Source organism: Rhodococcus sp. 24CO (genome assembly GCF_050586165.1).
Classification (GTDB): Bacteria; Actinomycetota; Actinomycetes; order Mycobacteriales; family Mycobacteriaceae; genus Rhodococcus_F.
Genome location: NZ_JAZFNF010000002.1, coordinates 1 through 56,983 on the forward strand (window position 1 = coordinate 1; position 56,983 = coordinate 56,983).

At 61.5% G+C, this 56,983-nt stretch carries 51 protein-coding genes and 2 pseudogenes; 25 read left to right on the forward strand and 28 right to left on the reverse strand.

The features are described from left to right. The coding region (locus tag V2B23_RS04155) for an isopeptide-forming domain-containing fimbrial protein (protein WP_430949190.1) at nt 1-4,524 on the forward strand (4,524 nt) is incomplete at its 5' end. Between the two features lie 80 nt (nt 4,525-4,604). Here the strand turns inward: V2B23_RS04155 and V2B23_RS04160 are convergent. Next, on the reverse strand, nt 4,605-6,692 hold the full coding sequence (locus V2B23_RS04160) for a PhoX family protein (protein WP_430949191.1): 2,088 nt from the start codon (nt 6,690-6,692) through the stop codon (nt 4,605-4,607). 233 nt (nt 6,693-6,925) lie between these two features. On the opposite strand from V2B23_RS04160, the gene V2B23_RS04165 reads away from it, so the two are divergent. The 5 genes from V2B23_RS04165 to V2B23_RS04185 are packed head-to-tail and all read left to right on the forward strand — an operon-like array spanning nt 6,926 to nt 10,654. Then, a complete protein-coding gene (locus tag V2B23_RS04165; RefSeq protein WP_430949192.1) occupies nt 6,926-7,162 on the forward strand; it encodes a hypothetical protein in 237 nt (78 codons plus the stop codon). Continuing rightward, on the forward strand, nt 7,159-8,097 hold the full coding sequence (locus tag V2B23_RS04170; RefSeq protein WP_430949193.1) for an ABC transporter ATP-binding protein: 939 nt from the start codon (nt 7,159-7,161) through the stop codon (nt 8,095-8,097). The genes V2B23_RS04165 and V2B23_RS04170 overlap by 4 nt, the downstream gene beginning before the upstream one ends. After that, nucleotides 8,094-8,876, forward strand: coding sequence for an ABC transporter permease (locus tag V2B23_RS04175; protein WP_430949194.1), 783 nt, complete (start codon nt 8,094-8,096; stop codon nt 8,874-8,876). The genes V2B23_RS04170 and V2B23_RS04175 overlap by 4 nt, the downstream gene beginning before the upstream one ends. A 21-nt stretch (nt 8,877-8,897) precedes the next feature. Next, on the forward strand, nt 8,898-10,043 hold the full coding sequence (locus V2B23_RS04180) for a sensor histidine kinase (RefSeq protein WP_430949195.1): 1,146 nt from the start codon (nt 8,898-8,900) through the stop codon (nt 10,041-10,043). Next, entirely contained in the window at nt 10,040-10,654 is a 615-nt protein-coding gene (locus tag V2B23_RS04185) for a response regulator (protein ID WP_430949196.1), read from the forward strand. Before V2B23_RS04180 ends, V2B23_RS04185 begins: the two co-directional genes overlap by 4 nt. A 187-nt stretch (nt 10,655-10,841) precedes the next feature. Here V2B23_RS04185 and V2B23_RS04190 read toward each other — a convergent pair whose 3' ends face one another. Further along, entirely contained in the window at nt 10,842-12,218 is a 1,377-nt protein-coding gene (locus V2B23_RS04190; RefSeq protein WP_430949197.1) for an oxygenase MpaB family protein, read from the reverse strand. A 74-nt stretch (nt 12,219-12,292) separates the two neighbouring features. Continuing rightward, nucleotides 12,293-13,702, reverse strand: a complete 1,410-nt coding sequence (locus tag V2B23_RS04195) for an aldehyde dehydrogenase (protein ID WP_430949723.1) — start codon at nt 13,700-13,702, stop codon at nt 12,293-12,295. 260 nt (nt 13,703-13,962) lie between these two features. On the opposite strand from V2B23_RS04195, the gene V2B23_RS04200 reads away from it, so the two are divergent. The 4 genes and pseudogenes from V2B23_RS04200 to V2B23_RS04215 all read left to right on the forward strand — a co-directional run. Then, nucleotides 13,963-15,651 (forward strand): long-chain-fatty-acid--CoA ligase, encoded by a 1,689-nt coding sequence (locus V2B23_RS04200; protein ID WP_430949198.1) that lies wholly within the window; start codon nt 13,963-13,965, stop codon nt 15,649-15,651. After that, entirely contained in the window at nt 15,651-15,965 is a 315-nt protein-coding gene (locus V2B23_RS04205; protein ID WP_430949199.1) for a 2Fe-2S iron-sulfur cluster-binding protein, read from the forward strand. The genes V2B23_RS04200 and V2B23_RS04205 overlap by 1 nt, the downstream gene beginning before the upstream one ends. Nucleotides 15,966-16,327: 362 nt before the next feature. Continuing rightward, entirely contained in the window at nt 16,328-16,900 is a 573-nt protein-coding gene (locus V2B23_RS04210) for a TetR/AcrR family transcriptional regulator (RefSeq protein WP_430949200.1), read from the forward strand. Between the two features lie 89 nt (nt 16,901-16,989). After that, nucleotides 16,990-17,249, forward strand: a pseudogene (locus V2B23_RS04215) (VOC family protein); the annotation flags it as partial. Nucleotides 17,250-17,357: 108 nt separating this feature from the next. Here the strand turns inward: V2B23_RS04215 and V2B23_RS04220 are convergent. The 3 genes from V2B23_RS04220 to dapA form a co-directional block, all read right to left on the reverse strand. Beyond that, on the reverse strand, nt 17,358-18,101 hold the full coding sequence (locus V2B23_RS04220) for an amino acid ABC transporter ATP-binding protein (protein WP_430949201.1): 744 nt from the start codon (nt 18,099-18,101) through the stop codon (nt 17,358-17,360). A gap of 4 nt (nt 18,102-18,105) precedes the next feature. After that, nucleotides 18,106-19,917, reverse strand: coding sequence for an ABC transporter substrate-binding protein/permease (locus tag V2B23_RS04225; protein WP_430949202.1), 1,812 nt, complete (start codon nt 19,915-19,917; stop codon nt 18,106-18,108). A gap of 133 nt (nt 19,918-20,050) precedes the next feature. Beyond that, the gene (gene dapA, locus V2B23_RS04230) at nt 20,051-20,959 is read right to left on the reverse strand and encodes a 4-hydroxy-tetrahydrodipicolinate synthase (protein ID WP_430949203.1); all 909 of its coding nucleotides are present in this window, start codon (nt 20,957-20,959) and stop codon (nt 20,051-20,053) included. A gap of 72 nt (nt 20,960-21,031) precedes the next feature. Here dapA and V2B23_RS04235 point away from each other — a divergent pair, with 72 nt between their 5' ends. After that, entirely contained in the window at nt 21,032-21,958 is a 927-nt protein-coding gene (locus tag V2B23_RS04235) for a LysR family transcriptional regulator (RefSeq protein ID WP_430949204.1), read from the forward strand. Here the strand turns inward: V2B23_RS04235 and V2B23_RS04240 are convergent. From V2B23_RS04240 to V2B23_RS04265, 6 genes are all read right to left on the reverse strand, one after another. Further along, a complete protein-coding gene (locus tag V2B23_RS04240) occupies nt 21,938-23,146 on the reverse strand; it encodes a GTP-binding protein (RefSeq protein WP_430949205.1) in 1,209 nt (402 codons plus the stop codon). The genes V2B23_RS04235 and V2B23_RS04240 overlap by 21 nt on opposite strands. A gap of 101 nt (nt 23,147-23,247) precedes the next feature. Next, nucleotides 23,248-23,886 (reverse strand): nitrile hydratase subunit beta, encoded by a 639-nt coding sequence (gene nthB, locus V2B23_RS04245; protein ID WP_430949206.1) that lies wholly within the window; start codon nt 23,884-23,886, stop codon nt 23,248-23,250. 26 nt (nt 23,887-23,912) lie between these two features. Next, a complete protein-coding gene (gene nthA, locus V2B23_RS04250; RefSeq protein WP_430949207.1) occupies nt 23,913-24,536 on the reverse strand; it encodes a nitrile hydratase subunit alpha in 624 nt (207 codons plus the stop codon). Nucleotides 24,537-24,563: 27 nt separating this feature from the next. Beyond that, entirely contained in the window at nt 24,564-26,126 is a 1,563-nt protein-coding gene (locus V2B23_RS04255; protein WP_430949208.1) for an amidase, read from the reverse strand. Nucleotides 26,127-26,148: 22 nt separating this feature from the next. Continuing rightward, nucleotides 26,149-27,198 carry an aliphatic aldoxime dehydratase gene (oxdA, locus tag V2B23_RS04260; RefSeq protein WP_430949724.1) on the reverse strand — a complete coding sequence of 350 codons (1,050 nt, stop codon included), beginning with the start codon at nt 27,196-27,198 and terminating at the stop codon, nt 26,149-26,151. Between the two features lie 195 nt (nt 27,199-27,393). Further along, nucleotides 27,394-28,413 carry a helix-turn-helix domain-containing protein gene (locus V2B23_RS04265; RefSeq protein ID WP_430949209.1) on the reverse strand — a complete coding sequence of 340 codons (1,020 nt, stop codon included), beginning with the start codon at nt 28,411-28,413 and terminating at the stop codon, nt 27,394-27,396. Nucleotides 28,414-28,662: 249 nt separating this feature from the next. Between V2B23_RS04265 and V2B23_RS04270 the strand changes: the two genes are divergently transcribed. Genes V2B23_RS04270 through V2B23_RS04280 form a run of 3 tightly spaced genes read left to right on the forward strand, consistent with a single transcriptional unit; the run spans nt 28,663 to nt 32,542 of the window. Beyond that, on the forward strand, nt 28,663-29,298 hold the full coding sequence (locus V2B23_RS04270) for a TetR/AcrR family transcriptional regulator C-terminal domain-containing protein (protein WP_430949210.1): 636 nt from the start codon (nt 28,663-28,665) through the stop codon (nt 29,296-29,298). 36 nt (nt 29,299-29,334) lie between these two features. After that, complete coding sequence (locus V2B23_RS04275) at nt 29,335-30,840, forward strand: class I adenylate-forming enzyme family protein (protein WP_430949211.1); 1,506 nt, start codon at nt 29,335-29,337, stop codon at nt 30,838-30,840. 10 nt (nt 30,841-30,850) lie between these two features. Further along, nucleotides 30,851-32,542, forward strand: coding sequence for an acyl-CoA dehydrogenase family protein (locus V2B23_RS04280; protein WP_430949212.1), 1,692 nt, complete (start codon nt 30,851-30,853; stop codon nt 32,540-32,542). A gap of 52 nt (nt 32,543-32,594) precedes the next feature. On the opposite strand, the gene V2B23_RS04285 is transcribed toward V2B23_RS04280, so the two are convergent. From V2B23_RS04285 to V2B23_RS04315, 7 genes are all read right to left on the reverse strand, one after another. Next, entirely contained in the window at nt 32,595-33,389 is a 795-nt protein-coding gene (locus tag V2B23_RS04285; protein WP_430949213.1) for an LLM class F420-dependent oxidoreductase, read from the reverse strand. 64 nt (nt 33,390-33,453) lie between these two features. Then, the gene (locus V2B23_RS04290) at nt 33,454-34,188 is read right to left on the reverse strand and encodes an ABC transporter ATP-binding protein (RefSeq protein ID WP_430949214.1); all 735 of its coding nucleotides are present in this window, start codon (nt 34,186-34,188) and stop codon (nt 33,454-33,456) included. After that, on the reverse strand, nt 34,185-35,030 hold the full coding sequence (locus V2B23_RS04295; protein WP_430949215.1) for an ABC transporter permease: 846 nt from the start codon (nt 35,028-35,030) through the stop codon (nt 34,185-34,187). Before V2B23_RS04295 ends, V2B23_RS04290 begins: the two co-directional genes overlap by 4 nt. After that, nucleotides 35,027-36,028, reverse strand: coding sequence for an ABC transporter substrate-binding protein (locus V2B23_RS04300; RefSeq protein WP_430949216.1), 1,002 nt, complete (start codon nt 36,026-36,028; stop codon nt 35,027-35,029). The genes V2B23_RS04295 and V2B23_RS04300 overlap by 4 nt, the downstream gene beginning before the upstream one ends. After that, nucleotides 36,025-36,378 carry a 4Fe-4S dicluster domain-containing protein gene (locus tag V2B23_RS04305; RefSeq protein ID WP_430949217.1) on the reverse strand — a complete coding sequence of 118 codons (354 nt, stop codon included), beginning with the start codon at nt 36,376-36,378 and terminating at the stop codon, nt 36,025-36,027. The genes V2B23_RS04300 and V2B23_RS04305 overlap by 4 nt, the downstream gene beginning before the upstream one ends. After that, a complete protein-coding gene (locus V2B23_RS04310; RefSeq protein WP_430949218.1) occupies nt 36,375-38,051 on the reverse strand; it encodes an FAD-binding protein in 1,677 nt (558 codons plus the stop codon). Before V2B23_RS04310 ends, V2B23_RS04305 begins: the two co-directional genes overlap by 4 nt. Before the next feature lie 58 nt (nt 38,052-38,109). After that, nucleotides 38,110-38,727, reverse strand: coding sequence for a Clp protease N-terminal domain-containing protein (locus V2B23_RS04315; protein WP_430949219.1), 618 nt, complete (start codon nt 38,725-38,727; stop codon nt 38,110-38,112). Between the two features lie 311 nt (nt 38,728-39,038). On the opposite strand from V2B23_RS04315, the gene V2B23_RS04320 reads away from it, so the two are divergent. Beyond that, nucleotides 39,039-39,647, forward strand: coding sequence for a ClpP family protease (locus V2B23_RS04320; RefSeq protein ID WP_430949220.1), 609 nt, complete (start codon nt 39,039-39,041; stop codon nt 39,645-39,647). Between the two features lie 4 nt (nt 39,648-39,651). Continuing rightward, nucleotides 39,652-40,227, forward strand: a pseudogene (locus tag V2B23_RS04325) (ATP-dependent Clp protease proteolytic subunit); the annotation flags it as partial. A 12-nt stretch (nt 40,228-40,239) separates the two neighbouring features. Here V2B23_RS04325 and V2B23_RS04330 read toward each other — a convergent pair. From V2B23_RS04330 to V2B23_RS04340, 3 genes are all read right to left on the reverse strand, one after another. Then, nucleotides 40,240-40,608 carry a helix-turn-helix domain-containing protein gene (locus tag V2B23_RS04330; RefSeq protein WP_430949725.1) on the reverse strand — a complete coding sequence of 123 codons (369 nt, stop codon included), beginning with the start codon at nt 40,606-40,608 and terminating at the stop codon, nt 40,240-40,242. A 61-nt stretch (nt 40,609-40,669) separates the two neighbouring features. Next, on the reverse strand, nt 40,670-41,167 hold the full coding sequence (locus V2B23_RS04335; protein WP_430949221.1) for a TIGR04338 family metallohydrolase: 498 nt from the start codon (nt 41,165-41,167) through the stop codon (nt 40,670-40,672). Further along, the gene (locus tag V2B23_RS04340; protein ID WP_430949222.1) at nt 41,164-41,976 is read right to left on the reverse strand and encodes a DUF2786 domain-containing protein; all 813 of its coding nucleotides are present in this window, start codon (nt 41,974-41,976) and stop codon (nt 41,164-41,166) included. The genes V2B23_RS04335 and V2B23_RS04340 overlap by 4 nt, the downstream gene beginning before the upstream one ends. A 113-nt stretch (nt 41,977-42,089) precedes the next feature. On the opposite strand from V2B23_RS04340, the gene V2B23_RS04345 reads away from it, so the two are divergent. The 7 genes from V2B23_RS04345 to V2B23_RS04375 all read left to right on the forward strand — a co-directional run bounded on the left by V2B23_RS04345 (nt 42,090) and on the right by V2B23_RS04375 (nt 50,089). After that, nucleotides 42,090-43,163: an ABC transporter ATP-binding protein gene (locus V2B23_RS04345; RefSeq protein WP_033237063.1), complete on the forward strand. Its 1,074-nt coding sequence runs from the start codon at nt 42,090-42,092 to the stop codon at nt 43,161-43,163. A 169-nt stretch (nt 43,164-43,332) separates the two neighbouring features. Next, nucleotides 43,333-44,622, forward strand: a complete 1,290-nt coding sequence (locus V2B23_RS04350; protein WP_430949223.1) for an ABC transporter substrate-binding protein — start codon at nt 43,333-43,335, stop codon at nt 44,620-44,622. Between the two features lie 20 nt (nt 44,623-44,642). Beyond that, on the forward strand, nt 44,643-45,821 hold the full coding sequence (locus V2B23_RS04355) for a carbohydrate ABC transporter permease (RefSeq protein WP_430949224.1): 1,179 nt from the start codon (nt 44,643-44,645) through the stop codon (nt 45,819-45,821). After that, the gene (locus V2B23_RS04360; protein WP_430949225.1) at nt 45,818-46,654 is read left to right on the forward strand and encodes a carbohydrate ABC transporter permease; all 837 of its coding nucleotides are present in this window, start codon (nt 45,818-45,820) and stop codon (nt 46,652-46,654) included. Before V2B23_RS04355 ends, V2B23_RS04360 begins: the two co-directional genes overlap by 4 nt. Next, complete coding sequence (locus tag V2B23_RS04365; protein ID WP_430949726.1) at nt 46,654-46,860, forward strand: hypothetical protein; 207 nt, start codon at nt 46,654-46,656, stop codon at nt 46,858-46,860. The genes V2B23_RS04360 and V2B23_RS04365 overlap by 1 nt, the downstream gene beginning before the upstream one ends. Nucleotides 46,861-46,972: 112 nt before the next feature. After that, a complete protein-coding gene (locus V2B23_RS04370) occupies nt 46,973-49,132 on the forward strand; it encodes a transglycosylase domain-containing protein (protein WP_430949226.1) in 2,160 nt (719 codons plus the stop codon). A 120-nt stretch (nt 49,133-49,252) separates the two neighbouring features. Then, nucleotides 49,253-50,089, forward strand: coding sequence for a mycofactocin-coupled SDR family oxidoreductase (locus V2B23_RS04375; RefSeq protein WP_430949227.1), 837 nt, complete (start codon nt 49,253-49,255; stop codon nt 50,087-50,089). Between the two features lie 11 nt (nt 50,090-50,100). On the opposite strand, the gene V2B23_RS04380 is transcribed toward V2B23_RS04375, so the two are convergent. Continuing rightward, nucleotides 50,101-51,375 carry a T3SS (YopN, CesT) and YbjN peptide-binding chaperone 1 gene (locus tag V2B23_RS04380; protein WP_430949228.1) on the reverse strand — a complete coding sequence of 425 codons (1,275 nt, stop codon included), beginning with the start codon at nt 51,373-51,375 and terminating at the stop codon, nt 50,101-50,103. A gap of 109 nt (nt 51,376-51,484) precedes the next feature. Next, on the reverse strand, nt 51,485-52,231 hold the full coding sequence (locus tag V2B23_RS04385) for an MBL fold metallo-hydrolase (protein ID WP_430949229.1): 747 nt from the start codon (nt 52,229-52,231) through the stop codon (nt 51,485-51,487). Here V2B23_RS04385 and V2B23_RS04390 point away from each other — a divergent pair. Beyond that, the gene (locus V2B23_RS04390; RefSeq protein ID WP_430949230.1) at nt 52,197-52,865 is read left to right on the forward strand and encodes an AAA family ATPase; all 669 of its coding nucleotides are present in this window, start codon (nt 52,197-52,199) and stop codon (nt 52,863-52,865) included. The genes V2B23_RS04385 and V2B23_RS04390 overlap by 35 nt on opposite strands. Here the strand turns inward: V2B23_RS04390 and V2B23_RS04395 are convergent. Beyond that, nucleotides 52,830-53,492, reverse strand: a complete 663-nt coding sequence (locus V2B23_RS04395) for an enoyl-CoA hydratase-related protein (protein ID WP_430949231.1) — start codon at nt 53,490-53,492, stop codon at nt 52,830-52,832. The genes V2B23_RS04390 and V2B23_RS04395 overlap by 36 nt on opposite strands. Beyond that, the gene (locus tag V2B23_RS04400) at nt 53,489-54,148 is read right to left on the reverse strand and encodes a TetR/AcrR family transcriptional regulator (RefSeq protein ID WP_430949232.1); all 660 of its coding nucleotides are present in this window, start codon (nt 54,146-54,148) and stop codon (nt 53,489-53,491) included. Before V2B23_RS04400 ends, V2B23_RS04395 begins: the two co-directional genes overlap by 4 nt. A gap of 169 nt (nt 54,149-54,317) precedes the next feature. On the opposite strand from V2B23_RS04400, the gene V2B23_RS04405 reads away from it, so the two are divergent. Continuing rightward, nucleotides 54,318-54,530, forward strand: coding sequence for a hypothetical protein (locus tag V2B23_RS04405; RefSeq protein ID WP_430949233.1), 213 nt, complete (start codon nt 54,318-54,320; stop codon nt 54,528-54,530). Between the two features lie 10 nt (nt 54,531-54,540). On the opposite strand, the gene V2B23_RS04410 is transcribed toward V2B23_RS04405, so the two are convergent. Together V2B23_RS04410 and V2B23_RS04415 are read right to left on the reverse strand one after the other, a co-directional pair. Then, on the reverse strand, nt 54,541-55,809 hold the full coding sequence (locus V2B23_RS04410; protein WP_430949234.1) for a reverse transcriptase family protein: 1,269 nt from the start codon (nt 55,807-55,809) through the stop codon (nt 54,541-54,543). A 227-nt stretch (nt 55,810-56,036) separates the two neighbouring features. Beyond that, nucleotides 56,037-56,978 (reverse strand): ABC transporter substrate-binding protein, encoded by a 942-nt coding sequence (locus V2B23_RS04415; RefSeq protein ID WP_430949235.1) that lies wholly within the window; start codon nt 56,976-56,978, stop codon nt 56,037-56,039. Nucleotides 56,979-56,983 lie beyond the last annotated feature (5 nt).

The window sequence follows — 56,983 nt, forward strand, 5'->3', positions numbered from 1 at the left end:
GTTGCCGGCGGGGTTCTGATCAACAACACGGTCACGGGTACTGCGAAGCCGCCGACTGGTCCGGAGATCACTCCTCCCCCGGTCACGACCGAGCACCCTGTGGTGTCTCCGAAGATCGCTGTGGTGAAGTCTTCTGATCCGGCTTCGGGTTCGGATGTTGTTGCCGGTCAGGACATCAAGTACACGCTCACGTTCTCGAACACCGGTAACGGTGCGGGTGAGGTCGCGCACTTCGATGATCTGCGTGGTCTGCTCGACGATGCTGATCTGGTCGCCGACAGCTTGACTGCTCAGGCTCCGTTGACTGCTGCGATGGTCGGCACGGATGGTTTCTCGGTGACGGGAACCCTCGCGGCCGGCGAAAGCAAGACGGTGACGTACACCGTCAAGGTCAAGGCTGATGCCGATCGCGTTGCGGCGAATGCCGACAACACGGTGCTCAACTTCGTTGTTCCGGGTACGACTCCTCCGGTTGATCCTCCGGAGGTGTGTGATCCGGCGACACAGCTGTGCACGACGCATCCGGTGAAGGTTCCGGGGTTCACGGTCGCGAAGACTGCGGATCCGGCCTCGGGTACGAATGTTGCTGCTGGTCAGACGATCACGTACACGGTGACGGGTGCGAATACGGGTAACACGACTCTTGATCCGGTGGTGTTGACCGATGATCTGTCGAAGGTTCTCGACAACGCCGTGTTGGTGGACGGCTCGCTCAAGGCAACTGTCGACGGTGTCGACGGTGCTGCTCCGAGCCTCGAGGGCACCACGCTTTCGTGGACCGGTGCACTCGAAGCGGGTAAGTCGGTTGTCCTGACCTATCAGGTGAAGATCAACGACGGTGTTGCCGGCGGCGTTCTGGTCAACAACACGGTCACGGGTACTGCGAAGCCGCCGACTGGTCCGGAGATCACTCCTCCGCCGGTGACGACCGAGCATCCGGTGAAGGTTCCGGGTTTCACGGTCGCGAAGACTGCGGATCCGGTGTCGGGTACGAATGTTGCTGCTGGTCAGACGATCACGTACTCGGTGACGGGTGCGAATACGGGTAACACGACTCTTGATCCGGTGGTGTTGACCGATGATCTGTCGAAGGTTCTCGACAACGCCGTGTTGGTGGACGGTTCGCTCAAGGCGACGGTCGACGGTGTCGACGGTGCTGCTCCGAGCCTCTCGGGTACGACGCTTTCGTGGACGGGTGTTCTCGAAGCGGGTAAGTCGGTTGTCCTGACCTATCAGGTGAAGATCAACGACGGTGTTGCCGGCGGGGTTCTGATCAACAACACGGTCACGGGTACTGCGAAGCCGCCGACTGGTCCGGAGATCACTCCTCCGCCGGTCACGACCGAGCACCCGGTGGTGTCTCCGAAGATCGCTGTGGTGAAGTCTTCTGATCCGGCTTCGGGTTCGGATGTTGTTGCCGGTCAGGACATCAAGTACACGCTCACGTTCTCGAACACCGGTAACGGTGCGGGTGAGGTCGCGCACTTCGATGATCTGCGTGGTCTGCTCGACGATGCTGATCTGGTCGCCGACAGCTTGACTGCTCAGGCTCCGTTGACTGCTGCGATGGTCGGCACGGATGGTTTCTCGGTGACGGGAACCCTCGCGGCCGGCGAAAGCAAGACGGTGACGTACACCGTCAAGGTCAAGGCTGATGCCGATCGCGTTGCGGCGAATGCCGACAACACGGTGCTCAACTTCGTTGTTCCGGGTACGACTCCTCCGGTTGATCCTCCGGAGGTGTGTGATCCGGTGACGCAGCTGTGCACGACGCATCCGGTGAAGGTTCCGGGTTTCACGGTCGCGAAGACTGCGGATCCGGTGTCGGGTACGAATGTTGCTGCTGGTCAGACGATCACGTACTCGGTGACGGGTGCGAATACGGGTAACACGACTCTTGATCCGGTGGTGTTGACCGATGATCTGTCGAAGGTTCTCGACAACGCCGTGTTGGTGGACGGTTCGCTGAAGGCGAGCGTCGACGGTGCTCCTGCCGCTGATCCGACTCTATCGGGTACGACGCTTTCGTGGACGGGTGTTCTCGAAGCGGGTAAGTCGGTTGTCCTGACCTATCAGGTGAAGATCAACGACGGTGTTGCCGGCGGGGTTCTGATCAACAACACGGTCACGGGTACTGCGAAGCCGCCGACTGGTCCGGAGATCACTCCTCCCCCGGTCACGACCGAGCACCCGGTGGTGTCTCCGAAGATCGCTGTGGTGAAGTCTTCTGATCCGGCTTCGGGTTCGGATGTTGTTGCCGGTCAGGACATCAAGTACACGCTCACGTTCTCGAACACCGGTAACGGTGCGGGTGAGGTCGCGCACTTCGATGATCTGCGTGGTCTGCTCGACGATGCTGATCTGGTCGCCGACAGCTTGACTGCTCAGGCTCCGTTGACTGCTGCGATGGTCGGCACGGATGGTTTCTCGGTGACGGGAACCCTCGCGGCCGGCGAAAGCAAGACGGTGACGTACACCGTCAAGGTCAAGGCTGATGCCGATCGCGTTGCGGCGAATGCCGACAACACGGTGCTCAACTTCGTTGTTCCGGGTACGACTCCTCCGGTTGATCCTCCGGAGGTGTGTGATCCGGCGACGCAGCTGTGCACGACGCATCCGGTGAAGGTTCCGGGTTTCACGGTCGCGAAGACTGCGGATCCGGCCTCGGGTACGAATGTTGCTGCTGGTCAGACGATCACGTACACGGTGACGGGTGCGAATACGGGTAACACGACTCTTGATCCGGTGGTGTTGACCGATGATCTGTCGAAGGTTCTCGACAACGCCGTGTTGGTGGACGGCTCGCTCAAGGCAACTGTCGACGGTGTCGACGCGACTGCTCCGACCCTCTCGGGTACGACGTTGAGTTGGACTGGTGTTCTCGAAGCGGGTAAGTCGGTTGTCCTGACCTACCAGGTGAAGATCAACGACGGTGTTGCCGGCGGGGTTCTGATCAACAACACGGTCACGGGTACTGCGAAGCCGCCGACTGGTCCGGAGATCACTCCTCCGCCGGTGACGACCGAGCATCCGGTGAAGGTTCCGGGTTTCACGGTCGCGAAGACTGCGGATCCGGTCTCGGGTACCAATGTTGCTGCTGGTCAGACGATCACGTACTCGGTGACGGGTGCGAATACGGGTAACACGACTCTTGATCCGGTGGTGTTGACCGATGATCTGTCGAAGGTTCTCGACAACGCCGTGTTGGTGGACGGCTCGCTCAAGGCGACTGTCGACGGTGTCGACGCGACTGCTCCGAGCCTCTCGGGTACGACGCTTTCGTGGACCGGTGTTCTCGAAGCGGGTAAGTCGGTTGTCCTGACCTATCAGGTGAAGATCAACGACGGTGTTGCCGGCGGGGTTCTGATCAACAACACGGTCACGGGTACTGCGAAGCCGCCGACTGGTCCGGAGATCACTCCTCCCCCGGTCACGACCGAGCACCCTGTGGATGGCACTCCCGCAATTGAGGTACTGAAGTCCTCTGATCCGTCCACCACGAACCGTGTGGTTGGCGGCCAGGAGATCACGTACACGCTCACGTTCAAGAATGTGGGCACCGCGGATGGTGAGGTCAGCTTCTACGACGATCTGACCGATGTTCTCGACGATGCAGTAATGACGAAGGATCCGGCTACTACTTCCACGCTGGTTGTTTCGGGTGTTGTCGACAACGTCTTCACGGTCACCGGAAAGCTGGCCAAGGGTGAGACTGCGACAGTGACGTACACCGTCAAGGTCAATCCTGAGATCGGAACGTTGTCGGGTCCCGGATTCACTCCGGGAGTCCTGAACAACTACCTGGTGGTTGGTGGCGAGAACCCGCCGGTGGACTGTGTCCCGGGCGATGCTCTCTGCACCGAGCACCCGATAGATCCGCCGACGACCACCACTACGGTGCCGCCGACGACCACCACGACGCCGCCGGTCACGACGGAGCCTTGTGTTCCTCCGACGACGACCACGCGGATGGTTCCGACCACAACGGCTGCGACGACGACGGCTAGCGCGACCACTGCAGGTGATGCTGATGTCACAGGTGCGGAGGAATCCATCACCACGGAGGAGACCACCACAGAAGAAACCACGACAGAAGAAGTTGTCGTGGAAGAGATTGTGGATCCGTGTGGCGTGACGACAACGACGCCGCCGACGACGCCGGTCACGACGGACCCGCCGACCACGACGGTTCCGACCACGACGGTGCCGGTTACACCGACGATCATCATTCCCCCGATCGTCGTTGTTCCTCCGATCGTCATCCCGCCGACGGTTCCGGGTCAGCCGGTTCCGAGCACGGTTCCGGGACAGCCGAAGCCGCCGACAGCAACCCCGGGTCAGCCGGGTCAGCCGAAGTCGACGACGACTGCTCCTAAGGGTGGAACGATCGACTCGGGTGGTGGCGCTGGTGAGAGTGGCGTGAACACCACGTTGCTTGCAGCAGGCGGATTGGTTCTGCTGCTGGCGCTGGGAACGGGTGTTGTTCTCCTGACGCGTAAGCGTCGCGAGGATGGTGACAACTGATTCTCGTGAGAATCTGAGTTAAACGATGTGGGGCAGATCGCAGAGTATGCGATCTGCCCCACAGTCGTTTTCGTGGAGTGTTACGAGCCGATCCGAGAGCCGTCTTTCTTCCAGGCTGCAACTACCGACGGTCGCGGCTGCGAGGAGCCCCCGTCGGGCCAATGGGATGCGGGGCTTTCGATGCTGGCGTCGTCGGTCTCGCCGGGGTGCTGAACGCAGACGATGACGCGCTTCTCGTCCACGATGGGACCGCAGGTTTCGGCGCCGACGGGAACAGTGAGGAACTGCTTTGTCTCACCGCGGTTTTCACCTTCGAGGACAACGCTGAACAGTCCGTCGTTGGATTTCAGTGCATTACCGTCTGTCGAGATCCACAGGTTGCCGTGTGGGTCGAAGGCAAGGTTGTCCGGGCACGAGATGGGGCTGACCTTGCTCTTGTCGAATCCACCGAAGTAAGTATCGGCTGTGGCCGGATCTCCGCAGACGAGAAGAAGATTCCAGCCGAAGGTGGTGCCGGCGTGATCGTCGGCGATTTCGAGGACCTGGCCGTTCTTGTTGTTGTTCCGCGGGTTCGGCTCGTCGGCAGCGGCGCCGCCGTCGACTCCGCGCTTGGTGTTGTTGGTCAGAGCGACGTATACCTTGCCGCTCTTCGGGTTTGCCTCGAAGTCCTCGGGGCGGTCCATCTTCGTTGCCCCGACCTTGTCGCCGGCCTGGCGGGTGAAAACGGCTACCTCTTCGGCGCTCATGCCGTCGACCAGCGATTCACCCTTGCCGTCTTCGCCGGTCCGCAGGATGGCTACCCACTCGCCGGTTCCGTCGAACTTACCGTCCGACGGCAGCTTGCCGGTTCCGTCGATCTCGCCGGCGGAGTTTCCGCTGAGCTTTGCGACGTACAGCGTTCCGGCGTCGAGCAGGGTCATGTTGTGGCGCATGGCCGCTTGGCTCTTACCGTCCTGCATCTTTCGGCTGGAGACAAACTTGTACATGTAGTCGAAACGCTCGTCGTCACCGCTGTAGGCCACGACTGTGCCGTCGGACGTGATGAAGATGGTGGCAGCTTCGTGCTTGAAGCGGCCGAGTGCGGTGTGCTTGACGGGGGTCGAAGTCGGATCCCAGGGGTCGACCTCGACGACGTATCCGAAGCGGTTCACTTCGTTGGGTTCTGCCATCAGATCGAAGCGCTTGTCGAAGCGTTCCCACTTTCGTTCAGACGCACCACCGGCCAGGCCGTATCGCTTCAAACGTGGCGCGAGAATGGGATCGGTGACGGCCTCCGCATTGGCGAAGTACTGATTGAAGTTTTCTTCGCCGGAAAGCACGGTGCCCCAGGGGGTTACGCCGCCGGCGCAGTTGTTGAGCGTGCCCAGTACCTTGGTGCCGGTCGGATCGGCGCTGGTCTTGAGGAAATCGCTGCCTGCAGCAGGCCCAGTGACAAGGAATTCGGTTGTCGCGGTGATACGACGGTTGTTGGCGCCGATTTCGGGAACCAGCTTGCCGGACCCGGAGTCGCCCTTCACCTGTACGACGGACAGTCCGTGGCTGGCGAGACCGATCTTGACCTGTTCCTCGGTGGGGTTCTCGGCGTCGTAGCCGCGGAACATCGCCGGTTCGGTGGAGTACTCGTGATTGACGACGAGGAGATACGTGTTCGGCTGTCCCTCGACGGGCAGGAGGCCGGCGAAGTCGTTGTTGAATCCGAACTGCAGCGCCTGTGCTGCCGCGGTCTGGTTCTCGAAGTCGAAGGCCGGTGCTCCGGCGAGAACCGCGTCGCCCCAGCGGATGACGACGCTCTGTTCGTACCCTTCCGGGACGGTAATCGCATCCGCTTTGTTGGGGGCGACGGCGGTGAAGTTCGTGCCGGCCGGCGTAGTGCCGACGCCACCGTCGCTGCTGCCTGCCGAGCCGGTTCCGGGCGCGGCTTCCGCTGTTCCGTCCGAGCAACCGGCGAGTGCACTTCCCGCTCCGACGGCCAGCACTGCCATGCCACTGCCGCGCAACATACCGCGTCGGCTCAGGGCAGCGCGGGCGATATCGCGGAAGTACGCACCTTCCGAGGTGTTGGGCACCTCGTGCGAGCAGGCGTTTCCACATTTGTACTGGCAGGTGATCGACGCGCGTGAGGACACACCGTCGTGTTTGACAAACAGTGCCAAAGGCTTGATAGCCACCGTGAACTCCCGAAATTCGTTGAATGGTCTCGGGAACCGTAGAAGCCGTAAGCGAGGGTAAAGGAACGTAACAATGAACGGCAAAACAACGAGGCGACCCTTACCTGTAATTCATGAGGCGTCCCCGCGGGGACGCCTCATGACATTTGTCATCGCCGATCCGTGACGGTGTCACCGCAGGTGATGACGCTCTGCACTGTTTTTGGCTCAGACTTCCCGCGAGGCTTGGAGGCATGAGAGAACCACACGAGGGAAGCCTCCTGACGGACCTGATGGACATCGGACCAGCACCCACGATGGGCCGCGAACTTGTTGTGATCGTCGTGAATATCGCGATCATCGGAGTGGTGTTCGCGATCATCGGTTCCAATCCCGTGTTCTGGATTCTTGTTGCCGCTCTCGCTGTCTACGTGGGTATCCGATTCGCCATCGGTTTGCGTGGCTGGAACCGATCGGAGATGCGACGATGAAGGGCGATCCGGTTATCGAGGTTGACGGCATGTCCCGGCGTTACGGCTCCGGAAAGGATGCGTTCTACGCGGTCCGCGATCTGGAACTGACTGTCGCGGAAGGGCAGCTGTTCGGACTGCTCGGAACAAACGGGGCCGGAAAGACATCCAGTCTCGAAGTAATCCAAGGACTTTCGCGGGCAACGGACGGATCGGTGCGCGTTCTGGGTATGGATCCGGTACGGGAGCGGCGAGAACTCCGTCCGAGCTTGGGCATCATGCTCCAAAAGGGCGGCCTCCCTCAAGATCTCACAGCTCGCGAGAGTCTGTCGATGTGGGCTGGAACCTGCTCGAATCCCCTGCCGGTCGACGAGGTGCTCGAGCGCGTCGACATGCGGGATCGCGGTGACACCCGCGTGAAGTTCCTCTCGGGCGGCGAAGCGCGTCGACTCGACTTGGCTTGTGCCATTATCGGTCAACCGCTCGTGCTGTTCCTGGACGAGCCGACGACTGGTCTTGACCCCGAAAGTCGGCGTAATACTTGGCAATTGATCGCGGAGTTGAAGGCGTCTGGCGTCACCATTATGTTGACGACGCATTATCTGGACGAGGCCGAGTCGTTGTGTGATCAGTTGGCGATCATGCACCGAGGAACTGTAGTGCGCAGTGGAACGGTTGCCGAGGTGGTTGCGGATCATCCCGCGCAGATCAAGGTGCGCAGGCCGAATCTCCTGCTTCCGAACCTACCTGGTGCCGAGATGCGCGTCGAAGGTGACGATGTAGTCATCACTACTGCCACTGTGCAGGAGACGCTCACCGATCTCCTCATCTGGGCTCAGCACAACAATGTGACCTTGTCGGGGCTGGATGCGCGGGCGGCATCGCTCGAGACCGTATTTCTGTCCATAGCAGATCAATTCGACCATCACGTCAAACTCGAAGGGGCATCGACATGAACCGCATAGCAACTCTCTCCCGTGCGGAGTTCACCCTTTTGGGCCGAAACCGTCTGTTGCTCTTCAACGCTATAGTCTTGCCATTGATCTTCCCGATCGGAATCCTGATTCTCTCGCGCGAAGACGGTCTATCCGATACAGCGGTGGCGTCGGGGCTCGAGGTTTTTGCTCTTTTCCTGCTCGTCTTTGTCGTGTTCTACAACTTGCTGTCGGTGTATTCGACGCGGCGCGATGAACTGGTGCTCAAGCGTCTGCGTACCGGGGAGTGCAGTGACGCCGAGATCCTGGCCGGCCCTGCAGTGCCGTCATGGGTGTTGACGGGCCTGCTGACAGTGGTTGTCGGTATCGCCGTGGTGGTTCTGGGTGGACGTGTGCCGGTCAATCCCGTACTGGTGCTGGTGGCGTTCATCGGTGGCGCCACAGTGTTCACGGCGTTGGCGCTCATCACCTCCGCGGTAACACGCAATGCCGAAGCCGCGCAGATCACGTGCATGCCGATCCTCATTCTGGCAACTGCGGGAATGTCGAGCATCAGAAATGTCGTGCCGGACAACATCGCTCGTGTCCTCGATTTCACACCGATGGCTGCGGTTCTCGATCTTGTGAATCTGGGGTGGGTAGGGCGTACGTCGTCCGAACTGGCCGATGAAGGCGCCGCGGCGGCGAGTTTTGCGGACACTTTCGTATCTGCCGGTCAACCCCTGTTGGTTCTGGTTGCGTGGATCGTCGGGTCGGTCCTGATCGCGAACGTGCACTTCCGCTGGGAACCACGTTCCTAGAACTCTGAGAAGGTAGTAGGCATGATTGCGGAGAGCTTCGGACGCTGGAATCCGACCCGAACATGGCGAACGGCGTCCAGCGTCGACAAGGTTCGCCTGTACACACGGCAGTCGTTCTTTGTCCTCGGGATCGTCTTCGGAATATTCGGCGGTATCACCGAAGTGGCGATGCAGCGCTACCTCGGAGCGCTCTTTCTTGTGATCAGCGCAGTCGCTGCCGTTGTGGCCGTGGATCGGATCCCCGAATTAGGTGGTACCAGGACCGCATCGGTGAATGTGCCACTGGTGGTCATGACCGTTGCGGCGATCTGCTGCGCGGTTATCGCCCTACCCGCTGACGACGCGGGGCAAGGTCCGTACTTCTGGCTGGCGATGATCGTCCCGGTGCCGTTTGCGGCATTGGTGTCGTGGCGATGGGTAATGCTGGGAGCGGCTGGAGCTGCCGGCGTGTGTGTGCTTGCCGGGCGACCCGCGATCGGCATCCTGGTGGCATGTGTAGCGGGTTTCATGACCGTCACAGTGCAGCTGTCGGTATGGCTTTTGCGGATGGTCACCGAACTCGACGAGGCACGCGGCGCTGCGGCCGCACTGTCGGTAGCCGAAGAGCGCCTGCGCTTTTCGCGTGACCTACATGACGTAGTGGGGCGTGCGCTGTCGGCAATCGCGGTGAAAAGTGATCTGGCAGCTACATTATCGCGTCGCGGCGACGATCGCGCCGCCCAGCAGATGGACGAAGTGCGTGATCTGGCACAGGAATCTCTCGCGGAGGCACGGGAGTTGGTGCGCGGCTACCGATCCATTGCACTGGCGTCGGAGCTGGCGGGTGCGCGAGCGCTGCTCGAAGCGGCGGGAATCACCACTGACATACGCGGGTCCGCAGATGCCCTGCCCATCGAGTTGGCCGAAACCGCAGCGTGGGTCGTCCGTGAAGGTGTGACGAACATACTGCGTCATTCTTCCGCGCAACAGGCAGCGATCGAAGTGAGCAGTGAATCCGTGTCGATAACCAACGACGGTGCAGTGCAACAACGAACAAGTGACGGTACCGGTGTGAATGGGCTACGTGAACGCGTCGTCGCTGTTGGTGGCATCCTCGAGGTCATCTACGGTGAAGGGACCTTCACACTGACGGCACATTTTTCCTCCCCGATTAAGGAGTCTCGGTGACCGAGCCGATCAAGGTATTGCTTGCCGACGACGAAAATCTCATTCGATCCGCACTTGCGATGATGCTCTCGCTCGAGGACGACATAGTTGTTGTGGCGGAAGCAGAATCAGGAGAGTCGACCGTTGTCGCGGCGTCGGAACTGCAGCCGGACGTTGCTGTTCTGGATCTGCAGATGGCCGGTATCGACGGGATCGAAACCGCGCAGCGGATCGCACAATTCGTGCCGGGGTGTGCGTCGATCATCGTGACCAGTCACGGCCGTCCGGGCTACCTGAAGAAGGCGCTCGCGGCCGGTGTCCGGGGATTCCTTCCCAAGACGACCTCTGCAACGACCCTCGCGGAAGTGGTCCGCAGCGTTCACGCCGGCGGACGATACGTCGACCCGTCGCTGGCAGCCGAAGCCATCGGCGCGGGCGATTCACCGCTGACACCGCGGGAAGCGGATGTGCTCGAGTACGCGGCCGACGGTGCATCCATCGAAGAGATCGCGTCCCGCGCACACCTGTCGGCGGGGACCACACGCAATTACTTGTCTTCAGCCGTCACCAAACTCGGTGCGGCCAATCGGCACGAAGCTGCAGTGATCGCTCGCCGACAGGGGTGGATCTAGGCCCGGTCCGCGATGTACAGGCCGAGCAAACTCGAACACCAACGAGTATCTCGACTGCTACTGTGGCGCCGCATGTTTCGTCTCTTAAAGCTAAGACGAGGAGGAGCTGGAGACTTTCGTCTCCAGCTCCTCCTCGGACCTACGAACGCCGCACGTGGCTAAAAGAACGCGCTACTGCACAACTTTCTCAGCGATCTGCGAAATCGGCCGCAGTGCTCGAATCATGACCCTGGAAGTCCAAAGTGCTTATACCCGCGGCTTTAGCTTGCGATTTACTGACCTTCGCCTGCAAATTGGAAAACGGGGTACCTTTGGTTGCACGGTTGTGGCGGCGCGCAGCACGACCGGGCCGCGAATCGACCAGGCGCATGGTACGGACAGCCACGCTCGCACCGACGCCGGCAATTCGGGAATAGCGCTTCAACTGCCTGTGCGTGTACCCGAGTTGCGCCAGCACACGATCAGAGACCGGCGAGCCACAGACGTAATGGAAGTAGCCCGCAACAGCAGGCAAGACCAACCGCGACCCTATGAACCGACCCACCACAGAGTCCTGCCGCACGTAGCTCTTGACAAGTGACTTCGAGAACGTCGACGACAGCTCCGTCGCCCACCGTGAGCTCTCTCGGCCGTAGGTGGACAAGATGAAGTCGAACATCTCGTTCGCCTCGTCACCGTTTCGGGGGATGAGGCTTTCGGGAACACCGAACACGTAAGCCGTATACGACCAGAACATCGCGACGGCGTCGATGTCGGCGACAGTGTGGTTGTAGCCGAGACGATTGTCGATCAGCAAATTGATTGTGCTGTAGGCAGGCACACCCAAAGCCATATCCGCTGCCGAGATCGGGTTCCCGTGCGTACGGTACGAGTCCGGACCCCATCGCTTGGAAAGATTGGCTCGGACCAGTCCGTGCATGAAACGCACACGCACGTTGGTCTTGAAGCCGTCCGAGAACCGGTCACTCGAACCCGGACGAGACACAGCGCGGAAGAACTCGTTCGTTTCCACTGCACGGCGGTAAAAGTCACGAACAAAACGGCCGGTAGCACCTGTCGCACTACTCACACCGGTGCCCTGTGCAGTCATGACGACGTTGACGAGCATGCCACCGAGGCCGCCGAACACCGTCTGGTTTGCCAGAGCAACTCGGCCCTTCTCGTACATGTCGGCATCGAACCAGTCCGGTTTGCGATCGAGATGTGCGAACAGGTCGGCGATCTCCCGAGGCGGATGCTGCACCGCGTCGATGCCCTCGTCGAGTGCTTGATCGATGATCTTGCGAACATCGCCGACATTTGTTGCGAGAGCGAGTTTTACGACCGGGTCAATGAACTCGTCACCCTGCCAGAAGTGATCTGCCAGCCTCTCGGTGAGAGGTGTCATTGCAGGCTGCGGTGCGACGTCGCGCCACGCTCCCAGGACACGCTTCCGCAGTTCGAACCAGTCCGGGCTCGAGGCGACGCGAGCTGGGGCGGGCCTCAAGTCCATACCGGGGCGGTAGTAGTAGTCGTAGGGATGCACTTCCAGGCCGGAGCCCTGAACATCGAGGGTATCTGTCATCAAATTTCCTTTCTCACAATCAGTTTCGCCAACGAAGCGCCAGGTGGTCTGTTTCGGGACGACCTGGACGTCCCTCAGTTGGGCAGGCGGTCAGCACTGACGTAAACCGACTTGTATTCGGTGTAATTCTCGAGCGCTTCGGGCCCGAACTCGCGGCCGATGCCGCTGTCCTTCATGCCGCCGAATGGGGCCATCAAGTCGGTGCTGTAGTAGTTGACACCGAATGTGCCGGTTCGGACGCGCCGGGCGATCTCGATGCCGCGGTCTTCGTCGGCTGTCCACACGGAACCGGCAAGGCCGTAGTTGCTGTCATTGGCGATGGCGTCGTCCTCGCCGTCGTACGGCATCACGGCAATCACGGGGCCGAAGATTTCCTCGCGCGCAATCACGTTCTTGTTGTCGACGTCGGCGAAGACGGTGGGTTCGACGTACCATCCCCGGTCGCCGGCCGAGGACGGGCGACCGCCACCGGTCACCAGGCGCGCGTCGCTGGTGCGACCGGCCTCGATGTAGCCGAGCACCCGTTCGAGGTGACGCTCGCTTGCCATCGGTCCGCAGGTCACTGCCGGATCGAGTGGATTGCCGACGACGAGTTCTGCAGCATACGTCGCCACCGCATCGACAACCTCGTCGTAACGGCTGCGGGGAGCGAGGATCCGAGCTTGAGTCGCACACGTCTGACTGTTGTTCTGGAAGGCACTAGACGCGAGACCCGCACGGAAGACGTCGATGTCGCCATCCTCGAGGAATATCGAGGCGGATTTTCCTCCCAATTCGAGAGTGCAACGACGGATCAGCCGACCGCATTCTGCGCCGATGATCCGCCCCGCTGCGGTCGATCCGGTGAACGCAACCTTGTCGACGCCGGGATGCGAGACCAATGCTGCCCCGGTCTCCCTACCTGCCAGCACGATGTTGAGCACACCGGCCGGTAACCCTGCCTCGTCGGCGGCGTCGGCGAGAATATAGCTGTCGAGTGCGGTGTCCGGAGACGGCTTGAGCACCACAGTGCATCCCATCGCCAACGCCGGTGCGATTTTGGACATTGCCAGTGCGAGAGGGTAGTTCCACGGAGTGATCGCTGCCACGACACCTACCGGTTCGCGTCGGACGATGGTCGCACCGAGGGCAGCGGGCCGGACGCTTTCGATGTCGGTGCCGTCGACCATGGCCGCGTACATCTCGAGCAAGCCTGCGGGTGCGCCCCCGTTGAATGCTTCGGACAGCCCGATCGGCATGCCGTTTTCCCTGCTGACCAGTGTGCTGGCCTCGGAAGCACGTGCTGTGAGCGCAGCAGCGAATCGACGCATGACGGCAGCGCGTTCGGTGGGGGTGGTTCGACCCCATGGCCCTTCGTCGAGCGCCTTGCGCGCGGCGCGCACTGCCAGGTCGATGTCGTATTCGTCCGCAAGCGCGGCTGTACCGATGGCTTCTCCGGTAGCCGCTTCGAGCGCCCGATGAACTTCGGTGCCATGGGGCTTCATCCATTGGCCGTCGACATAGAAGCTCAGGCGGTCGGTGGTGGTTTCGATGGTCGTCACGTCCAACTCCCTTTGGGCCGAGCCGGTCTCGGCTCCGGTGTCTTAAATCACAGATATCGACATACATCAGTGTATGTATGACGCGTACCACAGTACACACGTGTATGTTGGCGTCAAGGGATCGCGGCTTTCCATTGCTGCGACACCGCGTTCGATCAGTTCGCAAGGAAACAGATCCTGCGTCACCGCTTCGAGGAGAAATCGTGTCGATCGAAAATTCCACTTGGCTTCGCACGTCACCGTGGTTCACGCAGTACGACGAGGGGCAATCGCACTCCATCGACCCAGAGTTCGATCACACGCTCGAACTCTTTCGCGCCACCGTCGATCGGGCTCCATTCGCACCACTGATCGAATACTTCGGGTTCGTCACCACAGCTGGTGCTCTCGACGTACAGAGCGATGCCTTCGCCGCCGCCCTCGTCGACTCCGGTATCGAGCCGGGCGACCGCGTCGCCCTGTTTCTCCAGAATGTTCCTCAATATGAGGTCGCGTTGCTGGGCATTTGGAAAGCGTCCGCGATCGCCGTGAACGTCAATCCGATGAACAAAGCTCGTGAGCTTCGAGAGATATTGCAGGACAGTGGCTCACGTGCGATTGTCTACCACCGATCCTTGCACGGCGTCGTCGCCGAGGTCATCGGCGAGACCGACGTCGCGACGACGATCACCGTCGACATTCCGGATGAGTCGGTCGGCGCAGAAGTAGTTCGTGAACGCGGCGACGGACCCAGCTATACCGCGCACGATATGTCGGCGCTTATCACCTCCTTCGCTGGCATCGCTGCACCCACCCATGTGTCAGGTCCGGACGACACCGCGGTGCTGACCTACACCTCCGGCACCACCGGGCCCGCCAAAGGTGCGATGATTTCCCACCGAAACATCACGTATAACGTTCAGGCTCTGCGCAATTGGATCGGCCTGTCCGCCCGGGACACGATCTTGGGGGTGTCCCCGTTGTTTCACGTCACAGGACTCGTCGGCCAGATCGGGTTGAGCCTGCTCTCCGGTGCTCCGCTGATCCTGATGCATCGATTCGACCCCGAGAAGGCCGTCGACATCATTTCCACGCGAAAAGCGACTTTCGCAGTCGGTTCCATCACGATCTTCATAGCGATGATGAACGCGAAGAACGCCACTCGCGAGTCGTTACGATCGCTGGAAAAGATCTATTCCGGCGGCGCGCCGATCCCCCCGGCATTGGTGGAGCGGTTCGAGTCCCGTTTCGGCCACTACATCCACAACATCTACGGCCTGACCGAGACCACGTCACCAACCCACTGCGTTCCGCTGCATGGCCGCGCACCCGTCGACAAGGAAACCGGTGCCACATCCGTCGGTGTGCCGATCTACGGCACTGAAGCCCAGATCCTCGACGAAGCTGGCCGGCAGTTGCCTCCTGGTAGCGTCGGGGAGCTCGTAATTCGCGGGCCACAAGTGGTTTCCGGATATTGGAACAACCCCGAGCAAAGTGCCGCCACCTTCGTCGACGGGGCGCTTCGCACCGGGGATATCGCCTACATGGATGCCGAGGGCTGGTTTTACATCGTCGACCGGAAGAAAGACCAGATCAATGCGGGTGGATTCAAGATCTGGCCCCGTGAGGTCGAGGACGTCCTCTACGAGCACCCGGCCGTGCGCGAGGCTGCGGTCATCGGAGTGCCGGACGAGTACCGCGGCGAAACAGTGAAGGCTTTCGTCAGCCTGCAGCCGGGCGCCACCGCAGCACCGGACGAGCTGATCGAATTTGTGAGAGACCGCATGGCGGCCTACAAATACCCCCGCCAAGTCGAAATTCTGCCCGAATTGGCGAAGACCGCTTCGGGAAAGATACTGCGCCGCAATCTTCGTGAAACCACACCGGACTCAGGCCCGTCAGGTCTCGGCTGATGGACTCGCACGGCGCAGTTCCGAAGCCAGAGAACAGCACCGGCTCGCCCGCAGGTGAGTTCGATGTGATGATCGCGAGCACTGGGCAAGTCATCGCCGTATCTCCCGACCAATCGGTCCTCGAAGCCCTCGAAGACGCGGGATACGTAGTGCCGTGGGTGTGCCGTGCAGGCTTTTGCGGAACCTGCGTCACCCGAGTTCTCGACGGCGAAGTCGATCACCTCGACACCGCCGTGGACCCAGTCACGGATCCGAACGCGATGGCCGTGTGTGTCTCGCGAAGCAAGTCCACTCGGATCGTCTTGTCCCTGTAGCACGTTTCAACCCCCGAAAACTCAACGCCGGAAACTGAATTCACGGGCACCTTGTATCGACACAATCCCTAGTCCCATTACTCGCAGCTCATTGGCGGCGAAAACATCAAACACACCGGCGCCTGGGGCGACTATCAGTTGGTGTTGATCACGCATGCCGAGGGCTCCCTCGAAGCAGTAAAGACACAGATTGACAGGTCTCACGATTTGGAGCGGGCAGCCCGCTACGTCAGCGATCTGTTCGGCATCTGACGCTCTGGTGGAGTAAGCGACCATCAATCACTGCCCTCGACCGCAACACCGAGGCCCGCGACTGGCAGGCACCTCCGACATACAGATAACGATGAGGGAGACTGGACGACGTGCGACCCGTACCAGCTCTTCAGCGAGCCGACTTCTTCCGCGCCGGCCTCGACCTGCTCAGAGAGCACGGAAGTAGCAACGTCACCGCCGTTGCACTCTGCGAGCGACTCGGTGTGACCCGTGGCAGCTTCTATCACCACTTCGCCAGTTTCGAGGAGTATCTCGAAGGGCTACTCGATTATTGGGCGGACTACTTCACTTGGTCTCGACGGCAAATACTCGAACGCGAACGCGAACTTGCACGGCGTAGCGATGTCTTCATCGGCCTCGCCATCGAACTTCCCCATGATCTCGAGAATGCGATCCGCGCATGGGCCACCATTCATCCCGCCGTTCGCGAGGCTGTCCGGAAGGTCGAAGCCACCAGAGTCGCGTACATCGAGCACTCGCTGCGCCGTGCAGGTTGCGATGCCGACACTGCCACCCTGTACGCGCAGTTAGCGCACTCGAGCTTCATCGGACTCGAGGCCAAGGGAATCGCCGACGACGAAAAATTGATACGCCGCATCTTCGAAGAAATCGAATGGGCTGTCAGTAGACGGATCGGCATGGACTCACCGCGACGGGAGTAAGCAAGCCACTCGTTCCTGGAGCTGTGGCGACAGTGCAAAACCAAAGTGCGGCATATGGAAGCAGCAGTGATCGCCGCCGCTGCGGTCGCTTCCGCGGTCCCGGCGCACAGCACCTGGCGCTGGCCACCAATGACATTCTCACCGCAGTCGATCAGCTCACCGCCGAGGGCGTCGAATTCCTGGCCACCCCGACCCCCACTACGAGTACCCCGAACTGCGCGCGCGGATCGGTAAACCGATCGAGGAACTGCAGAGACGCGACATCCTCGTCGACCGCGACGAAGACGGCTCCCTCGGCTTCGGCATCGTCAACTTCAAAGCCCTCTGCGAAGCCATCGAACGCGAATAAGCCGCCCGCGTCACCTGAGGAAGGCGCTCGCCTACCGACATGGCCTGCGCCTTGTGCGCCTTTCTGGTAGCGCCCACTACCAAAAAGGCGCACAGGGGCCGAAGGCCCCTACAACACCTGCGACAAGAACGCCTGCAAGCGTTCCGTTTCGGGATCGTCGAAAAGCTGCTCCGGAGTGCCGGTTTCGACAACAGCGCCACGATCCATGAACAGCACCTTGTCGGAAACGGAACGCGCGAAGCCCATTTCGTGAGTCACGACCACCATCGTCATGCCGGATTTCGCGAGGTCTGCCATGAGAGCCAACACGCCCTTGACCAGTTCGGGGTCGAGGGCCGATGTCGCTTCGTCGAAGAACATGACCTCGGGCTTCATGGCCAAGGCCCGGGCGATAGCCACACGTTGCTGCTGGCCGCCGGACAAGTTGCCGGGGCGCGAGTCCGCTTTCTCTCGCAGACCCACCAGTTCGAGCTGCTCGAGGGCCAATGCGCGAGCCGCGTCCTTGGACAGGCCTTTGAGCTTGTTCGGGCCTAACGCGATGTTCTCGGCCACGGTCTTGTGCGGGAACAGATTGAAGTGCTGAAACACCATGCCGATGCGCTGACGCAACTGGTCCGGGTTGTCCTTCAGGACGGACTTCCCGTCGAGGAGAACGTCACCCTGCTCGGGCTCGTGCAGGCGGTTCAGCACGCGCAGGAGCGTCGACTTACCCGAGCCGGACGGCCCGATGACGGTGACGGTATTGCCGGCGTCGACGTGCAGGTTGACGCCCCGTAGGACCTTGTTGGTACCGAAGGACAGGTGCAGATCCGTGCCGGTGAGGGAGACGGATTTCAGTTCAGAGCTGGTCATGTCCTCAGCCCCTTTCCACGACGATGGCCTGCTCGAGCGGATCCAACGTGCCGGAAGTGTCGGCGCGTCCCGTCCGGAGGCGATGGTCGATGTAGTTGACGAGGTGGGTCAGCGGGATGGTCAGCGCGAGATAGAACAGGCCGGCCGCGACGAGAGGCGACAGGTTTCCGGTCTGGGCGTTGAGGTCGCGTCCCACGGCAAAAAGTTCGCGCTGGGTGACGAGCAGTCCGAGGAAGTAGATCAGCGACGAGTCCTTGATCAGCGAGATGAACTGATTCATCAGCGCCGGCAGAACGCGTCGTACACCTTGGGGGATGACCACCAGCGACATGGATTTGCGGTAGCTGAAGCCCAACGCGCGAGAGGCCTCGAGCTGGCCTGGTTCGACGCTCTGGATACCCGATCGGAAGATTTCACCGATGTACGCCGACGCAAGCAATGACAGCGCCGCGACGCCAAGCCAGTACGGATTGCTCCCGGTGATGTTCTTGACGATGGGTCCGACGCCCAGGCCGACGATCAAGATGATGACGACGGCGGGCAGGCCGCGGAAGATGTCCGTGTAGACGCGAGCCGGCCAGCGCAGCCAACGCGTCCGTGAGATTCCGGCGACTGCCAGCAGCATGCCCAATACGGTGCCGATAACGCCAGACGCGAGCGCCAGAATGATGGTGTTGGGCAGACCGGTCTTCAGTAGATCCGGGAATGCTTGCTTGTACAGCTGCCAGTCGAAGAATGTGTCCTTGAGCTGCTGGAACGTCGACTTGGGCTGGTATGTCGCCGTGTCGTCCGTCGTGGCGGGCTTCTCGGCCGCGAGGGCGGCGAAGTCCGGCAACTCAGGCGTCGCAGCGGCCTTGGAGCCCGGCTTCCACCCCTCGGGCAGTTCGCGCGGAACCCAGTCGGAGTAAAGCTCGGCCCAGGTTCCGTCGGCGATGACGGCGTCGAGACCCGAGTTCAGGGCGTCGATGAGCGGCTGATTTTCCTTGTTCACTGCCCAACCGACAAAGTTGTTCACCGAGAAGGTGTTCTGGATGATGGACGTGGGATCACCCGGGGCGATCGCGCCTTCGGCTTGCTGTGACGGTGCTACCCAGGCGTCGATCTGGCCGGATTTGAGGTTCGCGTACGCGGTTGCGTAGTCGGGGAACTTCACCGGATCGAGCTTCAAGGTGTTGACGACGTAGTCGTCCTGAACCGTTCCCTGCACGACGCCGATGCGCTTGGACGCATCCAGATCGCCGAAGCCGGTGATTGGGCTGCCGTTGGGGACTACAAGGGAGAAGTAGCCGAAGTCGTAGCCGTTGGTGAAGCCGACGGTATTACGACGCTCGTCGGTGGTGGTGATGGACGAGGAGCCCACGTCGAAGCGGCGTCCGGCCACCTGGGCGAGTAGGCCGGCAAACTCGGTGCCGACAAATTCGACCTTCAGGCCTAGCTTGTCTGCGATGGCTTTGAGGAGTTCGTTGTCATATCCGGTGTACTGATTCTCGGAGTTGACGCAGATACTCGGCGGCGCGTCGCCAAGTGTGCCGACGGTAATGACACCCGGTTTGATCAGGTTGAGTTTCGAGATGTCGATCTGGTTGATCGGGGTGACGGTGGCCGTGGTGTATCGGTCTTCGGCGCCCGCACCTGCGGCTGCGTCCAGGTTGGTGGGCGCTGCGGTTGCGGCTCCCACTCCGGGAGGCGCACACAGGTCTGTGGGGGCTGCCGATGATTCCGAACTGCTCGAGCACGATGACAGAGTGAGTGCCAAGAGTGCGGTGAGGAGCAGTGCCACCACCAAGCGGATCTTCGCTGCGACGGAGGAAAACATGCGAGCAGCGTAGTCCTAACCGTAGCGATCTCCGGGGGGAAGAACGCATGCAGATTTTGGACATCAGGCTTCTGCACTGGGCGCACGCGTTCAAATCAGCGTGATTTTAAGTATCGGCAGGCGCGAGAAATGGTCAGACTGCTAGCGACAGAGTATCCAGTGCTTCGGTGAGGCGACGCCGGTGTGCGGGCGGCGACTCGATCAGCGGAAGGCGCACACCGGCGTGCGAGATGATTCCGAGTTCTGCCAGGGCGGCTTTGGCCATGACCGCACCTTGGGACGTGCGCATGACGGCGTCCACGATCTCGATCAGCGATCTTTGGATGGCGTTTGCGGAGCCGAGGTCGCCGCCCCGGACGGCGCGAATCAGTTCGGCGTTGCGGTGGGCGATGACGTTACCCACGACGCTGACCACGCCGGTGGCGCCACATGCGAGGTAGGGCAAGTTGAGTTCGTCGATACCGCAGTAATAGGCCAGCGATGTTCGGGACATGACCGTCATTGCTTCGAAGAGGTCCCCCTTGGCGTCCTTGACCGCTCGGATCCGTGGGTGGGCGCCGAGTTCGATCAGAGTGGCGGCTTCCAGGGCGACGCCGGTGCGAACGGGAACGTCGTAGAGCATCACGGGCAGTTCGGTGGCGTCTGCAACCGCGACGCAGTGAGCCGCGATTCCGGCCTGAGTCGGCCTGGAGTAATAGGGGCAGACGAGTAGCAATGCGTGTGCCCCCGCTGCCTCGGCGTCGCGGGCACGACGGATGCTGTCGGCCGTGTTGTAGGTGCCGACGCCGGCGATAATCCGAGCCCGATTCTTAGACTGGGCGTTCACCGCTCTGACCAGTTGCGCCATTTCGGGTTCGGTCAAGGTGGGCGACTCACCGGTGGTCCCACCAACGACGATGCCGTCGCATCCGGTGCTCAACAAGTGGTCGACAAGGCTGGTGATGCCCGTTTCGTCGAGCGTGCCGTCGGGGCGCATCGGCGTCACCATGGCGACGAGGTTGGTGCCGAAGAGTAGTTCGGCGTTGTGCTGCGCGATGTTCATGATGTGATCGTGCCTTCGTCGATACCTCCGGTCTAGCGATGGTTTTTTCGTGATATTGCGTAATCTGGCTTCATGATCGATGTCGGAGCTTTGCGGGCGCTGCGTTCGGTGGCCGCTCTCGGAACGTTGGTGCGTGCCGCCGAGGAACTCGGGTTCACAGCGTCGGCGATATCGCAGCAGATCAAGAGACTCGAGCGTCAAGTCGGTGTACCGGTGCTTGCGACTGCGGGCCGCGGAGTTGTGCTCACTCCCGCGGGGCAGGCCATCGTCGATTCGGCGCCGGATGTGTTCGACGCGCTGGAGCGTTGCGTCGAAGCAGCACAGTCGGTTTCGATCGGTGCGCCGCGCGGTGTACTACGTGTGGTGGCATTCTCGACGGGAATCCGGGGGCTGCTTGCGCCGGCGATCGTGCGATTGGCCGCCGAGTGTCCGGACTTACAGGTGCGCGTCACCGAGCAGGACCCCGACCTGGCGCTGCACAGCGTCGACGCCGGTACAGCCGACTTTGCGGTTGTCCACGATGCCGATGGATTGCCGCCCTCGCTCCCTCCGTCGCTGGCCGAGCGTCACGTTCACACTGATGTAGGCGATGTCGTGATGAATCGGACGCATCCACTCGCGCAGCTCGACCGACCTCTGACAAGTGCCGACCTAGCGGGCCACGCGTGGGTGACAAGTCCACCGGGAACCGTGTGTCACCAATGGTTTCGACGGTTGTTCGCCGATGTGGGCGAAGATGCCGACGTACGACACCTGGTCGACGATTTTGCCACGCAGCTGTCGCTGGTCTCTTCGGGACAGGTGATCGCGCTGATTCCTCGCCTTGCCCGCCCGCCCTTGGGAGAAGAGTTGGTGTCTCGGCCATTGGCGCGGGCCCCGAAGCGTGAGGTGCATGCAGCGTGGCGGCGCAGCGCGGATTCCAGTCCGGCGATTCGGGTACTGCTCGAAGCCCTCGATCCGGCAACTCCCGGTGACAGCTCAGGGGGCCGCAGCGATTGATTCGCTATGTCCTTCTCCGAGTGGGTCTTCCCATGTGGTCCACACGTCCGGGCCGAGTTCGATCTCTGCTGTGGTGAGTAGGCAGTCATCGAGTTCTTCGCGTAGTCGAGCCGGGTCGATGCCCTGGCCGATGAAGACGAGCTCCTGTCGGCAGTCGCCGACGGGTTCTTCCCACTTGTCGAGGATTCCCGAACGACGGTAGTCGTCAGCGGGCCAGAGATCGTCGGAAAGAAACTTCCACCATCGCCCGACGTACCCGTGCCGGATGAGATGCCCGGCCTGAGAAATACTCCCGATTTCGGTGAACCGGAATGCATTCCAGTAGTAACCCTTGGCCCGAAGTAGCCTTCCGTTTGTCCACTCGCTGCTCAGGAAGTCATGTAGCCGTTGTGGGTGGAAGGGTGCGCGCTCGCGGTACACCACCGAACTGATTCCGTACTCCTCGGTTTCGGGGGTGTGTTCACCTTGAAGTTCTTGTAGCCAGCCAGGGGCCTGCGCTGCTTTCTCGAGGGAGAACAAACCGGTATCGAGAATGGTGTCGAGTGGGATTCGGCCATGAGTCATCGGCACTATCGCGGCAGTGGCGTTCAAAGATCGTAGGACTGCGGTCAGTTCGATCAGGTGTTGTGGCGTCACGAGATCGGCTTTGTTCACCAGGATGACGTCGGCAAATTCGATCTGGTCGACCAGCAGATCCGCGATGTCGCGTTCGTCTTCCGGGGCATCGGATTCGACGCGACCCCCAGCCGTGTAGTCGCGCAGAAAACTGTTGCCGTCGACGACGGTCACCATGGTGTCGAGTCGGGCGACGTCAGCCAGGGCGTGGCCGTCGGTATCGATGAAGGTGAAGGTCTCTGCGACGGGCAGTGGTTCGGAGATGCCCGAAGATTCGATGAGAAGGTAGTCGAAGCGACCGTCAGCGGCCAGCGCCGCTATCTCAGCGAGAAGATCTTCACGCAAAGTGCAGCAGATGCAGCCATTGGTCATCTCGACCAGCTTCTCCTGGGATCGACTCAGCGATATCTCGCGCTCGACTTCTGCACTGTCGATGTTGATTTCGCTCATGTCGTTGACGATCACCGCCACTCGTCGACCCTCGCGGTTACGCAGGATCTCGTTGAGGAGTGTCGTTTTCCCGGCTCCCAGGAAACCTGAGAGCACCGTGACCGGAAGTCGTGTGTCGACCATTGTCTTGAGTATCCTTCCGCGTAGTGTTGTACCGCTGCGGTTTTGGCGGCGGTCATACGACACCCTGTGATCGCATGACCGCCGTCTGCATGGCTGGAAGATCAGGTCGCCGGCTCGAGGTAGCCCTCGAAGAGGTCGACCACGACGCTGCCGCCGTCGGTATCGCGCCCGAACAGTTCCTCCGCGGCGAACTTCACGTGGTACGTGGGTTCTTCGCCGGCGTCGTTGCGCCCGTGACCGATTGCGTCGGGGAACGGCCACTTCTCGGTGGTCCGATGCGAGATGGTTCCTACCCGTCCACGGCAGTAGGCGGGCATGCGAACATGCCCCGGAACGTACTCGTCGCGCACGCGTACGCGCTCACCAACTTCGAAGGTTGTCGTGTCGGTGGGCGCCGGTCGGCCTTCGGATTCACTGGGTCGTGACAACGGGAACGGCCCGCCTGCAAGGGTTTCGAGCTCGTCTTGCGTCAGGATTCCCTTTTCGACCATCAGTGTCGCAACGCCGATGACGTACCTCTCGTAGTACGGGGTCATCATGTAGTGCCTGGGCTCCATTCGCTCGACGACGTATCGAACTTCGTCGACGCTGAAAGCGCCGAGTTCAGCGACACCGGCGAACATCAGGCTGTAAGGCAGGTGTTCCCACTCGGCGTGAAAGGTCGGGCCGATGTCGGCGTTGACGGTATGCGGGACTTTGCCGAAGCCTTGAACTCCGGCAAGATCGTGTACTCCATCCATGGTGTGCTTCCTTCTTGTCGGGGTGATCAGACGGTGGGGACCTGCGGGATTGCGACACCGATCAGGGCGTCCTTGGTGACGATTTCTTGCAGCTGTTCCTGGCTCCAGCCTTCGGTGCCGACGGGACGTTGCGGGAGGACCATGTAGCGAGTTTCGGCGGAGGTGTCGTACACGCGGATCTCGACGTCGGCCGGGATGTCGGTGCCCATCTCGGAGAGAACCTTTCGTGGTTCGCGGACCACGCGCGCACGGTATTCGAAGCTCTTGTACCAGGTGGGCGGCAGGCCGAGAATCGGCCACGCGGTGCACGAACACAGCGAGCATACGATCACGTTCTTGAGCGTCGGTGTGTCTTCGACGGCCACGATGTACTCACCCTGAGGGCCGAGATAGCCGTACTGGGCCACTGCCGCAGTGCCATTCGTGAGGAGTAATTGCCGAAATTCGGGGTCGGTCCAGGCTCGTGCGACCAACTCGGCGCCCCGCTTGGGGCTGAAGTCCTCTTCGAAGGTCTTCTTCCACCCTTCGACGTAGCCTTCGGGAACCAGACCCTTGCCGTCGAGTGCGCGGAACAATGCCCACGCGCGATCGGAGACAGGTGCCTGGGCTGGTGCCGCATTCTCCGTTGTGTGGTCGATCGTTACTGACATGTGTTTCACCTTTCCTGTGGGGGCTGATCACGTGTGAATCGGTGGAAGGACTGTGGATGTGCGGCGAGCCGGCGCCGGAAAAGCGCCCCGAATCTTCTCGAACGCGCGACCGACCTGCAGAACCGTCGCGTCGTCGAAACGCTTGCCGGTGATCATCATTGCGGTCGGAAGGCCGTTCACCAGGCTTGCCGGGACTGAGAGAGAAGGGTGGCCGGTGACGTCGAATGGTGCTGTGTTGGCGACCATTCCGAGGGCCTTGGTGATGAAGGTCGCGCGGTCGACATCCGCAGCGGGCAACTCGGATGCAACGTACGGCAATGTGGGCATCACCAGGACGTCGTACTGTTCCAGCGCGGCGTCGTAGGCGGCGCGGGCGTGGGGTACCAGGTTGCGGGCTTTTCCATAAGTGGCGCCTGCGAGCGCGGTAACACCGTGATGTCCGGTCAGCGCGACCAGTTTGACAGTTTCCGACAAGTCATCGGCATGCTGGATACGCCGAGCAGCGAAGTGTGCCATCAGTTCCGGGTCGTAGAGACCTTCGGCGTTGAGTCCGTATCCGTTGCCGTCGAGCATCTGGTACGCACCGCCGTCGGTGGCGATCACATTCCAAATGTGGAAGGCATGCACGTGCCAGGGAATGCTCACTTCCTCCACAATGCATCCGGCCTCGGTCAAGCTGTACGCGGCTGATCGGATGGCGTCGTCGACCTCCGGTTGCGAGATGGCCTGACCGAATCCCTCTCGCACGACGCCGATCCGCATCCCCGCCACGCCGGACTCGAGGTTTGACAGATAGTCGCGCACTTCGAGATTCTCGGGCTGTCGGGGGTCGTTACCGTCGCGCCCGGCAATGACCGAGAGCATCAGTGCCGCATCGGCGACGCTGTGAGTGATGGGTCCGAGATGGTCGATGGTGCGCTCGATAGGGAAAGCGCCCGTGTAGGGGACGAGCCCGAATGTGGGCTTGTGTCCGACGACGCCACAGAATGCGGCAGGGATGCGAATCGACCCACCCTGATCCCCGCCGATAGCAATGTCAACGTCACCGTTGGCAACGAGAGCCGCACTGCCACCTGATGATCCACCGGCTTCACGGTGCGGGTCCCATGGGTTGCGGACGGGCCCGCTTGCCGGGGTGAAGCTGGAACCGGAGAAACACAAGTCTTCGCACACAGCTTTGCCGGCGACCGTCGCCCCGGCCGCGAGTAGTCGGGTGACGACAGTGGCGTCGCGGGAGGGAACAAATCCCTCGACTGTCCGCGAACCGTTCATCATCGGCACGCCCGCCACGCTTACGTTGTCCTTGATCGCCACTCGACGATCATTTAGAGCTCCGCCTGATGTCGGAAGAATGTCGGTTGTCACATACCAAGCACCCAAAGGATTTTCGGTGGATCCAGGTGTCTGGTATTCGCGGGATATCGGCGTCGGCGCTGCTTCGTCGGCATACAGTTGATCGACAGCGTCGTAGGAGCCGAGTGCTCCGTCGATCAGGACGGGCCACTCCCGCTTGGCCGTATCGTCGAGCGTGATGCCGTAATGCTCTGCGGCAGAGGCTATCGAGTTGTCGTCTGGTCGAACTATTGCCATGAGAAGTGTGCTCCTGATCTGGTCAGTTTGTGGCGTCGCGCAGCATTCCGGTGTGCGGATGACAGTTGATGTACTCGTAGTGCTGTGCGTCCGCGTCGAATACCGAGACCTCGTGGTAGAGGCGGAGTTTCTCCAGGTTTTCGGCCACCCGAAAGAAGGTGGTGAAAATGCGTAGATGGGTCGGGTGGGACTCCGACCAGCGCTCGAGATTGTCGAGCGAGGCCCAGTGGCCGATGTTGTAGCTCAGGTCGAGATAGTTGCCGTCGATGTCGATATTGCGTACGAATCTGTTGCTGTAGCAGCCAACTGCGGGGCCGTTGTCGCGGAGGAAGTCCATGCCCGCCTCGAGTGTCGGCAGGATTTCGTCCAGATACAGACTGCGTTCGTCTGCTTCGGCATCGGCCCAATCTTGACCGGATCGAATCAAGGCGATGTTGTCGTGTCCGCGCACCACCACACGGCCACCGGCTGTGGGATCACCGGCGACCACGCGGAGTTCACCGGACGGCTGCATCCAGTCGGTCTGGGAGATCGGAAATCGTTCGCGCATCGAACCCCAGTAGCCGTGTTCGTTTATGTCGCCGCTGATCCCGTCCATAACCGCTCCGACGCCGGGGAGATCGTCTTGGAACGCGTACAGCGTTTCGAACTGCTCGGCCCGCGGTGCCACGATCTCGCGGAAGAAACCCAAGCCGTCCGACAAGCGGTCAGCAGATTCCCACCAGTCCGCCACGGCAGGGGACTTGCTCCAACGTTGTTGGGACACAGGGTCGCTCCAGTACCCTACGACAATCAGGTTCTCGTAGCCTTGATTGTCGAGGTGGTGGGTCAGATCGTGGTGTAACGCGCCGTCGGTCAACTCGAGACTGGCAACTATGTGACGCATGGCTGCCAGTGCGTCCGAACGCTGTTCATCTCCTCGGAACTGCACGCCGAAGTAGCCCATCATCACTTGCTGCAATTTCTCGTCCGAGCGTCCCACCCACATGGGAAATGGGGGTGCGTATGTGTCGGGAACCCTGCGGGTCAGGGTCCGAGGGCATTTGAGATGTTCACTGATCGCAGATTCCATGAGCACTCCATCCGAGTAGGTCATTCCTCGTTGCCTGACGCTTCGGCAACGGCGTATCGAAAATCTACGCCCGCAACGCGCGGCAAACTTGACCAGAAATGCCAGAAACATGGACCTCAGTGCCAAGAACCCCGGATTACTTCTGTCGGCGCCGAGTTTCCGTGACGGTCTCGAATAAGTAAGTGACGCAGCAGGTTACGTGCGCGTTACCGACTGTTGCCTGAGTGAGGCAGGGTTCGCGGAATCGAGTGTCGCAGTGAGAGATTCCGAGCGGTATCGGCGAGGACTCATCCCGAACTCTGCTTTGAACGCTCGACTGAACGTAGAGGGGTCCGTGAATCCCCACCGGTGAGCAATTTGGCTCAATGACCGCTCTGCGGTGCCGTGTCGGACCATCTCTCGGCGACATACTTCGAGTCGGCGACGTCGAATAGAGCGTGACACCGTCGTTCCGTGCTCGGCGAAGACCCGGTGCAACTGTCGAATGGAAACTGAGACCGATTCTGCGATGTTTACCGGCGACAGCGACGGGTCCTCGATCCGGTCGTCTATGACCGAAAGTGCCATCTCGTACAGGTCGTTCCGATACGAGGCGACCGGGCGGATTGTGGTGTGCAGGAACGATTTCACCAAACCGCTTATTTCCTCGATGATCTCGGCCTCTGCGCCGGCGACATCGGATGCCATGCGGACCGACGCGAGATCGTGAAGAAAGCGACCTAGAAGTCCACTCACGCCGGTGTGACCGTCGAACGCAATAGCGGTCAGGTTCCGGATTTCAGTGTCCGCGAGCGCTAGCGACGGCCTCGGCCAGGTGAAGACCTCGAGTCCCCAGAACCCGTCGTCGGGATGTCCCTCGAACTGCCAATCGAAAGGGCGGGTGGTGTCGTACAGAACGTAGTCACCACGTCTCAGTACACACTCGCGCTCATCCTGCCGCACTATCGCGCTACCACGGCGAATCATCCCGATTTGCAGGTAATCGGCGCCGTCGTCCCTGATCAAACTGTTGCTGCGCACTATGCGTTGTTCCATCGACTGAACGGCAGCAACCTTGACGTGGGCAAGCTGAGCTGATTGGACAGCCCCGGTGAAACGTGTGCGGTCGTCGATATCGGATACGTCCAGAGCGACAAAATGTTCGCGCAGTAGGTCTGCCCAGTCCCCCGCGATAGTTGCCTTTGTCGGAAGCGGAACGTCAGGTTTCTCGAGCATTGAAGGGCACCTCCTCGCAGAAGAATCGAGTTGTTCGGTTGGCTAAACACCGAATGTGCCTAGTCTGCAGTTGATCCCGAACGAGTAGGTACGGGGTTCGCTCTGTGGGAGAAGACTAGTCCGCTGTGTGTGAGGTGTCGATCGATATGGCTCGTAATTCTCACTCGACCGTTCGCGTTGGAAAAAATTGTTTGCCATACAAACAACACCAAGTTATTGTTTGTCATACAAACAAGTAGGAGTGCGTCCATGGCCACCGAAGCAGTACCGGCAGCGCGAGCAACACGGCAATCCGGGAAGCAGACCCGTCAGGCTCTGTTCGACGCGGCCACGGAACTGTTTCTCGAGCATGGTGAGTGCGTGTCCATCGCTCAGATCTGTGCGGCCGCCGGCGCCCATCCCAATCAGGTGACGTACTACTACGGATCCAAAGAGAAGCTTTTTGTCGAGGTCGCGTGCGCTGCTGTTCTCCGCGCAGGTAAGCGTGCCGAGGTTGATGCCGCTGACGCCGCGACCGTCGGTGACTACACCGAGAATCTTGTGGGATCGCTGCTCGGCGCGGGAGCTCCGAGCGTCGAGATCTTTGTCGAAGCCATGATGATGACGGGGCGACGCGGCGAGCTACGCGATCTCATCTCGGATACTCTCCGCACTTTGCACTCCTCGGGCGAAACTGCACTCCTGCGAACCTTGGTCCGTACCGGCTGGCAGCTGCGCGCGGGCATCGACGTCGAATCGAAGGCCTTCTGGTCCGCGATCTTCGGCCTCGTCATCCAGAAGACGGCGACTGGCGAGAGCTTCGGCTACTCGCTCGAGGAAGCAGTTGCCGTCATCTTCGCCACCCTTCAGATACCCGACGCAGTACTGAACAGCTCGATGGAGTGAAACTCTCTCTCCATCAAGACTTTTAAGGATTTGCCGATGAACATCGTTCGCGTATTCGACAGCAATGTCACCAAGACGCCCGACAAACCGTTCCTGATCTCAGGTGGTCACGAACACACGTATCAGCAGGTTCAGGACGGAAGTCGGCGAGCTGCCGCGTATCTGGACAAGCTGGGTGTGGAACGCGGCGATCGAGTAGCCCTGATGTGCTTCAACACACCAGGTTTTGTCTACGCGATGCTGGGAGCCTGGCGACTGGGCGCCGTTGTAGTTCCCATCAATCACAAGATGCAGACACCCGAAGTTGCATATGTACTCGGGCACGCGAAGGTATCGGTGTGTGTTTTCGACGGTGAACTGGCACCGGTCGTCAGCCGGCTCGACACCACCGCGAAGTTGGTCAGTACCGACTCTTCCGCAGACGGTTTCGACTTCTTCGACGACGCCATCACCAGCGTGGACGGTGTGGACGGGATCGAGATCGACGAAAACGATCCCGCTGAAATCCTGTATACCTCAGGTACTACCGGGGCGCCGAAGGGCTGCGTCCACAGCCACCGCAACGTGGTCGGCGTGGCTGTCACCGCCGGTCTTGCGGTCTCGACGACGCGTGACGAGCGACTGCTCATGGCTGTTCCGATCTGGCACGCCTCCCCGCTCAACAACTGGTTCATGTCCACCCTGTACATGGGTGGAACGGTTGTGCTGGTGCGCGAGTACCATCCGGTCACCTTTCTGGAAACTGTTCAGGAACAACGTATTACGCTCTGCTTCGGGCCACCCGTCATCTACACCACGGCGCTCAACATGGTCCCGAACTTTGCCGACTACAACCTCGGCAGCGTGCGCGCGTGGTTGTACGGCGGTGGCCCCATCGGTGCCGACGTCGCCCGCCGACTCGTGGAGTCCTACGGCACCACCGAATTCCGTCAGGTCTACGGCATGACCGAGACCGGACCCGTCGGAACAGTGTTGTATCCCGAAGAGCAGTTGACCAAGGCAGGGTCCATCGGCAAGTACGCGCTCGCCGGTGTGGATCTACGGGTGGTCGGTGATGATGGAACCGACGCCGCGGTTGGGCAGATCGGTGAGATCTGGTTGCGTGCCGACACCGTCATGCAAGGTTATCTCGATGATCCCGAAGCAACCGCCGCCGCGTTTGCCGACGGAGATTGGTATCGCACAGGCGATCTCGCGCGCACCGACGAGGACGGTTATCTCTTCATCGTCGATCGCGCGAAGGACATGATCATCACCGGCGGCGAGAACGTCTACTCCAAAGAGGTGGAGGACGTGATCTCTGGGCACCCCGATGTTGTCGACGTCGCAGTGGTAGGCAAGCCCAACGAGGAGTGGGGCGAAACCGTCGTTGCGCATGTCGTGTGGCGTGAACCCGGCGTCATCGATGCCGACGACATCAAGAGCTACCTCTCGGACAAGCTGGCGCGCTACAAGATTCCGCGTGAGGTGGAATTTGTGACCGTGCTCCCGCGTACACCCACCGGCAAGATCCAGAAGCACCTCATCCGCAGTGCGAGCTGAAAGGTTTGTCATGACTGAACTTTCCGAAAACACCGTCACGCATCCGGCCCCGCATCGCACGCATGCAGTGCTCAATCAGTCGGTGCCGCGTACCGACGTCAACGAGTACCTTCTCGACACCGTGCTTGCCGAGGGCGTCGTACGTCACGATGCAGACTGGGCAACAGAGGAACTCACCGGAATCGGTGAACTGGTCGGCAGCGCAGGCTTCCAGCACGACGCCGAACTGGCCAACACCGTCATCCCCGAACTGCACACGTTCGACCGCTGGGGCAACCGTATCGACGAGGTGGAATACCACCCGTCGTACCACCGCATCATCTCGGCTGCAGTCGCGCACGGTGCGCATACTTCGGCGTGGGAAAACCCCAAGCCTGGTGCCAATGTTGCTCGCGCAGCGGCATTCATGCTGTTCTCGCAGGTTGAGCCCGGTCATGCGTGCCCCATCTCCATGACGCACGCCGTAATCCCCTCACTGGAATTGCAACCCGACGTTGCTGCCATCTGGACGCCGCGCGCACTCTCGCGCAGCTACACCCCCGAATTGGACGCCCCCGGAAAGGCATCCGCCATTTTCGGTATGTCCATGACGGAGAAGCAGGGCGGCTCGGACGTACGCGCCAACACCACTATCGCCAAGCCGGCCGGCCGCGGCGGTCCGGGTGCCGATTACCTGCTCACCGGCCACAAGTGGTTCTGCTCGGCACCGATGTCCGACGCTTTCCTGGTTCTCGCTCAGGCTGAAGGTGCTGCAGGTGAGGGGCTTTCGTGCTTCTTGCTCCCGCGCATCCTGCCAGACGGCACCCGAAACGTCTTCCGCATCCAGCGTCTGAAGAACAAGCTGGGCAACAAGTCCAACGCGTCATCCGAGATCGAACTCGACGGCACCGTCGGCACCATGATCGGTGAGCCTGGCCGTGGAGTGCGGACCATCATCGAGATGGTGTCGCAGACGCGCCTCGACTGCATTCTCGGCAGTACCGCCGGTATGCGTCAGTCCGTCGCCGAAGCAGTGTGGCACGCCCGTCACCGCAGCGCTTTTGGAGCCGTTCTGGCGGATCAGCCTGCGATGACGTCGGTGCTGGCGGACCTGGCGCTCGAATCCGAGGCCGCGACCATCACCGCACTGCGGTTGGCACGTGGACAGGACAACGACGCAGACGAGCAGGAAAAGGCATTCCGTCGCCTCGCGACAGCCGTCGCGAAGTACTGGATCTGCAAGCGCGGCCCGCATCACTCGTACGAGGCTCTCGAGTGCCTCGGTGGCAACGGATACACCGAGGACTTCCCGCTGGCTCGTCGCTACCGCGAACAGCCCGTCATGGCCGTCTGGGAGGGTTCAGGCAACGTCATCGCGCTCGACGTTCTGCGCGCGATGACTCGTGAACCCGATTCTGTCGCCGCCTTCGATCACGAGGTCAACCTCGCTCGAGGCAACAACCCGGTTCTCGATCAGCACCTCGACCGGGTACGACGCCAGCTCGGTGAGCTCGCCACGATGGCACCCGCTGACGCGCAGCTGAGGGCTCGGACCGTCGTCGAAGCTATGGCGCTCGCGCTGCAGGCGTCGCTGATGGTGCGTTACTCACCGGCCGCGTCGTCCGAGGCGTTCATTGCCGCTCGCCTGGGTGAGGATCGTGGCCATGAGTACGGAACCCTCCCAGTGGGAACTGATTTCGCAGGAATCCTCGCTAGGGCGTAACCGCCCGTGCGCCTTTCTGGTAGTTCCAGCTACCAAAAAGGCGCACAGGCCGTTAGGCCAAACCGCTCAACGCAGGTGCCGTGTTCTCATCGCGCCACCCGATTGCCTCGACGAGGGTAGTCAGGTCGTAATCCGGCCCGCTCGAACTGACTGTGAAGAGAGTGACGCCGTCGGCCACGAGGTCGGCGGCGTTCTCCAAACCGGGCAACGGGGCGGAATGTTCCACGTCCATAGGATTGCGTCCGACGGCGGCGCAGTGATCGGCCAGGATGTCGGACTTACGCAGGTGCGTCTCGCGGTCGCCGAAGCTGTGCCACACATCGGCATACTCGGCGACCAGTCGTAGGGTCTTCTTCTCGCCGCCACCGCCGATCAGGACCGGGATATTGCGGGTCGGCGGTGGGTTGCCGCCGGCCAGTCGCCGCGTGATGCGCGGCAGGTACTCGCCGAGCAGTTTCAGGCGTGAACCCGGGGTGCCGAAGTCGTATCCGAACTGGTCGTAGTCCTTCTGGAACCAGCCGGCGCCGATGCCGAGGATGAGTCGTCCCCCGCTCATGTGGTCGACAGTGCGCGCCATATCGGCCAGCAGATCGGGATTGCGGTAGCCACCCCCGGTGACCAGGGCTCCGATCTCCACACGTTCGGTCTGCTCGGCCCAGGCCCCGAGCATGGTCCAGCACTCGAAATGAGCTCCGTCGGGATCGCCGGTCAACGGGTAGAAGTGGTCCCAGTTGAAGACGATGTCGACCCCCGCGTCTTCTGATCGCAGAACCGCGTCGCGGATCAGCCCGTAGTCGGGTGCGTGCTGGGGTTGGAGTTGAACACCGATGCGTACCGGACGAGTCATGCCGCGCTCCTGCCGAGAGGAAATGGTTTCTCCCTTCATCATGGCTGGGAATGCCCGGTTGCCGCTACGTGTGTGCGGCACCGACCGCTTCGTGCACCCCCAATTCCTCGAGTAAGCGGGTACGCAAAGCTGTATATCCCGGTTGCGCAGGATTGCGCGGCTGCGCGAACGAGACGTCTTCGAGGATGCTCAAACGACCGTCGCGCAACACCGCAATACGATCCGCGAGCAGGATTGCTTCGTCGATGTCGTGAGTCACCAGCAGCACTGCCGGACGATGTTTGCGGCACAGTTCGGCCACCAATGCCTGCATGCGGAGTCGGGTGAGCGCATCGAGCGCCGCAAACGGCTCGTCCAGCAGCAACAGTTGGGGGTTGCGTACCAGGGCTCGGGCTAATGCGACACGTTGCGCTTCGCCGCCGGACAAGGTTGTTGGCCAAGCCCGTTCGCGCCCGGCTAGTGAGACTTCGGCCAAGGCAGCGGCCGCGGCTTCCCGATTCTTCCGGGTAGCACGCTGACCGAGGATGACGTTGTCCTGGACGCGCTTCGACGCAATCAGGCGAGGCTCCTGGAAGACGACCGTCCGGGCGTCCGGTGCAACTACCTCTCCGGCGTCGTAGCCCTCGAGACCGGCAAGAATTCGCAGGAAGGTTGTCTTGCCACTACCGCTGGCTCCGAGGAGTGCTACGAACTCTCCCGGTCTCACGTCGAGTGAGAAACCGTCCAGGATTGTGCGATCACCGAAAGTCTTGACGACACCGCTGGCACGGATGCCGGTGTCGGATGCTCGAACCGTCATGCGGACTTCCCCCATTGCTTGTACGGCATCAGGATTCGCTCGAGACCTCGAACGAGAAGATCGACCGACAGGCCCCAGATCGCGTAGATGATCACGACAACTACCAGGATGTCGGTCTGGAAATACTGCTGAGCTGAGGTCATCAGGAAACCCAGACCCTTGGGGGCATTGCTCAACTCGGCGACGATGAGCGCGAGAAGCGACACCGACAGCGAGACCCGCAGTCCGACAAGCACCGAAGGAATCATCTCCGGCAGAATCACCTGACGGATCAATCCGATGCCACGGAGTCCGAATACTCGTCCGGCCTCGATGACTTTGCGATCGACGTTGCGCACGCCGCTGTGAGTGTTGATGTACAGCGGAAACAGTGCTGCTGCCGCGATGATGATGATCTTGGGTCGTTCGTCGATGCCGAACCACAGGATCAGCAACGGAGTGATTGCCAGAAACGGGATGGTGCGGAGCATTTGAAGCGTCGGGTCGAGGAGTTTGTCGGCCAGAGCAAACAGACCGGAGACGATGCCGAGCGACAGTCCCAAAGCGCCGCCGATGGCAAATCCGATGGCAACACGGACAAGAGAAACCGAGAGATTCTCCCACAGAACACCTGTCGTCAGAAGTTCGACAAATGCCGACCACACCGACCACGGTGACGGAAAGGTCTTCTCGTCGATCTTGCCGGTGGCAGATCCCACCGCCCACAAGGCGAGAAGGGCAACCGGAACACTTGCGCGCAGCGCGACATCGGTCAATCGTGAGCGTCGCCGCCGACGGGTGGGTACCGGCGCGAGATGCTCCGGCGCTCTCACCGTGGGCAGTGCCGGTGCTTCCACACTCATGACACTGCCCAAGTTGTGACATCGAAGGCGTTGGGGGCCTTACCGGACTTGACCAGGAAGTCGAGCGTCGAACGGACCGTGTTCAATCCGTCCGGGTCAACGGGTTCGCTCTGGAAATTCCACAGCGTTGCTTCCTTGACCACATCTACCGGCGAGCCGGTGGCATCGAAAACGAACTGAGCATAGGCGTCGTGGTCCGCATCGATTGCCTTGTCGCCGGCTTGAATGACCTCCCAGACCGCCTTTGCCAGTTCGGGATTGGCCGTAAACGTCTCACGCGAAGTCAACGCGACGCTGGTGGCCAGCAGATCGGGATCGTCGACGCTTGCCTTGGACAGAATGGGAAAGTTGATCTGCTTGCGCCAGATCCCGGCCGTGGTAGCGGGAAGTGGAACGGCGTCGATGTCGCCGCGCTGCAGGGCCGGAAGCGCGTCGGCGAAGAGCAAGTTCACCAACTCCACCTGATCGCCAACACCGGCACGTTCGAGTACGGCACGCCCGTACTTGTCGAAGTTGGAGCCGAATTGGAGTCCCACCTTCTTTCCGGCAAGATCTTCGATCTTCGACACTCCACCTTCGCGGCCGAGGAACCAGATATCGGACGCGGGCTTGTCGATCACCAAGGCGGGCACATCGATTCCGCTGGCCTTGGCCTGAACGGCCGGAGTGTCGCCGATCAGACCAACCTGTACGTCGCCGGTCTGCAATGCCTGCACTACCGGCGGACCGTTGTTGAAGCCAACGAAGGCTTTGTACTCGAACCCGTACTTCTCGAGAATGGGCTGCGCCAGACCCTCGTGGACGGCGTAACCGAACGAGGTTGTGTCCGTCGGGGATTTACCGGCCGCACCGTTCCACGGAGCGCCGACTGTCAACGGGACCAGGGCCGCCGACGTACCCTCGGTTGCTTCCGAGGTCGACGAGCACGCGGTGACCGTTGCGAGGAGTGCGATTCCCAGCAGTGCGGCAAGGCTTTTGGTGCGAGTGCGGATGGTCATGGTGTTCTCCTGGCGTTCTGAGCAAGCTGGTGATAGTCGGCTGTGGATTGTGTCGGGTGAGGGGACGATTTACGCCACCCGACGCGTTCGCGGTACATCCCGAGCAAGTTCTGCCCGAGGAGGTGCTCTTCGTCGAGGAACTCGGAGCCCTGCGGTTCCGGTGTGCGTGAGGGCGAGACGAACATGGCGTCGGCCGGGCAGTACGCCTCACACTGGAAACACGTCTGGCAGTCCGAATGCCGGGCGATCACGGGTGGGGCATCCGGGACGGCATCGAAGACGTTCATCGGACAGATCCGGACGCAGATGTCACACGTGGTGCACCGGTCGGCGTTGATGATCTCGATCATGACGCACTCCCCTGCGCTGCCAATGTGATACCGACGCGGGGTAATTCGGTATCCGGCTCCACCCAGATATCGTTCAGCCCGCCGCTGAGTAGTCGGTGGGCTTGACGCGAATCCGCGTCCGGGAAATCGGTGCGGGTATGCATGCCACGGGTTTCGGTGCGCGCCATGGCCGTACGTACCGCCCACCGGCCCATCGCCAGCATTCCCGCGCTCTCGCGTTGCGCGATGGCCTCCATGCCGGAGTATTCGGTGCTCGGGGCGGAAGATGCACTCTCCCATAGTCGATCCAGACGAGCTGCCGAGTCGGCGAGTCCGTCGTTGCTGCGGAAAACTGCCTTGTCGATCGGCAGCATCTCGGACTGGATCGAGCGAACGGTATCGTCGACGCTGGTGACACCTCGACCACGAATGCCGACGGTTCCGGACGGTTCGACATCGAATCGGGTTGGTAATCCACGATGTGCGGAGAATCCGGCTGCCGCGCGTCCAGCCCACGTCCCGGTCGCGATGGCCCAGGACAGATTGGGTCCGCCTGCGCCGGTGGCCGCACCGACTATGCGGTCGCGTGCCGCGATATCACCGGCCGCATACAGTCCGGACACTCCCGTCGACGCCTCGTAGTCGAGAATGTGGATGCCGCCCGTGCCCCGGACGGTTCCCTCCTGCACCCAGTCCATCGGGAACCGTTCGGTGAAGGGATCGATCCCGAGCTTGTCCGTCACCATGAAGAAGTTGGGCATCGCAGCGCGCAGCGCCGGCCACATCTCTTTGCCGAACTGAGTGAACTGTGCGGTGATCGTGCCGCGCAGCGAAGCGCCGAGAAGCTCTGCGCGGCTTTGGTGTAGGTCGTGATACCGGATCGGTTCGCCGCGGTGATCCCAGTACGAGGCGGAGACGAAGAATCCGTTCTTATCCATGCTGGTTCCGAAGGGCACCATTCCGTAGAAGTTCGAGAACTCCATGCTGGAGAGATGTGCGCCGACTTCGACAGCCATCAAGTGCCCTTCACCGGTGTTCACGTCACCGCCGAGAGAGTGGCTCTTCCACGTGGTGCCACCGGTCGCGAGGATCACGGCGCCGGCGTCGACGCGCCAGGGCCGTTTGACCTGACGCTGGTAACCCGTTGCACCGGAGACAGTTCCGCTGGAATCGACTAGTAGCTCGAGTGCCGGGCTGTGGTCCAGCACGTGGACTCCGGATTTCTTGACCTTTCCACGCAGGAAGCGGAGGTAATCGGGAGCGGCACCGGAAAATGACCGTTCGCCGGGACGGGCGCCGAACAGCGAGCCAGGACTGCGTGGGTTGGCGCTGGGTTTGTAACCCCATTCCGGTATGAGAGCTGTTCGCTCCCAAGCCTCGTCGAGAACCGCTTCGGTCCAGACTCGATCGGTGATGAATCCACCGGATCGTTCGCGCCGCGAGATCTCTTCGTCGCGGCGTTCCGGAATCGGGGGCACGAGCCAATGGCCGACACCTGCCGTCGCGGCTACACCGCTCGCGCCGACATAGCCCTTGTCTACCAACGCGACACTGGCGCCGGACTCGGCTGCGGCCACTGCCGCCCAGGTTGCTGCCGGTCCGCCGCCGACAACCAACACATCGGTCGACACCTGCAGATTCTCGGAATCGTCCGTGACTATCTGTCCGTGAAAGCGAGGGAGTGAGCGCGCCATGACAGCGCACCTCCATTCTGAAATGCGTGAGAAGAGAGGGGGCTACGAGTTATTCGCTCTAGCTACACGAAGACGGCAGAGACGCCTCGAGGCGTGCGAGGCGGTCGGTGATCTTGGCCAGTTCCGTGAGGATCGCAGCTTGGCCGGCCGGCGCATATCGGTTTGTATGGCCGACACCAACTTCGATCAGGCCGAGGGCTTGGTGAGTGGTCACCTGGAAGAATCCGAGGTGGTCCAAGACGTCGGCGGCGTAGCCCGTGGATGCGTTTGCCAAGGCCCACACCAGGTTTGCGCCGTTCACGACGGAGTTCCCAGCCAAGTGTGCGTCGGCCACCGCTGCTTCGAGAATCACGCGGGCCGCGGGGCCGTACGTGACATCGCTGTCGTCGACCGGTGCCTTGTCTGGCACCACCAGATCAAGAGTCTTCTGGATGGATGCGCGGGTAAGCCCGAGGTGGTCGAGGCCGCGCAGGATGAGGTTCTCTTCCTCGTCCAGGAGGGCTTGCAGCAGATGTTCGGAATCAACTGCCAACGAACCTTTTCTGGCCGCAGCAGCCGGAGCCAGGGATATCACCGATGCCAGGTGCGGGCTGAACGGCAGATCGGTCTCGATGTGCTCGGTGATGCGTACCGAAGAATCGGGTGCTTCGCGATCGAGTGCCCCGCGCAGCGCCATTTGGCAGATCGCCGAGATCGGGAGTTGCCGGGCGCGTATCGCGGCCGCGAGATCATCCGGAACGTAGACGTTGATTTTTTGGCATCTGCCCCGGCCTCTCTCGTAACTCGACACTCTGACCTGCACTGATGTGCATAACCCCATATAACCCCCACTGTGTGGCGACGACAATGGCGACTGCCGTCGATTCGGCGGAAAAGTGCTGCTCACGGGTTTAGTTCAGCCTGGTCCGAATCGCCCGGTTCAGGTCTGGGTCTGCCCACAGCAGACAATCGGGCTTCCGGCGCCGCTACGACGGTAGGAATGGATTCATGACTACTCCAACCTCCACCGACGCCGGTTACCGTGACCTGCTGACCGACAGGCTCTTTCGCCAACGAACCATCTTGCTGACCGGTGAGGTGAACGACGACATGGCCGAGCGCGTGTGTTCGGAACTGGTACTTCTTGCCACAACGGACCCCAAGCGCGACATCGTGCTTTACATCAATTCACCCGGCGGATCGGTATTTGCCGGACTCGCCATCTACGACACCATGAAACTCATCCCCAACGACGTCGTGACGGTCGCGATGGGCTTCGCCGCCAGCATGGGCCAGGTGCTCCTCTGCTCCGGTACACACGGCAAACGAATCAGCTTGGCGCACAGTCGCATCATGATGCACCAGCCGTCCGCGGGTATCGGTGGTACCGCGGTGGACATCGCGATCCAGGCCGAGAGCCTCGAGTTGATGAAGCGTCAATCGCAGGAAATTCTGGCCGCCGAAACGGGCCGAACCGTCGAAGAAATCGAGATCGACAGCGACCGGGATCGCTGGTTCACCGCCGAACAGGCTCGCGAATACGGAATCGTCGACCGCGTCGTGACGAACTTCGCCGAGATCGCGCCCCAGGCTACCTTCCCCAAGATCGGATTGTGACGTCATGTCCCAGTACACGATTCCCAGTGTCATCGAGCGAACGCCAACGGGTGAGCGATCTTTCGACATCTTCAGCAGGCTGCTCAACGAACGCATCGTCTTTCTCGGCACGGAGATCGACGACGGCGTCGCCAACGTCGTGATGGCCCAGATGCTTCACCTGCAGGCCGACAACCCGGACCGTGAAATCGGTTTGTACATAAACTCTCCCGGCGGTTCCACCACTGCGATGCTCGCGATCTACGACACGATGCAGTTCTTGAAACCCACGATTTCGACGTACTGTATGGGCCAAGCTGCGTCGGCCGCTGCGGTACTGCTTGCCGCCGGCACTCCGGGGCATCGACACGTTCTCGCCCATTCGCGGGTGCTGTTGCACCAACCGTCGACGCAAGGTAGTGGCACCATCTCGGATCTGGCGCTCCAAGCAGCTGAGATCCTGAGAATCCGCGAGCAGACGGAGACGATCTTGAGTAAGCACACCGGTCAGAGCGTCGAGCGACTTCGAAAGGACACCGATCGGGACCGGATTTTCACCGCCGACGACGCAATTTCGTACGGACTCGCCGACACCGTGATCGAAGGGAACGGACTACGCCGCCATCAGGACGGGGCCGGAGATCGGGGCCGGAGAGTGGCCGAAGGTGACGGAATTGAGTGCAACTATCCTGTTGCCCGCTCGGAACAGCAAGTGCTCCAGCGGCATTCCCAGTGCTTCGCAGATCGCGCGCAGGATTTCCGACGACGGTTCCTTCTTGCCCCGCTCGATCTCGGAGAGGTACTGCTTCGACATCCCGACCTCAGCCGCGACGTCGCCGAGTGTCCGGTCCTGATCGCGTCGGACCTCACGCAACACTCGTCCGTATGCTTCGCGAATCAGTGGCCGCTTACGCGCAGCGACGGCCGAGTCGGGGAGTTCCGACCCATCCTTGACCAGGACCAATCTGCGCTGCGCATCCATACGCCGAGTATTCCAGCCGACCGGTTCGCCCACTACCGGGTTCGCCGAGGGCAGAGAGGACTCAGTCGGTTCGAACACCACCGGCAAGGAACATCGCGCGTAGTACGAAGGCAGCCTCGGGCCCGATGATCTCGCCGACCAGCGTGAGATAGCGGTCGACGAACTCGGGCCCGTGGGAGGCCTCGTCGGAGTCGGGATTGCCGAGGTGGTGTGCGAGTTCGTGTAGGACAACGAATTCGCGTAATGCCCACCGGCCGTCTCGATCCTCCGGGACGGCGATGGTGTTGTTCGCATAATGGGCGGCAGTGTTGCCGGCGCGGGCGCGCACCATGACCGAAACACGTGCGCGGGGCCAGGATTCCCCCACCCAGTTCAGCGCAAGAACCTGATCGCAATACGTCTGCACCGATTCCACGGAACCGAATTTGCGCTCGACCGGCAGTGTGATGGTAGATCCCAGAACTTCGATGCTACGTGTCCCCCGCTGGTCCGCGCGGTCGAACATGGTGCGCACCAAGGTTTCTGCCTCGTAAACGGCAGACCGCTGATTGTCCCTCATGAATCGAGCTGCCCGCGCACCCCGCCGATTTCCGGGAGGTTTCCCAGCCGTGCGGAGCGCGCAGCACGATCACCCGCCTGGCGTGCATGCGACGAATGCCCGGCACTGGCCCGGCCGCCGCCCTGCCACGTACCGCGCGCCTTGGAGTTGGACGAGTAGAAGTCTTTGAGTTCGATTTCCTTGTTACGCAACACCAGTGCGGTTTCCGAAGATGAAGCAGTAGAAACCGTTTCCGTTTCCTTCTTCGTTTCCGCCAACCGGGCGCCGATGCGCGCCGCATAGGCCATCTGGAAGTTGAGCCGTGCGGTTACTCCGGCAACAGGTTTGCGGACCTGTGTGCTGACACGTCGTCGTCCGCGAGTTTCGACGACCGTCCGCACGGACGTCTCACCGCGGTACGCGCCGGAGCGCACATACGCGTCGGAATCACGCACCATCTGGAACAGCAGGCTCGAGTACAGGGCCTCACACACGTCGATGTCGCCGGCAAATCCGTAGGCGAAGATGACGGCAGACGTCTGCGCGATGTCGCACTGCACGTCGTTCGCGGCGGCGATGGCGATGAACAACTGCGCGTAGGTCCGCAATCCGCGCTTGCCTGGCTCACCGATCGTGATGAGACGTTGGGTGGGCGTCGCCCGTTTTTCCGACGACGCTGTATGCGCACGGGCCACCGCCAGGTCGATGGCCGAGTTGGTGGCCAACCGCTGCGCGGCCGCCATGAAGGCTTCACCTTCGTGGGGATTATCGGTGGATTCTGCCTGGCGCAGCAGAGCACCGATGCGGGTCAACATCTTCTCCGAACTCACCGCAGAAGGGTACTCCCGGATACCGACAGCGGCGCTTATGCTGCTGGGGCACACACTCACCCTCAACTTGGATCGTCCGGCACGTTCCTGCCGGTAGAAGGGATCAACCCGTCATGGCTTCAGTGACATTCGAGGGAACTACCTGCCTGTTCCCCGGATCGAATTCCCCCGCAGTCGACAAGCTCGACCTCCAGATCGAGGACGGCGAGTTCCTTGTTCTCGTCGGACCGTCCGGTTGTGGAAAGTCGACGACGCTCCGCATGCTGGCGGGCCTCGAGGAGGTTCACAGTGGCCGCATTCTCATCGGCGACCGCGACGTCACGGGTCAGGAACCCAAGGAACGCGACATCGCGATGGTGTTCCAGAACTACGCGCTGTACCCGCATATGACGGTCGCCGAGAACATGGGATTTGCGCTCAAGTTGGCGGGCACCAACAAGACGGAAACCCGGGCTCGCGTCGAGGAAGTCGCCAAGATGCTCGACCTCGAGCCGTACTTGGATCGCAAGCCGAAGGCGCTGTCCGGTGGTCAGCGTCAGCGAGTTGCCATGGGCCGCGCCATCGTCCGCCAACCGCAGGTGTTTCTGATGGACGAGCCGCTCTCCAACCTCGACGCAAAACTGCGGGTGCAGACGCGTACGCAGATCGCGCAATTGCAGCGACGCCTCGCGACCACGATGGTCTACGTGACGCACGATCAGGTCGAGGCCATGACCATGGGTGACCGCGTCGCCGTCCTCGACAAGGGAATTCTGCAGCAGTGCGCGTCGCCACGGGAACTCTACAACCGGCCGAAGAACGTGTTTGTTGCCGGTTTCATGGGCTCGCCCGCGATGAATCTCTTCACTCTTCCGCTCACCGATCGCGGTGTGGCGTTCGGTGACGTGGTTGTTCCTGTTTCCCGTGAAACATTGAACGGCACACCCGAGACCGAAGTTGTGCTCGGAATTCGTCCGGAACACCTCGAAATTGCCGCCGCGGGAATTCCGATGGACGTCGACGTCGTCGAAGAACTCGGATCCGATGCCTACGTCTACGGCCGCACGACTATCGGCGGCAGCCCACAACAGATCGTGGCGCGAGGCGACTGGCGTAATCCGCCGCAGAAGGGTGATCGCGTGAATCTTCGCGTCGACCCGGGCAAGGTGCACATTTTTGCGTCCAGCGACGGCCGTCGCCTCGGCTGATTCGACGCTCTAATCCGACACATGAACGATTCAGGTTCGCCGTAATACCAACAAGTAGGGGTGTCTCGTGCCACAGTAGGGGCCGATGCCGGGAGCCGGCACTCATGGCGCATGCCGTGACGTCGGCTTCCGGGATGTCTTTTGTCGTATACAAGCGGGGAGCGAATCCATGGTTCTGAACTCGAAGGCGATGCGTCGGGCTGCAATTGCAGCGTCGGCAGTGTCGATGCTGGTACTGGCCGGTTGTTCGTCCGATTCGGACAACGGCGGCGACACCACCACCACAGCCGCATCCGGGGGATCGTCCTCCAGTGAAGGCCGCGGCCCCATCACGATCGTCGAGGGCCAGGATGCCCTGAATGAGGCGCTCGAAAACATCATCACCGACTGGAATGCCGAGCATCCGGACGAAAAGGTCACCCTGAAGCCGCTGGCGAAGGAAGCCAACGCCCAGGTCGACGACATCACCCAGCGCATGCAGGCCAAGAGCGACGAGTACGACCTCATCGGCGTCGACGTCGTCAACACCGCGCAGTTTGCTGCCAACGGATGGCTGGCTCCGCTCGAGGGTGACCTCGCGATCGACACATCGGGCCTCCTCGAGTCCACGGTCGCGTCCGGCACGTACAACGGCAAGCTCTACGCAGCGCCCAAGAACACCAACGCCGCGTTCCTGTACTACCGCAAGGACCTCGTCGAGAAGGCTCCCACCACGTGGGCCGAGCTCAAGGAAAACTGCCCGAAGGCTGTCGAAGCCGGCATCTCCTGCTATGTCGGTCAGTTCAAGAACTACGAAGGCCTGACGGTCAACACCACCGAGATCACCAACGCTTACGACGGACCGTGGGTCGCCGCTGACGGCATCACCCCGGCGATCGACGACAAGACGAAGGAAGGCGTGCAGTTCATCGTCGATTCCTTCGCCGACAACACGATCCCGCAGGAAGCACTGACCTACTCCGAGGGCGAGTCGCAGAGCGCCTTCGGCGAAGGCAAGGCCCTGTTCATGCGTAGCTGGTCCGGCTTCTCGGTCGACGGCGAAGAGACGTCGGTCGCCGGCAAGTACGGCTACACCGTCCTTCCGGGTGTCGACGGACCGGGCGCGTCGACGGTCGGCGGCTACAACGTCGGTATCAGTGCCTTCTCGGACGCTCCGGCCACGGCACGCGACTTCCTCGAGTTCATGCAGACCAAGAAGTCGCAGACGTACTTCACCGCAGTCGGCGGCGCACCCGTCCTCTCGGCTGTCTACGACGACCCGGCAGTACTTGCAGAGTTCCCGTACTTCGCGACACTGAAGGAAGCGCTTGCCACCGCGCAGCCGCGTCCCGTCACGCCGTACTACACGCAGGTGTCGAAGTCGATTTCCGACAACACCTACGCTGCTATTCGCGGCGAGAAGACCGTCGAGCAGGCTTTGGCGGACACCAAGGCCGGCATCGAAACAGCCGGTAACTGATCTACCAGGAGCAATAAGCAATGGCAGAACCGCAGGATCCTTCCGCGGCTGTGCCTGCCAACCCCACGGTCGGGGCCGGGTCAACCGGTCCCGACCGTTCGGGCGTTGGTGGGAGACACCGAGCGCCGGAACCTCTCGAAGAGCCGTCGGTATCCGAGGGCACAGGGATGTCCATGACCAAGGTTCTGCCTGACTCTGCAGATACGCCTCCACCCCCGCCGGATATGCCTGCGCCCCCGTCGGCCGACAAGCCGAAAAAGCGTCGACGCGTCCCGCCGTGGGCGTTTGTCGCACCATCGTTGATCGTGCTCGCAGTCATCATCGTGTACCCGCTCGGGCGCGCGATCTGGATGTCGATGCACAGCGACGGCAAGAAACTCGATCCCGAGACCGGCATGTTCGTCACCGGTCAGTTCACGTGGTTCGACAACTACAAGAACTGGATCACGCAGTCCTGCAACACGGCGAACGGTGCGATTCCGTGTCCGCCCGGCACGCTCGGCTCGCAGTTCTGGCAGTCGATCGGCAATACCTTCGGATTCACGATCGTCACGGTTCTGCTCGAGACGCTGATCGGCCTCTCGATGGCGTTGATCATGGCCAAGACTTTCCGTGGACGCGGTCTGCTGCGCGCCTCGGTTCTGATTCCGTGGGCCATCCCCACCGCTGTCACCGCGAAATTGTGGTTCTTCATCTTCGCCAACGACGGCATCGCCAACAAGATTCTCGGCACCAACATCTTGTGGACGGCCGATCCGTGGCCGGCGCGATTCGCGATCGTAGTCGCCGACGTCTGGAAAACAGCGCCGTTCATGGCACTGCTCATCCTCGCCGGTCTGCAGATGATTCCCGCAGACGTCTACGAAGCAGCCAAGGTCGACGGCGCAACCGCGTGGCAGCGCTTCCGCATGATCACGCTGCCGTTGGTCAAGCCCGCACTCATGGTGGCCGTGCTCTTCCGCACGATGGACGCCCTGCGCATGTACGACCTGCCCGCAATCATGATGGGATCCAATCCCGCCACGTCCACCATCTCGGTCCTGGTGGTCGATCAGATGCGCGTCGGCGCCAATTCGGCATCGGCACTGTCCACCATCACGTTCCTCATCATCTTCGCTGTGGCCTTCATCCTGGTCCGATTCCTCGGAGCCAACGCGGTCAGCACGCAGGAAAAGCAGCGGAAAGGGGAGCCGGTATGAACAAGGCACTACGCGGCAAGATCGGCACCTACATCGGCGTCGTACTGATCATCGTGTGGGGACTCGCTCCCTGCTACTGGATGATCGTGACGGCGTTGCGCGACCCGGCGGACACGTTCTCGACGTCGCTCTGGCCCACAAATCTCACGCTGTCCAACTTCACCGCGGCGCTCGATCCCGATGCCAAGGTGAACTTCACCCGCGCCCTGATGAACAGCCTCATCATCGCCGGCGCGACCACTCTTGTCGCTCTGATCGTCGGCGTCTTCACGGCGTACGCGCTCTCACGGTTCGACTTCCGTGGCAAATACTTCGTCACCGGAATCATCCTCGGCGCGTCCATGTTTCCCGTCGTCGCACTCGTGACGCCGTTGTTCCAGATGTTCACGGACCTCGGGTGGATCGGCAGCTACAAAGCGCTGATCATCCCCAACATCTCGTTTGTCCTGCCGCTGACGGTGTACACGCTGACCTCCTTCTTCTCCGAACTCCCCTGGGAACTCGAAGAAGCCGCTCGCATCGACGGCGCCACCCGGGGCCAGGCTTTCCGGCTGATCATGCTGCCGCTCGCCGCGCCGGCACTGTTCACTACCGCGATCCTCGCGTTCATCGCGACGGTCAACGAGTACCTGCTGGCACTGCAGCTCTCGAGTGACAAAACAGCGCCCGTCACCGTGGCGATGGCCAAATTCTCCGGCACCGATCCCTTTGTCACGCCGTACACCTCCATCATGGCTGGTGGCACCCTCGTGATGATCCCCCTCGTGATCATGGTTCTGATCTTCCAGCGACGGATCATCGCAGGCCTGACCGCAGGCGGCGTCAAGTCGTGATGCGGGCTTCGCGCGCACAGCGAATGGAGCTCATCGCCGGCTTCATCTCGGTGTTTGCTCTCATGGCGTTGATCAGCGCTGTGGTCGCAATCGTCAAAGGTGACCCAGGCGTGACGCCGTCACTGGTGTTGCTGGGGTGCGTCATTGCACTGGGCTTTGCGTATCGCGGATACCGAAAAGCGGTTCGTGCGGAGCGTCGGCAGTAGAGCTCCCGGTAGTGTGACGTTTCGGTATCGCAGTTGCCGGGAGTTATCTGATCGAGATAACACCCTGGTGCAATGATGCTGTGAGGTCATGTACCCGACCGGGAGTGTGTAAGTGAGTCCATCGAACAGATCGAATGCGGCAGGTGGTGCTGCATCGTCTTCGCGTCGCTCCGGCAACCCGGGAAAACCGGCCAAGAAGAAGCGCTCGAAGTGGCGGTTCGTCCGGCGGACGATCTACGTGCTCGTACTGCTGATGATTATCGTGCCTGCGTCGGTGTTTGCTGTTGCCTACAGCCGCACGGAGGTCCCTCGCCCGGCTGACATGCAGACCAAGCAGGTTTCCACCATCTACATGGCCGACGGCACCACCGTGCTCGGGAAGGTCGTCCCCCCGGAGGGGAACCGCACCGAAGTTGCGTTGTCGGCCATCCCGATTCATATTCGTGACGCCGTCCTCTCCGCCGAGGACCGCAATTTCTACACCAATCCGGGCTTCTCCATTTCGGGATTCGCGCGCGCGGCCCGCGACAACATCATGGGCAAGGAAAGCGCCGGCGGTGGGTCCACCATTACTCAGCAATACGTGAAGAACGTGTTGGTCGGTGACAAGCGCAGTATCGACAGGAAGATGCGTGAGCTGGTCATCTCCGCCAAGATGGCGCGAGAGTGGTCCAAGGACGACATCCTCGCGGCGTACCTGAACACCATCTACTTCGGCCGCGGTGCTTACGGCATCGCAGCGGCGTCGAATGCGTACTTCGACAAGCCGGTCAGCGACCTGACGGTCGGCGAAGGCGCTGTTCTCGCTTCCGTGATCCAGAGTCCCTCGTTCCTCGATCCGGAGACCAATCTGCCTGCGCTCGAAGCGCGATGGAATTACGTGCTCAACGGAATGGCCGAGTTGGGCACACTCGCCAAGGCCGACCGTGAGGCGATGACGTTTCCCGTTGTCGCGGCGGCCAACCGCCCCACTGATCTGAACCAGGCTCCCGGACCGGAAGGCCACATCAAGACGCAGGTCCTCAAGGAACTTGCCGAAGCCGGTATCAGTGACGAGACGCTGAACACGGCAGGCCTACAGATCACGACCACCATCGATCCTCAGGCGCAGGAAGCCGCGCTCAACGCGGTGAGCAAGAACCTCGACGGGGAACCGGAGGAACTGCGCACCGCAGCGGTATCCATCAACCCACGGACCGGTGGAGTTTCCGCCTATTACGGCGGCACGGACGGCGCTGGTTTCGACTACGCCCAGGCGCCGTTGCAGACGGGTTCGGCGTTCAAGGTCTTCGGACTGGTGGCCGCGTTGATGGAGGACATCCCGCTCTCGGCCCGCTTCGACAGTTCACCGCTCACGATCAATGGTGTGACCATCGGAAACGTCGGCGGTGAATCCTGCGGAACCTGCACCATCGCGGAAGCCCTGAAGCGTTCGCTCAACACCAGTTTCTACCGACTGATGCTGTCGATGGAGAACGGTCCGCAGAAGATCGCCGACGCGGCTCACCTAGCCGGTATCCCCGAGCGAATTCCCGGGCTCGACTACCCCACCCTGACTCAAGCGGGTGACCCGCCGGAAAACGGAATCGTGCTCGGGCAGTATCAGTCCCGCGTCATCGACATGGCGTCCGCTTATGCAACTCTCGCCAACTCCGGGGTCTACCAGCAGCCGCACTTCATCCAGAAGGTGGTGACGGCCGAGGGTGAAGTTCTACTCGATCGTCCGGTCTCCCCCGGTGAGCGTCGACTCGACGCTGCCGTCGCCGAAAACGTCACGCAGGCGATGCTGCCGATCGCGTCGTACTCCAATGGCCACGCGTTGGCCGGTGGTCGCGCGGTTGCGTCGAAGACCGGAACCGCTCAGCTCGGTGACACCGGTCAGAACAAGGACGCCTGGATGGCGGGTTACACGCCGTCCCTGTCCACGGCGGTGTGGATCGGCACTTCCGATGCCCAGGCCATCACCAACTACAACGGCGGATTGATCTACGGTTCGGGGCTTCCTGCCGATATCTGGAAGAGCACGATGGACGGCGCTCTCAAGGGTTCCGACGTCGAGACCTTCCCGTGGCCGGATCCGATCGGCGGACAGGCCGGTGTTCCCGCCAACTCCGGTGCGACATCGCCGAACGACCGCAGCACTGGGGCAGCTACCCCGCCTTCCACCACGCTGAACATTCCGGGACTGCCGCCGGTGGAAATTCCGCAGATCCCGCAGCGGCCCCGTTCGATCGAGATTCTTCCGGGCATCGTCATTCCGTTGCCGGGCTGATCTTTTGCAGAGGCGGCGATCTTCGCAGATCGCCCACCTGGCGACATGCTGTGACGTAACGTGATGTGCGAGTTGCAGCATGCGCACGGGCGTCGTCACACGGTCGAGGGAGCAGGTCGAATGGGTCAGCTGGACGGCAAAGTCGCCTTCATCACCGGTGCCGCGCGGGGTCAGGGACGTTCGCATGCAACAACATTGGCGCAGGAGGGTGCGGATATCATCGCGATCGACCTGTGTGATCAGGTGGGATCTGTCGGATATCCCCTGGCCACTGCAGAAGATTTGAACGAGACGGTTCGGCAGGTCGAAGCACTGGGGCGTCGAATTATTGCCACCCACACCGATGTTCGTGATTCAGCCGGGTTGAGAGCCGCAGTCGACGAGGGTGTGTCGCAACTCGGGCGCCTCGACATCGTGCTCGCGAACGCGGGCATCGCGAGTTTCGCTCCGGCCGAGAACCTCACTGATGACATGTGGGACGACATGATCGCGATCAACCTGACCGGTGTGTTCAAGACGGTGAGGGCATCGCTGCCGCACCTCAAGGCACACGGCGACGGTGGCGCGATCGTCCTCACCAGTTCCACCGCGGGGATCAAGGGCCTGGGAAACCTGGCACACTATGCCGCTGCCAAGCACGGTGTGGTCGGCCTGATGAAGTCGCTGGCGAATGAGCTTGCGCCGAACATGATCAGGGTCAATTCGGTTCATCCGACTGGCGTCAACACCGACATGATTCACAACGAATACACATACGCGCTTTTCCGTCCGGACAAGAAGCCATCCGAGATCACCCTCGACGATGTGAGTGATGCGTTCCGAAGTTCGAATGCGCTCCCTGTCCGGTGGGTCGAATCAAGCGATGTCAGCAACGCCATTCTGTGGTTGGTCAGTGATGCCGCACGCTACGTCACCGGGGTTCAATTGCCGGTTGACGCTGGATCGGTCATCAAGTAGTCGTGCCGTAGTTACTGTGTGTCGCTGCCTTTTCGGGGAAGGACAACGACGCGCAGTGCTTGGCGTAGGTGGGCAATCGTGTGAGTCCACGCGAGTTTCTCGCCGGTGCACAGTTCGATATCTTCACCGCCGACTGCGACAGCGTTTGTGAGGGCGTTATGCCACTCGGCTTCCTGCTCCTGACTGATGCGGAGATACTCGAGGATGGTGTCGCGGTCGCGTCCGCAGATTTCTGCGACGTCGTCTGCGGTGAGTCCACCGGTCTGGTCTGCGTCGAGTTCGAGGATGGACATGAGGGCGGGTGGAAACTCGAAGCACTCGTGCCATTCGACGGCCGAACCGTCGAAAACGGCGCTCAGTCCGTCGCTGTCCGCCTCGTCTGTGGCCGCGAAATCTCCATCGGCTCGAATGGGTTGCCCGCCAAGCTCTTCAGCGAGTTCGTCCGATGCGTCGGCCAGTTCGGCAAAGGATCGGATGGTTCGCAGTAGATGATCGGGTGCAAACGGAGCGGCGTCGACCCGGGCTACGCCGAGGACGCTTTGTTCCACCAGGATGAGCTTGATGGTAGGCCACTGCCGATTGAGTTGGGACAGAACAAGAGCAGCATGGTTTGTGTCCGGTATCGAGTGAACAACCCGCGAGAAAACTTCTACGTACTGGTCGTCTTCGAGCACGCGGATATACGTGATCTGTTCGCCCCGAACGAGCGGGATGTCGCCGTCGTCGTCACGCTCTGGGGTGTAGTCGAGAAGCCGACCGAGGGCGTTGTCGACCAACTCGTTCAACGAGTCGTATTCGCTGGCCTGAGTCTGACCGTGGTCGAATTCCGGAATGTCTTCGCGCCCGCTCACCTGTACACGGAGAAAACTCGGGTGCGCGATGCTCCACATGTCGCCGAACACCCGTAGGGCTTGGGCGACGACGCCGTCGGGCCGAGAGCGATCGACGTCGATGTAGAAGGACATCGAGCCGTTGCCGGTGTCGTCGTGCTCGCATTGATCGGGGCGATTGAATCCCCAGCCGAGCAGCGACTCGTGATCCTCGGGTTCAAGCATCCGCAGCGGGTGCAGGAATTGATTGGACGGTACCTCGCACCTGACGCGGGTCTGGTCCCACGCGAAGAATTGGATGCAGGCGGGGGCGTAGTCGAGGTTGTCTTGCGAGTCGTGCTGCGACTCCACGACCAGGGTGTCGTTGTCTTGCATTGCAGCGATGTATCGAGACACACGAGCCCCGAATGCAGTCCATGCGGCAGTGATCTCGAGATCGAAAGTGTGCTCCGACATCGACGCTCCTTCACGGGTGGGGTTCATACCGGTCCAGGGGCTTGCCGACGTTCTGTGAACCCCTGCCGTCAAGCCCTTGGCGTGAGAGTAGCGGTTGGGACCGACAACTTCAGCGAGGCGCTTGGTCCATCCGAGAAAATTTTTCGGTTTCGTTGTCGAACCGTTCCTTGTACGCCGTCGCCAGATCGTGAAGGGCACCGACGCAGTCGCCGTAGAAGGTCGGTGCGTGCATGGTGGCCAGAATTCGTGGTTCGAGGTCGGCGAGGGCACGGATGGTAGGCGCAAGTGCCGGCGTCAAGGCTGTTGCATGCCCCAGATCCTCGGCCGCAATGGCGGGACCGACGATTTCCTGTTCGGTTGTTGCGGGCGGGGGTCCGAACGCGGTGAACAGGTCGCCACAGAACAACGTCGACGTTGTCTCCTCGAACATCAGGCCCGCGTCCCAGCCGTGCGGGACGTGCGGGGTGTCGATATGGCGAACGCGTCGGCGGCCTGTTTCGAGTACATCGCCGTCCTGCAACGGAACTGGCATTCGGTCGGCCAGGTCGTTGACCTGGACGAAGCATCCCATTGCGCAATGCGCGACCTGCGCGTCGGGCGCTGCGGCGAGCCACGAATTCATCGCCCCACACTCGTCGGCTTCGACGTGACCGAACGTGATCCATTTCAGCCGGGCCGGGTCGAGCAGACGCGACAGTGCGTCGGACGACGAGGTGAACAGCGCTCTCTGCCCGGTGTGGAAGAGCAGTGGTTCCTCGCCGTCGACAAGAAATTGGTTCATTGCGAGGTTCGCTTCCGGAACGAAGGTCGAGAGTCGATAGATGTCCGGGGCGATCTCGGTGATCGTTGTGCTCATCGCTGTGCTCCGATCAGGGCTGTACTTCCGTGACCTCCAGCTTTCTCGCCGCTCAGTCCGGGCACAAGGCTCTGGAATAGTGGAGGATGTGTTTGTACTGCTGCTGACAGGCCCGCCGGGCGCGGGGAAGAGTTCCGTCTCGACCGCGCTTCACGATCGACTCGGTGAGGCCGGCGTGAGAAACGCGATGATCGAGGTTGACGAACTGGAGCGGTGTTACCCGCCACTGGGAACCGAACGAGCCATCGCGCACGTCGAGATGCTGTGCACGTCGTACCGTGAGGTGGGTTACGAACTCCTGTTCATCACCGCTACCGTCGAAGACGACGACTACGGGCGTGCTCTGCTGGCCGCGACCGCGACTGACGGGCACCTGCTGGTACGGCTAGAGGCCGATCCGGATACGTTGCGCAACAGAATCATCGAGCGTGAACCGGCCAACTGGGCAGGGTTGGAGCAACTGGTGGAAGCGTCACAACTCCTGGCCGGTTCGATGCCGTCGTTGATCGGGGTTGACCTGGTTCTCAGCACCGAAGGCCGAGACCCCGAAAGTGTTGCCGATGACGTGGAAGCGTCTCTGCGAGAACATTATCCGTCGTTACGGGCGCTCAGTGTGCAGAGCGGTGACCACTGAAGCGAACATCGTCGACTTGATGGCGCCAAGTGTGCCCGGATTCTTCGGGCCGATCGGTGCGACTATGTCGATTGCCTTGGTGGTCAGCGCTTCGACGGAAGCCGTGGCGTCCACCAGACCTGCGGCAAGCGCGTCGCTTCCGCCGTACCGCCGCCCGGTGGTCATGGCGACGACGGCCGAGGCAGGACTGAGTTTGGCCTGAATGAGCGCAGCCATTCCTTCGGTGAAAGGGATGTTGATGTCGACTTCCGGGAAGCAGTAGTAGCCTCGATCGTCGCGCATGACGCGATAGTCGTGGGCGACCCCGAGCATCGCGCCCGCTCCGAAGGCGTGACCGTTGACCGCAGCGACGGTCGGCATCGGGTACGTCAGCATCCGAGCGAACAATGATTGCACTTGCTGCACATACCAATTTGCCTTGTCAGTGTGCGCGCCCAGCCAGTCGAGATCGAGTCCGTTGGAATAGAACTTACCCGTTGCCGTGGTGATCAGGGCGTGTGCGCCTTCGCGCAAAGCCTGGTCGAGCAGCTTGTCGACGGAGTCGAGCCAATCCGGGGAGAAGCGATTTTCGTCGTCGCCGAGATCGAGGACGGCGATCTTGTTTTCGAAGCGGAGCGTAGGGGTCATGATTGGCCTTTCTTGTTGCGGGACTTGGGGAGTGGTGGGTCGAGACGCAGAACGGCTCGAACGGCAGCGTCCAACCGCGCGCGTGCTGCTGTATCGGGTACTCGCCAACCGTCGGCGCGTTTGGCCGGGTGGATGAGGAGTCCGGTAGGTAGGCCGACAACACAGGCTTCGATTGCTTCGACTGCTCGTCCGTCTTTACGGCCCCAGAGTGCCGTCGACAACCGGATGAACAACTCGACGAGCGCCCGGTCGAGTTGTGTGAGTTGTTCTGCGATATCGGCAGGGACGTCGCTGCCGAGTAGTTCCTCACGCCTGATCGTCAACAGAAGTAGTGCGGAATGTGGGTAATCCAGCGCGAAGATCGCCGGCACTTCAGCGGCGGCGACCACTGCGTCCACTGCAGCGGACGGTGAGGGATGGCGCAGGGTGTCATCCACTCTCGACTGCTGGAGTGCGAGAAATCGCTGTGCGGCGCGTAGCCATGCGCTACCGACCAGGCCACCGCGAGAACCGAATGCGTGATAGATCGCGCCGTTCGAGACGCCGGTGATATCGGATACGGCTCTGACCGTGACTGCGGTCGGCCCGGCAGTGGCGGCGAGATTTTCGGCAGCATCGAGCAGTGTGTCGAGATCGTGGACGCGTGGCCGAGGCATGAACGCACAGTAACAGAGCGTCTGCTCTGTTACTAGTGTGTGGTCGGATCATGCGGCCGTCACATTGGTGCTCGGACGTCCGCCGGTGGGGATCGAAACCCTGGTGAAGTGAGCACCCCTACTGCAAAGTGAGCACCCCTTCCAGTTCTCTGGAAGGGGTGCTCACTTGATGAAAAGGGTGCTCACTCGGCCAAAGGCTCTCAGTTGCCGACGGCCACTCTACTTGCGTCTTTGGCGGCCTGGGACCCTTCCCGGCGCGGATGCACCGGTTGGCGTCGCCGATCCGCTTGCTGACCTGGTCGCCTATCTGAGCGTCCGCCCCGCCGCCGCTGTATCCGATCTTCCCCTCGCTTCGGCAGCCGAGTTGGTCGTGAACCGCTGAAACTCGAGGGTCAGTTCGACTCGAGAATCTCGGCGCCCCAATCTACGCGGTCGGCCAACCGCAGCAACGTGCGTCGGCGCGTAGGGCTGGTTTCGCCGATGTGCGCGATCCGGCCGTAGATGTGAGCGCGAAAGTTCGCGATCGACTCTCGATTCTGTTCCTGTGCAGAGGTATTGGCGGCATTGTGGAGCAGTGCGCGCAATCGGTCGTATTCGTCACGCGGATACGACGGTTGGTTGTTGATCACCAGCCCGGTGAGGTGCTGGCGTCGATGCGGACGCATCACTTTTGTCTTACGAGGATGGACGGCGAACCCCTCGTCTCTGGCGATCTGTCCGACCGTCCACAGGAGGGTGCCGACGTCGGCGACCTCGATGCCCGAGAATGCGAGGTCGTCGGCGTAGCGGGAGTAGGTGAGCCAGTTCGTCTTCGCCAGCCCACTCAACCGGATATCGAGGTTGCGCGCTACAAGGTTCGCGAGCGCAGGCGACGTCGGTGCACCTTGGGGCAGGTGCGCCGTTCTCAACTGCGACGCCTGTGCGTAGGGCACGCCGCGCAAGGTGTCGGCCGGCGTTGCGACAGTGCACAATCCGGTGAGGGTTCCGGCGACGGCGGGCGGGTAGCCGAGGGCGGTGAAGATCGCGTGAACACGGTCGCCGGTGATAGACGGGAAGAACTGAGCGAGGTCCACACCGATCACGATTTCCGATTGTGCATGCGGCGCTGCAAAAGTCAGAGGGCTTCGGCCACGGACAAATCCGTGTGCCGCGTCGTGCGGCGGTACCTGATCGAGGATGCGGCGCAGGATCTTCCGCTGAATTTCACGCAGCCTGGGTTTAGGTATCTCGAGTAGGCGAGCGCCGGCCTTCTTGCTGATCTGCATGGGCCGGTAGTGGCGCAGCGGGAGAGGTTTCGTGCGTAGCCATTCACCGCGATCGGCGAACCACTCGAGTTCCGAGATTGTCAGATCGAGCGAGCGGGCAAGGTCGGCGTTGGTGTTGTATCGCGGCACGTCGAAGCGCCATACCGAAGATTCGTTGGTGTCCAACGAGAGGGGAACTGGTCGCAGGCGCGGTAGTTCGCGCAGCAATCGGTAGAGCGACTGCGGTTCGAACGGTGGGGCGGGCATGAGATCGAGGACTCGGACCGCCAAGAGTGTCGGGGACACACCGAAGACGGTTCCGAATGCCTCCTCGAGGCCACCGAGGGTCCATGGTGCGTCGTCGGCTGCGTCTGCCAGTCGACGCGCCAATTCGGCATCGAGTTCGAAGTCACCCATGATGCATATCCAGGATGCGGCGGCGCAGGGTGACCAAATCCTTTGTCCGGGGCGGCGGGGAGCACGCGGAGCGTGCCGAATGCCGTCGGACGCAGTATCCAATTCTTCTGGCCGACCCAGGGGTTACCCCTGAGACTGGTCGCGTGGACCAACTCTCACCCACGCGCCGCCGCATGCCTTCACAATGGCAGACCGTCCGGTATCTGTCACGTGTACAGCATCAGGCCTCAGATCGACGAACGATCCGAACCGACGAACTCGCTGATCCACGGCACGACTGCTTCGCGGACGGTGACCGCCTTCGGCAGTAGTCCGTTGCTCAGCAGGAGATCGGCCGCGCGCTGCTGCTCGTCGAGGAACTCGTCGGTGACCGGGTTGACCCCGAAAGGACGCCCGCGCAGTGCAGCTTCCCAGGCATCGATGCTCGCGGACCCGCCATGCTTCTCGATGTCGTCGACGAAGATCTGCGCGGCTTCGCGGGGGTTGGCTTCGATCCAGGCGTCGGATTCCTGCAGGGCCTCGATGATCGCCTGGAGGGCCTCCGGGTTAATATCCGCGAAATCGCGCCGGGTGAACCACAGTGAGGGGTGGCTGAAGAGCCCGTCGGTGGCGATCAGCGTGCGTAGTTCGTGGTTCGCTTCGATGTCGGTCAGCCCCGGGTACGCCCCTACCCAGGCATCGATGGTGCCGTCGACGAGGTCCGCTCCACCACCGCGCACGTCGGTATCGACGGGGACGATGTCGGACCAGGTCAGCCCCGCCTGATCCAAGGCGAACAACAAAAGTGTGGTCTGCCACGATCCGTGCGCGATGCCGACGCGCTTACCGCGCAGGTCCTCTACCGAGTTGATCTCGGAATCAGCCTTGACCACCAGGCGCCCGTTCTCCACGCGAGGGCCGGAGATTCCGATGTAGACGAGATCGCGGCCCTGGGCCAATCCGGTGACGGGCGGCGTGAAGCCGGTTCCGATCACGTCGTATCCGCCCTCCTCGAACAGCCAGTCCGAGTGCAGGGTCGGCAAGGCGTTTTCCGGGTTCACTGCAGGCTTGGCGGGAAGCTCACGCAGGTCCACCCACTCGATGTCCGGGAGACGGCGTTCGAGGATTCCGGTGTGGCGCAGGACGAACAGCGAATTGTTGTGTGGGAAGTATCCGACGCGAACGGTCATGAGAT

Excerpts from the sequence above, each read along its gene's own strand:
- V2B23_RS04195 (WP_430949723.1), bottom strand. The coding sequence starts at position 13,702 with ATGAAGCCCCATGGCACCGAAGTTCATCGGGCGCTCGAAGCGGCTACC.
- V2B23_RS04375 (WP_430949227.1), top strand. The coding sequence starts at position 49,253 with ATGGGTCAGCTGGACGGCAAAGTCGCCTTCATCACCGGTGCCGCGCGG.
- V2B23_RS04365 (WP_430949726.1), top strand. The coding sequence starts at position 46,654 with ATGCGGGCTTCGCGCGCACAGCGAATGGAGCTCATCGCCGGCTTCATC.
- V2B23_RS04170 (WP_430949193.1), top strand. The coding sequence starts at position 7,159 with ATGAAGGGCGATCCGGTTATCGAGGTTGACGGCATGTCCCGGCGTTAC.
- V2B23_RS04225 (WP_430949202.1), bottom strand. The coding sequence starts at position 19,917 with ATGTTTTCCTCCGTCGCAGCGAAGATCCGCTTGGTGGTGGCACTGCTC.
- V2B23_RS04280 (WP_430949212.1), top strand. The coding sequence starts at position 30,851 with ATGACTGAACTTTCCGAAAACACCGTCACGCATCCGGCCCCGCATCGC.
- nthA (WP_430949207.1), bottom strand. The coding sequence starts at position 24,536 with ATGTCAGTAACGATCGACCACACAACGGAGAATGCGGCACCAGCCCAG.
- V2B23_RS04235 (WP_430949204.1), top strand. The coding sequence starts at position 21,032 with ATGATCGATGTCGGAGCTTTGCGGGCGCTGCGTTCGGTGGCCGCTCTC.
- V2B23_RS04360 (WP_430949225.1), top strand. The coding sequence starts at position 45,818 with ATGAACAAGGCACTACGCGGCAAGATCGGCACCTACATCGGCGTCGTA.
- V2B23_RS04310 (WP_430949218.1), bottom strand. The coding sequence starts at position 38,051 with ATGGCGCGCTCACTCCCTCGCTTTCACGGACAGATAGTCACGGACGAT.
- V2B23_RS04345 (WP_033237063.1), top strand. The coding sequence starts at position 42,090 with ATGGCTTCAGTGACATTCGAGGGAACTACCTGCCTGTTCCCCGGATCG.
- V2B23_RS04330 (WP_430949725.1), bottom strand. The coding sequence starts at position 40,608 with ATGGATGCGCAGCGCAGATTGGTCCTGGTCAAGGATGGGTCGGAACTC.
- oxdA (WP_430949724.1), bottom strand. The coding sequence starts at position 27,198 with ATGGAATCTGCGATCAGTGAACATCTCAAATGCCCTCGGACCCTGACC.
- V2B23_RS04380 (WP_430949228.1), bottom strand. The coding sequence starts at position 51,375 with ATGTCGGAGCACACTTTCGATCTCGAGATCACTGCCGCATGGACTGCA.
- V2B23_RS04355 (WP_430949224.1), top strand. The coding sequence starts at position 44,643 with ATGGCAGAACCGCAGGATCCTTCCGCGGCTGTGCCTGCCAACCCCACG.
- V2B23_RS04385 (WP_430949229.1), bottom strand. The coding sequence starts at position 52,231 with ATGAGCACAACGATCACCGAGATCGCCCCGGACATCTATCGACTCTCG.
- V2B23_RS04275 (WP_430949211.1), top strand. The coding sequence starts at position 29,335 with ATGAACATCGTTCGCGTATTCGACAGCAATGTCACCAAGACGCCCGAC.
- V2B23_RS04265 (WP_430949209.1), bottom strand. The coding sequence starts at position 28,413 with ATGCTCGAGAAACCTGACGTTCCGCTTCCGACAAAGGCAACTATCGCG.
- V2B23_RS04255 (WP_430949208.1), bottom strand. The coding sequence starts at position 26,126 with ATGGCAATAGTTCGACCAGACGACAACTCGATAGCCTCTGCCGCAGAG.
- V2B23_RS04395 (WP_430949231.1), bottom strand. The coding sequence starts at position 53,492 with ATGACCCCTACGCTCCGCTTCGAAAACAAGATCGCCGTCCTCGATCTC.
- nthB (WP_430949206.1), bottom strand. The coding sequence starts at position 23,886 with ATGGATGGAGTACACGATCTTGCCGGAGTTCAAGGCTTCGGCAAAGTC.
- V2B23_RS04175 (WP_430949194.1), top strand. The coding sequence starts at position 8,094 with ATGAACCGCATAGCAACTCTCTCCCGTGCGGAGTTCACCCTTTTGGGC.
- V2B23_RS04180 (WP_430949195.1), top strand. The coding sequence starts at position 8,898 with ATGATTGCGGAGAGCTTCGGACGCTGGAATCCGACCCGAACATGGCGA.
- V2B23_RS04300 (WP_430949216.1), bottom strand. The coding sequence starts at position 36,028 with ATGACCATCCGCACTCGCACCAAAAGCCTTGCCGCACTGCTGGGAATC.
- V2B23_RS04305 (WP_430949217.1), bottom strand. The coding sequence starts at position 36,378 with ATGATCGAGATCATCAACGCCGACCGGTGCACCACGTGTGACATCTGC.
- V2B23_RS04410 (WP_430949234.1), bottom strand. The coding sequence starts at position 55,809 with ATGGGTGACTTCGAACTCGATGCCGAATTGGCGCGTCGACTGGCAGAC.
- V2B23_RS04295 (WP_430949215.1), bottom strand. The coding sequence starts at position 35,030 with ATGAGTGTGGAAGCACCGGCACTGCCCACGGTGAGAGCGCCGGAGCAT.
- V2B23_RS04405 (WP_430949233.1), top strand. The coding sequence starts at position 54,318 with ATGAAAAGGGTGCTCACTCGGCCAAAGGCTCTCAGTTGCCGACGGCCA.
- V2B23_RS04415 (WP_430949235.1), bottom strand. The coding sequence starts at position 56,978 with ATGACCGTTCGCGTCGGATACTTCCCACACAACAATTCGCTGTTCGTC.
- V2B23_RS04320 (WP_430949220.1), top strand. The coding sequence starts at position 39,039 with ATGACTACTCCAACCTCCACCGACGCCGGTTACCGTGACCTGCTGACC.
- V2B23_RS04350 (WP_430949223.1), top strand. The coding sequence starts at position 43,333 with ATGGTTCTGAACTCGAAGGCGATGCGTCGGGCTGCAATTGCAGCGTCG.
- V2B23_RS04290 (WP_430949214.1), bottom strand. The coding sequence starts at position 34,188 with ATGACGGTTCGAGCATCCGACACCGGCATCCGTGCCAGCGGTGTCGTC.
- V2B23_RS04335 (WP_430949221.1), bottom strand. The coding sequence starts at position 41,167 with ATGAGGGACAATCAGCGGTCTGCCGTTTACGAGGCAGAAACCTTGGTG.
- V2B23_RS04190 (WP_430949197.1), bottom strand. The coding sequence starts at position 12,218 with ATGACAGATACCCTCGATGTTCAGGGCTCCGGCCTGGAAGTGCATCCC.
- V2B23_RS04240 (WP_430949205.1), bottom strand. The coding sequence starts at position 23,146 with ATGGTCGACACACGACTTCCGGTCACGGTGCTCTCAGGTTTCCTGGGA.
- V2B23_RS04390 (WP_430949230.1), top strand. The coding sequence starts at position 52,197 with ATGTCCGGGGCGATCTCGGTGATCGTTGTGCTCATCGCTGTGCTCCGA.
- V2B23_RS04205 (WP_430949199.1), top strand. The coding sequence starts at position 15,651 with ATGGACTCGCACGGCGCAGTTCCGAAGCCAGAGAACAGCACCGGCTCG.
- V2B23_RS04285 (WP_430949213.1), bottom strand. The coding sequence starts at position 33,389 with ATGACTCGTCCGGTACGCATCGGTGTTCAACTCCAACCCCAGCACGCA.
- dapA (WP_430949203.1), bottom strand. The coding sequence starts at position 20,959 with ATGAACATCGCGCAGCACAACGCCGAACTACTCTTCGGCACCAACCTC.
- V2B23_RS04220 (WP_430949201.1), bottom strand. The coding sequence starts at position 18,101 with ATGACCAGCTCTGAACTGAAATCCGTCTCCCTCACCGGCACGGATCTG.
- V2B23_RS04165 (WP_430949192.1), top strand. The coding sequence starts at position 6,926 with ATGAGAGAACCACACGAGGGAAGCCTCCTGACGGACCTGATGGACATC.
- V2B23_RS04400 (WP_430949232.1), bottom strand. The coding sequence starts at position 54,148 with ATGCCTCGGCCACGCGTCCACGATCTCGACACACTGCTCGATGCTGCC.
- V2B23_RS04270 (WP_430949210.1), top strand. The coding sequence starts at position 28,663 with ATGGCCACCGAAGCAGTACCGGCAGCGCGAGCAACACGGCAATCCGGG.
- V2B23_RS04315 (WP_430949219.1), bottom strand. The coding sequence starts at position 38,727 with ATGGCGCTGCGCGGGGCACTCGATCGCGAAGCACCCGATTCTTCGGTA.